32 protein-coding genes, 2 tRNA genes and 1 pseudogene are annotated in these 44,565 nt (G+C 67.0%); 21 read left to right on the top strand and 14 right to left on the bottom strand.

Features of this window, described 5'->3' with window-relative positions; all coding sequences use genetic code 11:
• Positions 1-399 precede the first annotated feature (399 nt).
• Positions 400-633, top strand: a pseudogene (locus tag DIE06_RS33110) (type II toxin-antitoxin system Phd/YefM family antitoxin).
• A gap of 225 nt (positions 634-858) precedes the next feature.
• Here DIE06_RS33110 and DIE06_RS33105 read toward each other — a convergent pair.
• The 4 genes from DIE06_RS33105 to DIE06_RS33090 form a co-directional block, all read right to left on the bottom strand.
• Entirely contained in the window at positions 859-1,101 is a 243-nt protein-coding gene (locus DIE06_RS33105; protein ID WP_124665043.1) for a hypothetical protein, read from the bottom strand.
• A 37-nt stretch (positions 1,102-1,138) separates the two neighbouring features.
• Positions 1,139-1,372, bottom strand: coding sequence for a hypothetical protein (locus DIE06_RS33100; protein ID WP_124665042.1), 234 nt, complete (start codon positions 1,370-1,372; stop codon positions 1,139-1,141).
• Between the two features lie 161 nt (positions 1,373-1,533).
• Positions 1,534-1,608 (bottom strand) — tRNA-Val (locus DIE06_RS33095).
• Positions 1,609-1,691: 83 nt separating this feature from the next.
• Complete coding sequence (locus DIE06_RS33090; RefSeq protein WP_124665041.1) at positions 1,692-2,174, bottom strand: Lrp/AsnC family transcriptional regulator; 483 nt, start codon at positions 2,172-2,174, stop codon at positions 1,692-1,694.
• A gap of 191 nt (positions 2,175-2,365) precedes the next feature.
• On the opposite strand from DIE06_RS33090, the gene DIE06_RS33085 reads away from it, so the two are divergent.
• The 4 genes from DIE06_RS33085 (at position 2,366) to DIE06_RS33070 (ending at position 6,679) form a co-directional block, all read left to right on the top strand.
• Positions 2,366-3,580, top strand: a complete 1,215-nt coding sequence (locus DIE06_RS33085) for an amino acid aminotransferase (protein WP_124665040.1) — start codon at positions 2,366-2,368, stop codon at positions 3,578-3,580.
• 30 nt (positions 3,581-3,610) lie between these two features.
• Entirely contained in the window at positions 3,611-3,997 is a 387-nt protein-coding gene (locus tag DIE06_RS33080; protein WP_124665039.1) for a RidA family protein, read from the top strand.
• Between the two features lie 100 nt (positions 3,998-4,097).
• On the top strand, positions 4,098-5,168 hold the full coding sequence (locus DIE06_RS33075) for a porin (protein ID WP_124665038.1): 1,071 nt from the start codon (positions 4,098-4,100) through the stop codon (positions 5,166-5,168).
• A 92-nt stretch (positions 5,169-5,260) separates the two neighbouring features.
• Positions 5,261-6,679: an amino acid permease gene (locus DIE06_RS33070; protein WP_124665037.1), complete on the top strand. Its 1,419-nt coding sequence runs from the start codon at positions 5,261-5,263 to the stop codon at positions 6,677-6,679.
• 36 nt (positions 6,680-6,715) lie between these two features.
• On the opposite strand, the gene DIE06_RS33065 is transcribed toward DIE06_RS33070, so the two are convergent.
• Positions 6,716-7,618 (bottom strand): LysR family transcriptional regulator, encoded by a 903-nt coding sequence (locus tag DIE06_RS33065; protein ID WP_124665036.1) that lies wholly within the window; start codon positions 7,616-7,618, stop codon positions 6,716-6,718.
• Between the two features lie 176 nt (positions 7,619-7,794).
• On the opposite strand from DIE06_RS33065, the gene DIE06_RS33060 reads away from it, so the two are divergent.
• From DIE06_RS33060 to DIE06_RS33050, 3 genes are all read left to right on the top strand, one after another.
• Positions 7,795-9,549 carry an acyl-CoA dehydrogenase family protein gene (locus DIE06_RS33060; protein WP_124665035.1) on the top strand — a complete coding sequence of 585 codons (1,755 nt, stop codon included), beginning with the start codon at positions 7,795-7,797 and terminating at the stop codon, positions 9,547-9,549.
• Positions 9,546-10,775: a CaiB/BaiF CoA-transferase family protein gene (locus tag DIE06_RS33055; protein ID WP_124665034.1), complete on the top strand. Its 1,230-nt coding sequence runs from the start codon at positions 9,546-9,548 to the stop codon at positions 10,773-10,775. Before DIE06_RS33060 ends, DIE06_RS33055 begins: the two co-directional genes overlap by 4 nt.
• 131 nt (positions 10,776-10,906) lie before the next feature.
• On the top strand, positions 10,907-12,319 hold the full coding sequence (locus tag DIE06_RS33050; protein ID WP_124665033.1) for an MFS transporter: 1,413 nt from the start codon (positions 10,907-10,909) through the stop codon (positions 12,317-12,319).
• Positions 12,320-12,502: 183 nt separating this feature from the next.
• On the opposite strand, the gene DIE06_RS33045 is transcribed toward DIE06_RS33050, so the two are convergent.
• On the bottom strand, positions 12,503-12,778 hold the full coding sequence (locus tag DIE06_RS33045) for an oxidative damage protection protein (RefSeq protein WP_006478357.1): 276 nt from the start codon (positions 12,776-12,778) through the stop codon (positions 12,503-12,505).
• A 49-nt stretch (positions 12,779-12,827) separates the two neighbouring features.
• Positions 12,828-14,207 (bottom strand): amino-acid N-acetyltransferase, encoded by a 1,380-nt coding sequence (argA, locus tag DIE06_RS33040; RefSeq protein WP_014896599.1) that lies wholly within the window; start codon positions 14,205-14,207, stop codon positions 12,828-12,830.
• A 23-nt stretch (positions 14,208-14,230) separates the two neighbouring features.
• On the opposite strand from argA, the gene hrpA reads away from it, so the two are divergent.
• The 5 genes from hrpA to DIE06_RS33015 all read left to right on the top strand — a co-directional run bounded on the left by hrpA (position 14,231) and on the right by DIE06_RS33015 (position 22,329).
• A complete protein-coding gene (gene hrpA / locus DIE06_RS33035) occupies positions 14,231-18,418 on the top strand; it encodes an ATP-dependent RNA helicase HrpA (protein WP_124665032.1) in 4,188 nt (1,395 codons plus the stop codon).
• 179 nt (positions 18,419-18,597) lie between these two features.
• A complete protein-coding gene (locus DIE06_RS33030) occupies positions 18,598-19,587 on the top strand; it encodes a beta-propeller fold lactonase family protein (protein WP_124665031.1) in 990 nt (329 codons plus the stop codon).
• A 16-nt stretch (positions 19,588-19,603) separates the two neighbouring features.
• The gene (locus DIE06_RS33025) at positions 19,604-20,578 is read left to right on the top strand and encodes a sterol desaturase family protein (protein ID WP_124665030.1); all 975 of its coding nucleotides are present in this window, start codon (positions 19,604-19,606) and stop codon (positions 20,576-20,578) included.
• 111 nt (positions 20,579-20,689) lie between these two features.
• Positions 20,690-21,517 carry an EI24 domain-containing protein gene (locus DIE06_RS33020; protein WP_124665029.1) on the top strand — a complete coding sequence of 276 codons (828 nt, stop codon included), beginning with the start codon at positions 20,690-20,692 and terminating at the stop codon, positions 21,515-21,517.
• A complete protein-coding gene (locus DIE06_RS33015; RefSeq protein ID WP_124665028.1) occupies positions 21,514-22,329 on the top strand; it encodes a molybdopterin-binding protein in 816 nt (271 codons plus the stop codon). The genes DIE06_RS33020 and DIE06_RS33015 overlap by 4 nt, the downstream gene beginning before the upstream one ends.
• Before the next feature lie 140 nt (positions 22,330-22,469).
• On the opposite strand, the gene DIE06_RS33010 is transcribed toward DIE06_RS33015, so the two are convergent.
• The gene (locus tag DIE06_RS33010; protein WP_124665027.1) at positions 22,470-22,934 is read right to left on the bottom strand and encodes a rhodanese-like domain-containing protein; all 465 of its coding nucleotides are present in this window, start codon (positions 22,932-22,934) and stop codon (positions 22,470-22,472) included.
• Positions 22,935-23,340: 406 nt separating this feature from the next.
• Here DIE06_RS33010 and glnA point away from each other — a divergent pair, with 406 nt between their 5' ends.
• The 4 genes from glnA to DIE06_RS32990 all read left to right on the top strand — a co-directional run bounded on the left by glnA (position 23,341) and on the right by DIE06_RS32990 (position 29,833).
• The gene (glnA, locus tag DIE06_RS33005; RefSeq protein ID WP_124665026.1) at positions 23,341-24,756 is read left to right on the top strand and encodes a type I glutamate--ammonia ligase; all 1,416 of its coding nucleotides are present in this window, start codon (positions 23,341-23,343) and stop codon (positions 24,754-24,756) included.
• 161 nt (positions 24,757-24,917) lie between these two features.
• On the top strand, positions 24,918-26,060 hold the full coding sequence (glnL, locus tag DIE06_RS33000) for a nitrogen regulation protein NR(II) (protein WP_185733535.1): 1,143 nt from the start codon (positions 24,918-24,920) through the stop codon (positions 26,058-26,060).
• A 46-nt stretch (positions 26,061-26,106) separates the two neighbouring features.
• Positions 26,107-27,633 (top strand): nitrogen regulation protein NR(I), encoded by a 1,527-nt coding sequence (ntrC, locus tag DIE06_RS32995; RefSeq protein ID WP_124665025.1) that lies wholly within the window; start codon positions 26,107-26,109, stop codon positions 27,631-27,633.
• Between the two features lie 82 nt (positions 27,634-27,715).
• The gene (locus DIE06_RS32990) at positions 27,716-29,833 is read left to right on the top strand and encodes a prolyl oligopeptidase family protein (RefSeq protein ID WP_124665024.1); all 2,118 of its coding nucleotides are present in this window, start codon (positions 27,716-27,718) and stop codon (positions 29,831-29,833) included.
• Between the two features lie 27 nt (positions 29,834-29,860).
• Here the strand turns inward: DIE06_RS32990 and xth are convergent, their stop codons facing one another.
• Positions 29,861-30,637 carry an exodeoxyribonuclease III gene (gene xth / locus DIE06_RS32985; protein ID WP_221624080.1) on the bottom strand — a complete coding sequence of 259 codons (777 nt, stop codon included), beginning with the start codon at positions 30,635-30,637 and terminating at the stop codon, positions 29,861-29,863.
• A 181-nt stretch (positions 30,638-30,818) separates the two neighbouring features.
• Between xth and DIE06_RS32980 the strand changes: the two genes are divergently transcribed.
• A tRNA-Met gene (locus DIE06_RS32980) sits at positions 30,819-30,895 on the top strand.
• Positions 30,896-30,977: 82 nt separating this feature from the next.
• Here DIE06_RS32980 and DIE06_RS32975 read toward each other — a convergent pair.
• Positions 30,978-31,670 carry an aspartate/glutamate racemase family protein gene (locus DIE06_RS32975; protein ID WP_124665022.1) on the bottom strand — a complete coding sequence of 231 codons (693 nt, stop codon included), beginning with the start codon at positions 31,668-31,670 and terminating at the stop codon, positions 30,978-30,980.
• A gap of 198 nt (positions 31,671-31,868) precedes the next feature.
• On the opposite strand from DIE06_RS32975, the gene dinB reads away from it, so the two are divergent.
• Complete coding sequence (gene dinB / locus DIE06_RS32970) at positions 31,869-33,053, top strand: DNA polymerase IV (RefSeq protein WP_124665021.1); 1,185 nt, start codon at positions 31,869-31,871, stop codon at positions 33,051-33,053.
• A gap of 59 nt (positions 33,054-33,112) precedes the next feature.
• Here dinB and DIE06_RS32965 read toward each other — a convergent pair whose 3' ends face one another.
• The 4 genes from DIE06_RS32965 to fixL form a co-directional block, all read right to left on the bottom strand.
• The gene (locus tag DIE06_RS32965; RefSeq protein ID WP_124665020.1) at positions 33,113-35,200 is read right to left on the bottom strand and encodes a M3 family metallopeptidase; all 2,088 of its coding nucleotides are present in this window, start codon (positions 35,198-35,200) and stop codon (positions 33,113-33,115) included.
• 274 nt (positions 35,201-35,474) lie between these two features.
• Positions 35,475-36,332, bottom strand: a complete 858-nt coding sequence (gene folD, locus DIE06_RS32960) for a bifunctional methylenetetrahydrofolate dehydrogenase/methenyltetrahydrofolate cyclohydrolase FolD (RefSeq protein WP_124665019.1) — start codon at positions 36,330-36,332, stop codon at positions 35,475-35,477.
• Positions 36,333-36,567: 235 nt separating this feature from the next.
• On the bottom strand, positions 36,568-37,206 hold the full coding sequence (gene fixJ, locus DIE06_RS32955; protein WP_006493245.1) for an oxygen response regulator transcription factor FixJ: 639 nt from the start codon (positions 37,204-37,206) through the stop codon (positions 36,568-36,570).
• Positions 37,203-39,719 (bottom strand): oxygen sensor histidine kinase FixL, encoded by a 2,517-nt coding sequence (gene fixL, locus DIE06_RS32950; protein WP_124614557.1) that lies wholly within the window; start codon positions 39,717-39,719, stop codon positions 37,203-37,205. The genes fixJ and fixL overlap by 4 nt, the downstream gene beginning before the upstream one ends.
• A gap of 273 nt (positions 39,720-39,992) precedes the next feature.
• Between fixL and aceE the strand changes: the two genes are divergently transcribed.
• On the top strand, positions 39,993-42,689 hold the full coding sequence (gene aceE, locus DIE06_RS32945; protein WP_124665018.1) for a pyruvate dehydrogenase (acetyl-transferring), homodimeric type: 2,697 nt from the start codon (positions 39,993-39,995) through the stop codon (positions 42,687-42,689).
• Between the two features lie 70 nt (positions 42,690-42,759).
• Complete coding sequence (aceF, locus tag DIE06_RS32940; protein ID WP_124665017.1) at positions 42,760-44,406, top strand: dihydrolipoyllysine-residue acetyltransferase; 1,647 nt, start codon at positions 42,760-42,762, stop codon at positions 44,404-44,406.
• Positions 44,407-44,565: the final 159 nt, after the last annotated feature.

The following is a 44,565-nucleotide window of genomic DNA, read 5'->3' as shown; positions in this document are numbered from 1 at the left end:
ACCCCTGAAGAGGCTATGGCGATGGAATTGGCTGCCGCCGGATTGGCTAAACGTTGCACTTGATTCTTGAGACCACCCAGTGCCTCGAATTGGATGGATTTTTATTATTCCGGAAAATGTGCCGTTCGGGGGCTGTCGGTATTGGGGGGGGCTTGATAGGCAGCGCAGGTTGCTAATGAGGTGAAAACTCTACAGTCTATTCTTTCGTGCGGGTTTCGCCGATTTGTGAATGTACTTGGAGATGGTGTTGTAACTTGTGCTTACATGCTCGAAATGTACGCGCCACGCTGGCTACGGTCACCGGCCGGGCTGGCGCTTTGGTGTTCCTGAACACCGATCACGGCACTCGCGATGCCAAACTGACTGATCGCGTTCGCCGAAATGCGCAAGGAGCAGGCAATGAAAGGCACTGTAGTATCGAAGTCAGAGTTCAAGGGAAAGGCTCTGGAATACTTCCGACAGGTTCAAGCGTCGGGAGAGAGCGTGGTCGTGACCGATCACGGCAAGCCGGTGCTGGAAGTCTGATCGCACTACAGCATTGACCGCAATCCGCTGGACGTGCTGTGCGACTCGGTCATCTGCTATGACGGTCTTACAGCCCCAGTGGACGTAGAGTGGGAGGCAGCGCAGTGATTGTCCTCGACGCGCATGCGCTGTTCCGTTGGGCGAGCGGGAGCGAGGTGCTGAGCCTGAAAGCCCGGAAGTCAATCGACGCGATATGGACGGCGGGCTGATCACATGATCGTGGCGACCGCGCGCAAGCTCGCGGTTCCGCTCGCAATGCCGGGGCCGAATGCCCTAGAAAAACTTCCCGCAGAAAAGATTTTTTTACGAAACAGCAGTTCGCCGCATTTTTCTTTACGGCCAGTCAGACGCGGATCTCGGAAACGTACCGAGCGTCCAGTCTCGCCAATCCCAAGCAAACGCGCACATCGGCTCGCCGGGAATGACGGGGCACGCCGAGCCGCGCAGCGCCGCCCGGAATTGGTCCTGCCATGGCTGAGGAATGTCCTTCAATCGAACGGCATACGGGCGACCATTGTGCTCGATCATAGGCACAGTCTCGAACAGTGCCCGCCTGGCGGCGTTGTTGGTGTCCATCACATCCCTGTTTTCTGTTTGATGGGGAGTCACGGAGTCAAAACTCGCAATAGCGATTCCCCAACGCATTAGCCCATTGTTGCAAACAGACAAGGGTGTTGCGCTCGGCTTCAGTGCGATCGACATAGGCGCCACGCTCCATCTCCGACTCGAGCTTGCGTGCCCAAGCCTCGGCTTCGGCCTTGGTATTGAAGGTGGCTTGCGCACGCGGAAAACCTTTGCGCTTGATGAATGCGCGCCAGGAATCGCCGCGCTTGTGGATGAATGCCAATTTGAGCTCCAGACAAGATTAGGAAATGTCTGGGCTCGATTCTCGGAGTACACCACCCGGGCACCAAAAGCGGATAAGCCGAGGTTTGGTGAAAAGAAAAAGGCCCTATGGCTTTCGCCGTAGGGCCTTGATTCTTTGGGGCTTTTACACACCATGAATTCTGGTGGGCGGTACTGGGATCGAACCAGTGACCCCTGCCGTGTGAAGGCAGTGCTCTACCGCTGAGCTAACCGCCCAAAGAAGCTGAAATTATGTCAGAGCTCTTTGGGTTCGTAAAGCACTTTCTTCAAATATTTTTCAGATCCGTGCAACATGCCCGTCAGCCGGCCGTCGACGGCTCGACGAGATCGAGAATCGAGCCATCGCGCTTGAGCGTCGCGAGCACGATGCTCGAATTGATCGACATCACGCCCGTCGCGCGGTGCAGCCGGTTGATCACGAAGTCCGAGTAGTGGTCGAGGTCGCGCGCGCGCACCGTCAGCACGTAGTTCGAGCCGCCCGTCACGATTTGCGCGGCGATGACTTCCGGCCACTGCTGGATCGCTTCCACGAACCGTTCGTGCCACTCGGGCTCGTCCGGCCGCATCGATACGTGCACGAGCGCCTCGAACGCGACGCCGACCTTTTTCGGTTCGATCGTGCAGCGGTAGCCTGAAATAACGCCGCGTTCCTCGAGCAGCTTCACGCGCCGCAGGCACGCCGACGGCGACAGCGCGACCGCGTTCGCGAGGTCCTGATTGCTGATGCGCCCGTCCCGCTCGAGGTGCCGGAGGATCCGCATGTCGGTTCGATCCAGGGTCATTTCGCAGAATCCCGTAATTTTTGAGATAGCAAGCGCAGACTCTACTGCAATCGGGTCGATTCGTCATCGAAAAGTGAAGCTCATTCTATTTCGTCCTCGATAACATGCACCCCATGCCTCGCCCACACGGCCTGACGCGCTGTCACGCCGCCGGCCGCCTCGCAGCCTTCAACTCCTATCGTCATTCCGTCATGTACGAACACATTCCCGCCTATCCGGGCGACCCGATCCTGTCGCTGTTCCAGGCGTTCCAGCAGGATGCCCATCCGCGCAAGGTCAATCTCAGCATCGGCCTCTACTACGACGACGCGGGCCGCATCCCGGTGCTGGAGAGCACGCGTCTCGCCGCCGAGCGCTTGCGCGAAGCCGGCGCGCCGCATACGTATCTGCCGATGGAAGGGCTCGCCGCGTATCGGCAGGGCGTGCAGCGTCTCGTGTTCGGCGCCGATTGCGCGGTGCTCGCGCAAGGGCGCATCGCGACGCTGCAGACGCTCGGCGGCTCGGGTGCGCTGCGGCTCGGCGCGGAGTTCGTGAAGCGCTATTTCCCCGACAGCGCGATCTGGATCAGCGATCCGACGTGGGACAACCATCGCGTGATCTTCTCGTCGGCCGGCGTCGACGTGCACACGTACCCGTACTACGACGAAGCGCGCAACGATCTTCGCGTCGACGCGATGCTCACGGCGCTCGACGCGCTGCCCACGCGCAGCATCGTGCTGCTGCAGCCGTGCTGCCACAACCCGACGGGCCTCGACCTCGGCCGCGACGCGTGGCGCGCGGTGATCGACGTGCTCGTGCGCCGCGGGCTGATTCCGTTCCTCGACATGGCGTATCAGGGCTTCGGCGACGGTCTCGACGACGACGCATGGGCCGTGCGCGCGATCGTCGACGCGGGGCTGCCGGCGATCGTCAGCAACTCGTTCTCGAAGAACTTCTCGCTGTACGGCGAGCGCGTCGGCGGGCTGTCGATCGTCTGCGCGAGCGCGGGCGAAGCGGCGACGGTGCTGAGCCAGTTGCAGGCCAGTGTGCGCCGTACTTACTCGAGCCCGCCGCTGTTCGGCGCGCAGCTCGTGTCGGCCGTGCTGAACGACGACGTCCTGCGTGCGTGCTGGGAAGACGAGGTGGCCCAGGTGCGCACCCGCATCAAGCGCATGCGCGGCGCGCTGAAGGCGCGGCTCGACGCCCGCCTGCCTGCGCCCGCGTTCGAGGCGCTCGTCACGCAGCGCGGCATGTTTGGCTACACGGGCATCGCCGCGCTCGACGTGGACCGGCTGCGCGCGTCGCACGGCGTCTACCTGCTGCGCTCGGGCCGCATGTGCATCGCGGGCCTGAACGATGCGAACGTCGATCACGTCGCGAACGCGATCGCCGACGTGCTCGGCGGCACGGCGCGCCAGGCCGCCTGAGCGGCCGATCCCGAACCGAAGGAGGACACGATGGCAGACACGATCCCGGTCGACTTGCCGCAACTCGCGCAGCCGTTCTCGTGGGCGACCCGCGCGGGCGGGCTGATGTTTACCGGCCACGGCCCGGTCGATGCGTCCGGCGCGATCGTCGGCGGCACGATGACCGAGCAGGCGCGCATCACGCTCGGCAATCTCGCGAAGGCCGTCGCGGCGGCCGGCGCGACGATGGACGACGTCGCGCAGGTGCTCGTCTACCTGTCTGACGTGAAGGCGATGCCGGAATTCGACGCCGAATATCGGCGCCATTTCCGCGAACCGTACCCGAACCGCACGTGCGTGGGCGTGCAGGGCTTCGCGCACCCCGCGATGCGGGTCGAACTCGTCGCGTACGTCGCGCTGCCGGTGGTACGCGGCTAGCCGGCACGCAACTTCGCGCGGATTGCAGCACCCACGATTACCGACATACCCCAACCAGCACCAACACACATCGAGAAATCAGACAAGGACGGAGACGAAGATGAGGAACATCAGTCGATTCGCACTACCGACGATGGCGGGACTGCTCGCCGCGAGCGGCGCGATGGCGCAGAGCAGCGTGACGCTGTACGGCATCGTCGACCAGAGCATTCGCTACACGACGCATGCGAACGCGTCGAATGACGCGAGCGTGCAGATGACCAACGGCGCGATCACCAACAGCCGCTGGGGCCTGAAGGGCAGTGAAGCGCTCGGCGGCGGGTTGAAGGCGATCTTCCAGCTCGAGAGCGGCTTCGAGCCGCAGAACGGTCAGCTCGACGGCGCGCTGTTCGGCCGCTACGCGTATGTCGGCCTCGCGAGCGACTGGGGCACCGTGAAGCTCGGCCGGCAGGCGACCGAGGCGTTCAACCTGTTCGGCGATCTCGATCCGCTGACGGTCGGCAACTACACGGCCAACATGTGGCCGTACTTTCTTACGCAAGGCCGCGCGAGCAACGTCGTCAGCTACGACGGCACGTTCGGCGGGCTGAACGTCGGCGCCAGCTACGGTTTCGGCGGGGTCGCGGGCAGTCTCGGCGCGAATGCGTACTGGGGCACGCGCGTGTCGTACACGCTCGGCGGGCTGATGGTCGGCGCGACCTACCAGCAGGTGCGCGACCTGAACAGCCGCGCGCAGCAGGCATGGGGCGCGGGCGCACGCTACGCGTTCGGCGCGGCGACGCTGTATGCGGGCTATCTCGGCGGCATCGACCGCACGGGCATGCTCGACCGGCAACTGCTGAACGCGCCGGGCCGCGACGTGGCCTACGGTTCGTTCGCCGACAACCCGCGCCGCGACGCGATCTTCTATACCGGCGCGAGCGTGAAGGTCACGCCGGCGGTATCGGTGACGGGCGTCGCGTATTACGACGACATCCGCAACGCCAACGGCATGGCGGGTAACGGCGGGAAGCGCTATACGGGCGTGCTCGAGGCCGAGTACGCGCTGTCGAAGGCGACGCAGGTCTACGCGACGGTCGACTACAACCGGGTGACCGGCGGCGCGTTCACCGAAATGCCCGGACGCGGCAACCAGACGGGTGTCGCGGCCGGCCTGCGTCACATGTTCTGAGCACGCGGCGCGCGGTGGCCGGTGCGGTCCGGCACCGGCCCGTGCGCCGTCGACGTTTCGACCGGACACACGCTTTCGAACGAGGTGATTCGATGCAACCAGAAGGGCAATTCCAGCACATCGCGGCGCGCGAGCAGGGTCTGCGCCGCACGCTATCCGCACGGCAGATGGCGATGATCGCGATCGGCGGTGCGATCGGCACCGGTCTGTTTCTCGGCAGCGGGTTCGCGATCGGCTTCGCGGGCCCGAGCGTGCTCGTCAGCTACGCGATCGGCGCGTTCATCTCGCTGCTGCTGATGGGCTGTCTCGCGGAGATGACGGTCGCGCATCCGACCTCCGGATCGTTCGGCGCGTACGCAGAACATTACGTGAGCCCGTGGGCCGGGTTCCTCGTGCGCTATGCGTACTGGGCATGCATCGTGCTCGCGGTCGGCACCGAAGTCACCGCGATCGCGCTGTACATGAAGTACTGGTTCCCGGGCGTGCCGGGCTGGCTGTGGATCGTCGGTTTCTCGGCGCTGCTCGTGTTCGTCAACGCACGCAGCGTCGATGTGTTCGGCGCGGTCGAATACGGCTTCTCGGTCGTGAAGATCGCGGCGATCGTCGGCTTCATCGTGCTCGGCGCGTATGTCGTGTTCGGCAATCCTGCACTGGTCGGCGACGGCGCGGCCCGCGCGGGCTTTCACCACTACACCGGTCACGGCGGCTTCTTTCCGAAGGGCATGTGGGGGATGTGGGTCGCGGTGATCGTGTCGATCTTCAGCTACCTGAGCATCGAGATGATCGCGGTCGCGGCGGGCGAGGCGGAAGATCCCGAGCGTGCGGTGACGCGCGCGTTCCGCTCGACGATCGTGCGGCTCGTGCTGTTCTACCTCGTCACGCTCGCGCTGATGCTCGCGATCGTGCCGTGGACGGCGGCGGGGCGCGACGAGAGCCCGTTCGTGAAGGTGATGGAGGCGATCCACCTGCCGGGCGCGGCCGGACTGATCAATTTCGTCGTGCTGATCGCCGCGCTGTCTGCGATGAACAGCCAGCTCTACATCACGACGCGGATGATGTTCAGCCTGTCGCGCGCGGGTTATGCGCCGAAGGCGCTCGGCGAAGTGAACGCGCGCGGCGTGCCGTTCGGCGCGCTGCTGCTGTCGACGCTCGGCATCGCGCTCGCGACGGTCCTGAGCGTGCTGTATCCGGACGCGTCGTTCACGATCATGATGTCGGTGTCGATGTTCGGCGCGCTCTTCACGTGGATGATGATCTTCGTCACGCATTACTGCTTCCGGCGGCGTCGCGCGGCGCTCGGCCTGCCGGCGCCCGCGTTCCGGATGCGCGGCTTTCCGCTGCTGACGCTGCTCGGCGCTGCACTGATGCTCGCGGTGATGGTGACGACCTACTTCACGGCCGAATTCCACATGACGCTGATCTTCGGCATTCCTTTCCTGATCGCGCTGTCCGTCGTGTACGCGGTGTGGTACCGGCGCGCGCAGCCGGCGCTGCAGCCGGAAGCGAAGTAACGGAGACGTGCCGGCGCGAAGTACCCGCGCGCCGGCTCAGCCCGCGAGCGCGGGCAGTGCGTCGATCGACGCACGCACGTAGTCGGCGAAGCGCAGCGCGACCGGTTCGGCGGTGCCGCTGCGCTTCAGCTCGAGCGTGCGCGATTCGAGCGACGCATCCCTCAGCGGCCGGAACGCGAGCCGGTCGCTCTTCACCTGCTGCAGCACGCGCGGCACGAGCGCGATGCCCATCCCGAATTCGATCATCGACAGGATCGTCTGCCACAGCCGCGCCTCGTGACGGATCAGCGGGCTGAATCCCGCGTTCACGCATTGCGCGATGATCAGGTCGTGATAGTGCGGCGCCGCGTCGCGCGGAAACAGGATGAACGGTTCCGCGGCCAGCTGGGCGAGCGCGACCTGCCGGCGCCGCGCGAGCGGATGCGCGGCCGGCAGGCAGCACACGAAGGGTTCCGCGTAGACGGGCGCCGATTCGACCTCGGGCGGGCAGTGGCCCCAGTGCGCGTAGCCGAGATCGATCTGGCCGCGCTGGATCGCCTGCACCTGCGCCTGCGTGTTCATCTCGCTCAGCACGATCTCGACGCCCGGGTAGTCGGCCTCGAAGCGCCGCACCGCGTCGGGCAGCCCGCGATACAGCATCGAGTGAACGAAGCCGATCCGCAGCCGGCCCGCGAGACCGGACGCCGAGCGCACCGTGAGACGCTCGGCCTCGGCCGCCTGCAGCAGCAGACGGCGCGCTTCGCCGAGCAGCACCGCGCCCGCGTTGGTTAGCGCGACCGTCTTGTTGGTGCGCGAGAAAAGCTGCACGCCAAGCGTCTCCTCGAACTTGCGGATATCGAAGCTCAGCGCCGGCTGCGAGATGAACAGGCGCTTCGCCGCGCGCCCGAAATGCAGTTCCTCCGCGACCGCCACGAAGTAGCGCAACTGCCTCAGTTCCATGCTGTCTCCTCGCCGCATCGGCATCGATAAGCGTGGTCTATCGTACCGGACAAATCCTGTATTGGACGCTTATCGATCGCGCGCCTACGCTCTGCTGAACGCCTGGCATCAGCCGGCCATGCCGCCGCCGCCGCGCGGGCGCCGGCCGGCAACCGGGCCACCATGGAGACGCATGCATGAACGACACCGCCCGCACGCCGGACACCGGCGCAGCCAACAACATCCCCGATAGCCGGGGCATCAATTTCTTCACGGCCGATCCCGATCTCGGCGCGTTGCTGAAGCTGCATCTCGGCGCGACCCAATACGCACGGCTCGAACCGCAGCTGCATGCGCTGGGCGCGCGCGTATCGGGCGAACTCGACGCATGGGCGTCGCGCGCGGACAAGCATCCGCCCGTGCTCGAGCACCGCAACCGGCGCGGCGAGGCCGTGCAGCGGATCGACAAGGATCCCGCGTATGTCGCGCTCGAACGCGTCGCCTATTCGGAACTCGGGCTCGCGTCGCTGAGCCACCAGCCCGACGCGGTGGCGCCGCTCGTCAAGTACGCGCTGACGTTCCTGTTCGTGCAGGCTGAATTCGGGCTGTGCTGCCCGGTCAGCATGACCGATTCGCTGACGCGCACGCTGCGCCGGTTCGGCGAGCCGGCGCTCGTCGAGCGCTACCTGCCGATGCTTGCGTCGCGCGATTTCGACACGCTGTTCCAGGGCGCGATGTTCATGACCGAGCAGGCGGCCGGCTCCGACGTCGGCCGCATCGCGACGCGCGCGGTGCGCGAAGCGGACGCGCAAGGCGGGACGGTGTGGCGCCTGTACGGCGACAAGTGGTTCTGCTCGAACGCGGACGCCGATCTGGCGATGGTGCTCGCCCGGCCGGACGGCGCGCCGGACGGGATCAAGGGGCTCGCGCTGTTCCTGCTGCCGAAGACGCTGCCGGACGGCACGCGCAACCGCTACCGGATCGTGCGGCTGAAGGACAAGCTCGGCAGTCGTTCAATGGCGAGCGGCGAGATCGCGCTCGAAGGCGCGCAGGCCTGGCTGATCGGCGAGATCGGCCGCGGCTTTCACCAGATGGCCGACATGATCAACATGTCGCGGCTGTCGAACGGCGTGCGCGCGGCGGGGTTGATGCGGCGCGCGCTGAACGAGTCGCTGCACGTGGCCGCGCACCGTGCCGCGTTCGGCCGCAAGCTGATCGAGATGCCGTTGATGCAGCGCCAGCTGATGAAGATGCTGCTGCCCGCCGAGGCCGCGCGCGCGATGTTCATGCAGATCGCGCTGCTGCTGCCGCGTGCGGATGCGGGTGACGAGCAGGCCGTGCGCTGCGTGCGCATCCTGACGCCGCTGATCAAGTTCCGCGCGTGCCGCGACGCGCGCCGCGTGACGGGCGACGCGATGGAGGTGCGCGGCGGCACCGGCTACATCGAGGAATGGAGCGATGCGCGCCTCGTGCGCGACGCGCATCTCGGCTCGATCTGGGAAGGCACCAGCAACATCGTCGCGCTCGACGTCGCGCGCGCCGCGCAGCGCGAGCAGGCGCTCGACGCGCTGCGTACTTTCCTTGGCGACCGCCTTGGCGCGACGCCACTGCCCGACGCGAGCCGCGCGGCGCTGCGGCGCATTTTCGCGCGCGCATGCGATGCGCTCGCGCGGGTCGCAGCGGAAGGCGACGACGCACGCGTGCGGCAGGCCGCGTCGGCGCTGTACTACGCGAGCGCGGCCGTGCTGATGGCGTGCGAGGGCGCGCAACTCGCGCCCGATTACCGGCGCCTCGCGCTCGCACACCTGATCGTGCGCCACAAGCTGCTGCCGGTCGACCCGCTCGCGCCGGCGTCGCGCGACGACGAAGCGCCGGCGTTCGACGCGCTGCTGCGCGGAACGCCGGTGCCGCTCGACATGGCGCTCGACCTGCTGCCGGAGGTCGAACGATGAACGCGACGAAAGCGACGAAAGCGACGAAAGCGCCCCGTGGCGCACTGGACGGCCTGAAGGTCGTCGACCTGAGCCGCGTGCTCGGCGGCCCGTACTGCACGCAGGCGCTCGCCGACCACGGCGCGACGGTGATCAAGATCGAGCCGCCGGACGGCGACGAGACGCGCGGCTGGGGGCCGCCGTTCCTCGGCGACACCGCGTGGTACTTCATGGGCGTGAATCGCAACAAGGAAGGGCTCGCGCTCGACCTGTCCCGCGACGAAGGGCGCGCGATCCTGTGGCGCCTGCTCGAAGACGCCGACGTGCTCGTCGAGAACTTCAAGCCCGGCACGCTCGCGCGCTGGGGGATGGACTACGCGCGCGACCTGCAGCCACGTTTCCCGCGCCTGATTCACTGCGCGGTGACGGGCTTCGGCGAGGACGGTCCGCTCGGCGGCCTGCCCGGCTACGACGCGGTGATCCAGGCGATGGCCGGGCTGATGAGCGTCAACGGCGAACGCGACGGCGACGCGATGCGTATCGGGTTGCCGATCGTCGACATGGTCACCGGGCTCAACGCGCTTGCCGGCATCCTGCTCGCGCTGGCGGAGCGCGAGAAGAGCGGGCAGGGCCAGTCGATCGACATCGCGCTGTACGACTGCGGCGTGTCGTTGTTGCATCCGCACCTGCCGAACTTCTTCGGCTCCGGGCGCGTGCCCGAGCGCAGCGGCAACGCACATCCGAACATCGCGCCGTACGACAGCTATCGCACTGCAACCGTACCGATCTTCCTCGCGGTCGGCAACGACCGGCAGTTCGCACGCCTCGTCGCGCATCTCGGTGCGCCGGCGCTCGCCGGCGATCCGCGCTTCGTCGACAACCGCAGCCGCTGCGCGCACCGGCCCGAACTGAAGGCCGAACTCGAGGCGCGGCTCGCCGCACATCCGTGCGAGCCGCTGGCGCGCGACCTGATGGCGGCGGGCGTGCCGTGCGGGCCGGTGCGCACGGTCGCCGACGTCGCGCGCGACCCGCATGCGCTGCACCGCGCGTTGTTCGTCGAGATCGGCGCCTATCGCGGCACCGCATCGCCGGTGAAGCTGTCGCGCACGCCGGCGACCTATCGTTCGCTGCCGCCCGCACTCGGCCGCGACACGCGCGCGGTGCTTGACCGCCTCGGCGTCGATGCCGCGCTCCAGCAGCAATTGTTCGATGCCGGCGTGCTGAAGGTCGCGCCGGATCAGACGTGAGCCTTCTCGGCCGACGGATCGCGAGGAGACGCAGCGCAACGTAAGGCGACACCGCCAGCCGGCGGCGCAAGGCCGGCCATCCGGCAAGGCGCGCGACAGTCGCGCCGCCGATCACGAACATGGAGACATCGATGAGCCGTCCGCAATCCCCGTCCGCCGCCCAGCCGCGGCCCGGCCGTGCCGCCCTCGCGGCATTCGTCGGCACCACCATCGAGTGGTACGACTTCTACATCTACGGCACCGCCGCCGCGCTCGTGTTCGGCAAGGTGTTCTTTTCGAGCACGATGGATCCCGGCGTCGCGACGCTGCTCGCGTTCGTCACGTTCTGGGCCGGCTTCGCCGCGCGGCCGCTCGGCGGAATCGTGTTCGGGCATCTTGGCGATCGCGTCGGCCGCAAGACCGCGCTCGTGATCACGCTGGTGATGATGGGGCTTGCCACGACCGGCATCGGCCTGCTGCCCGGCTATGCGTCGATCGGCGTGTGGGCGCCCGCGGGCCTCGTCGTGCTGCGCGTGCTGCAGGGCATCGCGGTCGGCGGCGAGTGGGGCGGCGCGGTGCTGATCGCGAGCGAGAACGCGCCGAAGCATCGCAGCATCCTGTATGCGGCGTTCGCGCAGCAGGGTTCGCCCACCGGCAACCTGCTCGCAACCGCCGCCTTCTTCGCGCTGAGCACGCTGCCGACGCCGTCGTTCCTGATGTGGGGCTGGCGCATACCGTTCCTGCTGTCGGCGGTGCTCGTGATCATCGGGATGGTGATCCGGCTGCGGCTCGAGGAATCGGTCGACATGCAGCGCGTGCTCGCGCGCAAGCGCACCGTGAAGCTGCCGCTGCGCGACGTCGTGCGCGACCACTGGCCCGTCGTGCTGCTCGCGGCCGGCACGCTGCCGGTGATCAACGTCACGTACTTCCGCAGCACGTTCGCGCTGTCGTGGGCGACCAAGGCGCTCGGCTATGCGCAGGGCACGTTCCTCGGCATCCTGTCGATCTCGCTCGTCGTGCAGTTCCTGATGCAGCCGGTCGGCGCGTGGTTCGTGTCGAAGGTCGACATGCGCCGCGCGATGTGCTGGATCCTGATTCCGGAGATCGTGCTGATGCCGGTGATGTTCCATGCGCTCGCGACGCGTTCGTACTGGGTCGCCGTCGCGGGGATGTGCATCTCGACGATCCCGTCGGCGATGTTCTACGGTGCGGTCGGCGGCGTGCTCGCGCGCGTGTTTCCGGCCAACATCCGCTATACGGGCCTGTCGCTCGCGTACCAGCTGAGTGCGCTCGTTGTCGGCGGCGGCACGCCGGTGCTCGCGCAGGCGATCCTGAACACGACCGGCAGCATCGTCGGCGTCGCGATCGCGTCGGGGCTGTACGCGCTCGTGTCGCTCGCGTGCATGCTCGCGCTGCTGAATCGCACCGGCTACCGCGCGGACGAGCTGTCGACGGCCGAGCGCAGCGACGCGGCCGAGTGGGGCACCGAAAGCGCGAGCGATGAAGGTCCGGCTGGCGCGACGGCGCAGCCGGACGATCGTGGCACGTTGAAACCGGCGGGTTGACCCGGGCAGGCCGGCGCGGACTACCGACTTGCCGACTCGGCGGCAGCGAACGCGCCTGCCGGATCGCATCGGCTCGATTCCGTCACCCCAAAAACAAACGGCACCGTGCGATACACGGTGCCGTTTGCCTTGCATTGCTTCGCGACGAGGCCTGCGCGGCCGGCCTGTGCGATGCGCGGCGCGTCAGCCTTCCGTCGGCGGCACGTAGCCGGACGCCTGGTCCGCGCCATCGCCGAAGAAATACTTCTCGGTCTGCTTCATCAGGTATTGGCGTGCGCGCGGATCGGCCATGTTCAGGCGGTTCTCGTTGATCAGCATCGTCTGCTGCTTGAGCCAGCCTTGCCATGCTTCCTTCGACACGCTTTCGTAAATGCGCTTGCCGAGTTCGCCCGGCAGCGGCGGGAAATCGAGACCTTCGGCTTCCTTGCCGAGCTTCGCGCATTGGATCATTCGAGCCATCGTGTACTTCTCCTGTAATCGGTCTGGGGGAGGGCAGTCGTGCCTGCGCTCAGAGCTGCTTCATCAGCACGAGCGACTTGCGCTGCCAGTTATAGAGTTTGCGGCGGTCTTCCGGCAGGTCGTCGACGCTGACCTTGACGAAGCCGCGCTTGAGGAACCAGTGCTCGGTGCGCGTCGTGAGCACGAAGATGTGCGTGAGGCCGCGCGCGCGGGCGCGCTGCTCGATGCGCTTGAGCAGGCGTTCGCCGTCGCCCGAGCCCTGCGCTTCCGGCGCGACCGTCAGGCACGCCATCTCGCCGATCTTTTCCTGCTGGTACGGATACAGCGCCGCGCAGCCGAACAGCACGCCATCGTGCTCGATCACCGAGAAGTGGTCGATGTCGCGTTCGATCTGGTGGCGGCCGCGCCGCACCAGCGTGCCGTCCGACTCGAGCGGTTCGATCAGCGACAGGATGCCGCCGACGTCGTCCGGCGTCGCTTCGCGCAGGCTCTCGAGGTTCTCGTACGAGATCATCGTGCCGACGCCGTCGTGCAGGAACAGTTCGAGCAGCATGCTGCCGTCGAGCGACTGCGGAATCAGGTGGGCCCGGGTCACGCCGCCGCGGCAGGCGCGGATCGAGTGCTTCAGGAAGAACGCGTCGTCACCCTGGACGTTGCCGGAATCGAGCAACTCGGCGGCCGCGTCGAGCGACATTTCGCGGACCAGCTCGCCTTCGTCGTCGACGATGCCGGGCGCTTCGGTCAGGAAGATGATCTTGTCGGCGCGCAGCGCGATCGCGGCGGCCGATGCGACGTCTTCCATCGACAGGTTGAACGCCTCACCGGTCGGCGAGAAGCCGAGCGGCGACAGCAGCACGAGCTTGCGGCTCGCGAGCGAATGACGGATCGATTCGGCGTCGATCTTGCGCACGATGCCGGTGTGTGCGAAATCGACCCCGTCGAGAATCCCCACCGGCCGTGCGGTCACGAAGTTGCCGGACACGACGCTGATGTGCGCGTGCGCCATCGGCGAGTTCGGCAGCCCCTGGCTGATCGCGGCCTCGATGTCGAGACGCACTTCGCCGGCCGCTTCCTTCGCGGATTCGAGCGCGCGCGCATCGGTGATGCGCAGCCCGTGCGAAAACTCGGATTCGACACCATGCAGGCTCAGCTGCTCCTCGACCTGCGGCCGCGAGCCGTGCACCAGCACGATCTGGATGCCCATCGCCTGCAGCAGCGCGATGTCGGACACGAGCGCGTTCAGGAGCCCCTGCTGCACCACTTCACCGCCGAACCCCACGACGAACGTGCTGTTGCGGAACTTGTGGATATAGGGCGCGACGGAGCGCATCCAGTCGACGAACTGCGCGTGGCTGGCGGCCGAATCGTCGGCGGCCGGCGGCGTCGCGGCGCCGGTCTGGGCGGGAGGGAGGTCGGTTTGGGAATTCATGGGCGGGATTATAATGCGCCCCCATGTCGAATGTACCTAAAAGTCCCGCGCCGACGCGGGCCAAAGCGCCGTCGGCGAAGCACCCGGATGGTGCGGCCGATGCGCGTCATCAGCAGGGCCAGCCGCCGCGCCAGCCGCAGCAACAGCAGGCAGGCAAGCCGCCGCGCGGGCCGCGCGGCGATGAGCGGCGCGGCGAGGCGGGCCAGCCGGCCGCGAAGGGCGCGCCCCAGGCCGCCGGCGAGCGCGCGCCGCGCCGCGAACGTCCGTCGCGCGCGACCGTCGCGCCGAATCCCGTTCCGCCGATCACCTATCCAGAAAGCCTGCCCGTGTCGGGCAAGCGCGACGAAATCGCGCGCGCGATCGCCGGTCACCAGGTTGTCATCGTCTGCGGCGAAACGGGTTCGGGCAAGACCACCCAGCTGCCGAAGATATGTCTCGATCTCGGCCGCGGCCTCGGTGCCGGCGGCACGGGCCTGATCGGCCATACGCAACCGCGGCGCCTGGCCGCGTCGTCGACCGGCCGGCGCATTGCCGAGGAGCTCGGCACACCGTTCGGCGAGGTGGTCGGCTACAAGGTGCGCTTCACCGACAATCTCGCGCCGGGCGCGTCCGTCAAGCTGATGACCGACGGCATCCTGCTCGCGGAGACGCAGACCGATCCGCTGCTGAAGGCGTACGACACGCTGATCATCGACGAGGCGCACGAGCGCAGCCTGAACATCGACTTCCTGCTCGGCTACCTGAAGGAGATCCTGCCGCGGCGGCCCGACCTGAAGCTGATCGTCACGTCCGCGACGATCGATGCCGACCGCTTCGCGCGCCATTTCGGCACCGACGCGCGCCCGGCGCCCGTGATCGAGGTGAGCGGGCGGCTGTATCCGGTCGAGATGCGCTACCGCCCGGTGGCCGAGGATCGCCCGGCCGTGAAGCACGCCGAGGGCACGGGCGGCCGCGACCGCGTGAAGACCGCGCGCGAGGCCGAACGCGACCTGATGGACGCGATCGTCGACGCGGTCGACGAACTGTGCCGCGAAGGCCCCGGCGACGTGCTGGTGTTCCTGCCCGGCGAGCGCGAGATCCGCGAGGCGGCCGAGGCGCTGCGCAAGCACCATCCGCCGCATACCGAGATCCTGCCGCTGTTCGCGCGGCTGTCGGCGGCCGACCAGGACAAGGTGTTCAAGGCGTCGAACGCGCGCCGCATCGTGCTCGCGACCAACGTGGCCGAAACGTCGCTGACGGTGCCGGGCATCCGCTATGTCGTCGACACCGGTCTCGCGCGCGTGAAGCGCTATTCGTACCGGAACAAGGTCGAGCAGCTGCAGGTCGAGTCGATCTCGCAGGCGGCCGCGAACCAGCGCGCGGGCCGCTGCGGCCGGGTGGCCGATGGCGTCTGCATCCGCTTGTACGAGGAAAGCGACTACCAGGCGCGCGCGCGTTTCACCGATCCGGAAATCCTGCGTTCGTCGCTCGCGTCGGTGATCCTGCGGATGAAATCGCTGCACCTGACGGCGATCGAATCGTTCCCGTTCCTCGAGCCGCCGCCCGGCCGCGCGATCGCGGACGGCTACCAGCTGCTCAACGAACTCGGCGCGGTCGACGACGACAACGCGCTGACGCCGCTCGGCTGCGAACTCGCGCGGCTGCCGCTCGATCCGCGCGTCGGCCGGATGATTCTCGCCGCGCGCGACCAGCAGTCGTTACGCGAGGTGCTGATCATCGCAAGCGCGCTGTCCGTGCAGGACCCGCGCGACCGTCCGATCGAAGCGCAGGAGCAGGCTGACCAGGCGCACCGCCGGTTCGCCGACGAGCGCTCCGAATTCCTGCAGTGGCTGAAGATCTGGGCATGGTTCGAAGAGGCCGTCGCGCACAAGAAGTCGAACCGCCAGCTGATCGACGCGTGCCGGCAGAACTTCCTGTCGCACCTGCGGCTGCGCGAATGGCGCGACGTCCATTCGCAGCTGCTGACGGTCGTGCGCGAGCACGGCTGGCGGCTCAACGAGGTCGAGGCGACCTACGAGCAGGTCCATCTGGCCCTGTTGACGGGCCTGCTCGGCAACCTCGGCATGAAGGCCGACGACGATCCGCACTATCTCGGCGCGCGCGGGATCAAGTTCTACCTGTGGCCGGGCTCCGCGCTCGCGAAGAAGGCCGGCCGCTGGGTGATGGCGGCCGAGCTCGTCGAGACGAGCCGGCTGTATGCGCGCTGCCTCGCGAAGATCGAGCCCGAGTGGGTCGAGAAGATCGGCGCGCACCTGCTGAAGAAATCGCTGTCGGAGCCGCACTGGGAGAAGCGTCCCGCGCAGGTCAGCGCGTTCGAGCGCGCGACGCTGTACGGGCTGCCGATCTACCACCGCCGGCGCGTCGCGTTCGGCAAGCAGGATCCGGCCCGTGCGCGCGAGCTGTTCATCCGCGGCGCGCTGGTCGAAGGCGAATTCGACACGAAGCTGCCGTTCTTCGCGCACAACCGCAAGCTGCTCACCGACATCGAGCAGCTCGAGCACAAGTCGCGCCGGCAGGACGTGCTGGTCGACGACGAGCTGATCTACGCGTACTACGACCAGGCGATTCCGGAGGGCGTCCACACGGGCGCCGCGTTCGAGCGCTGGTATCGGGACGAGGTGAAGAAGGGCGGCCAGGCGGAGGACAAGCAGCGCCTGTTGTACCTGTCGCGTGACGACCTGATGCGGCACGAGGCGGCCGGCGTGACGACCGAGCTGTTCCCGAAGCGCGCGACGATGGCCGGTGTCGAGATGGCGCTCACCTACCATTTCGAGCCCGGCACGCCGCGGGACGGCGTGACGCTCGCGGTCCCGCTGTACGCGCTGAACCAGGTCGACGCACGCCGCTGCGAATGGCTCGTGCCGGGGATGCTGAAGGAAAAGGTGCAGTTGCTGCTGAAGTCGCTGCCGCAGAAGCTGCGCCGGCACTGCGTGCCGCTGCCCGAGTACGCGGCCGGCTTCGTCGAGCGGATGGGCCGCGAGCGCTTCGGCGCGGGCGGGCTCGTCGAGGCGCTGATCGCCGACGTGCGCGGCGAGACGCAGGTCACGATGAAGACGGCCGACTTCAAGCTCGAGACGCTGCCCGCGCACCTGTTCATGAACTTCAAGGTGATCGACGAGCACGGCCGCCAGCTCGCGATGGGGCGCAATCTCGCGCAACTGCGCCAGGAGCTCGGCGCGCAGGCGCAGCAGCAATTCCAGAAGATCGCGGCGGCATCGACGATCGCGCCCGGTGGCGACGCGGGCGGGGGCGACGCGGGTGACGCGCCGGCGCCCGCTGCCGCGCCGGGGGCGACCGCGAAGGCCGGCAAGGGTGCGGCGCCGCACACGGCCGCCCCGGCGGAAGCCGGCGCGACCGCGCTGTACGAGAACCTGACGACGTGGAACTTCGGCAAGCTCCCCGAGCTGCTGGAGATCCGCCGCCGCGGCCAGACGCTGTACGGGTATCCGGCGCTCGTCGATCGCGGCACGCATTGCGATGTCGAGGTGTTCGACTCGCCGGAGGAGGCCGCGCGGATTCACCGGGCCGGCTTGCGGCGGCTGTTCGCGCTGCAGCTGAAGGAGCCGATCAAGTTCCTCGAGAAGAACCTGCCGGGGTTGCGCGAGATGGCGATGCAGTACATGTCGCTCGGCACGCAGGACGAGTTGCGCGACCAGTTGATCGACACGGCGCTCGATCGCGCGTGCCTGCAGGACCCGCTGCCCGACGACGACGCGAGCTTCCACGCGCGCCGCGACGAGGGCCGGAGCCGCCTGAACCTGCTCGCGCAGGAAATCGCGCGGCTCGTCGGGCAGATCGTTGCCGAGTACGCGGGCCTGGCGAAGAAGCTCGCGCAGGCAAAGCCGTTCGCGCAGGCTCATGCGGATCTGCAGCAGCAACTCGCCGCGCTGGTCGGCAAGCGCTTCGTGATCGACACCCCTTATGTGCAGCTGGCGCACTTCCCGCGCTACCTGAAGGGCATCGCGTTGCGGATCGACAAGCTGAAGGCCGACCCGGCGCGCGACGCGAAGCAGTCCGGCGAACTGCTCCCGCTCGTTCAGCAGTACCAGCGCGCGGTGTCGCAGCGCGGCGGCGTCGCCGACCCGCGGCTCGCGGAATTCCGCTGGCTGCTGGAGGAACTGCGCATTTCGCTGTTCGCGCAGGAACTGCGCACGCCGATGCCTGTCTCTGTCAAGCGTCTGCACAAGGTCTGGGAGTCGATGCAGCGCTAGCGCAACGGCGGTCGTCCGGGCCCGCACCGGCGGCCGGCCCGGTCGTCCGCGCGGCGCCTGCCGCGGCGGGCCGCATGGCGGCCGCGGCGTGCGTCGAAATGGCGCAACGTCGATTCTCGTCAACCGGCGGGGCTGGTTGAACGTTTTACAATGACTGCTGTTCCACGACGTGAGTCTTCATGCGCACCTTCCTTTCCTTCGGCCGCACGCTTGCGCTGGCCGCCGCCGTGCTGGCGCCCGCCGCACACGCGAATAACGTGATCATCCTCAACTCGGCCGAAGCGACGCTTTCCCTGATCGATCAGCAGACCCGGCAGGTCGTCGGCACGATGCCGACCGGCAAGGAGCCGCACCACCTGATGGCGACGCCGGACAATTCGTCGCTGATCGTCGCGAATTCGGTCTCGAACAGCCTGATGTTCGTCGATCCGAAGACGGGCAAGCTGCAGCGCACGGTCGAAGGCATCGAGGATCCGTACCAGCTCGGCTTCTCGCCCGATCACAAGTGGTTCGTTTCGACCGGGCTGCGCCTCGACCGGCTCGACATCTACAGCTACGACGGCCGCGACCTGCATCTCGCGAAGCGCTTGCCGCTCGCGGTGATGCCGAGCCACATCGCGTTCACGAAGGACAGCAAGACCGTGCTCGTGTCGCTGCAGGTGTCCGGCGAGATCGCGGCGGTCGACCTCGCGACGCAGGCGGTCAAGTGGAAGATGCCGGTCGGCAAGGTGCCGGCGGGCCTGTGGCTCACGCCGGACGACAAGTTCCTGCTGGTCGGGATGACCGGCGCGGATTACGTCGCGGTGGTCGACTGGCGCAACCAGAAGATCGTCAAGCAGATCTATACGGGCAAGGGCGCGCACAACTTCCGCTCGCTCGCCGACGGCACGCACGTCGCGATCACGAACCGGGTCGCGAACACGATCAGCATCATCGACGAGAACACGCTCACCAACGTCGGCGACATCACCGGCCTGCTGCCGGGCCCCGACGACATGGAGCTGTCCGCCGACAAGAAGACGCTGTGGGTGACGTTCCGCTTCGCGAAGAAGGTCGGGATTATCGATCTGGCATCGCGCAAGCTGGTGCAAACGATCTCCGTCGGCCGTTCGCCGCACGGGATCTACTTCTACGACCGCGCGCCGTGGAAGGCTGCGAACGGCGCGTGACGGGCGGAGGCGGACGATGCTGCACCTGATCGATGCGTTCGTGTCGGACATCCAGACCTGGCTGTACGTCGACGTCGTGCAGCCGCTCCTCTTCAAGTTCAACCTGATGGACTATGACGAGGACACCTACGACGCGCTGTACTGGGTGATCATCGGCGCGCTCCAGATGGTGCTGATGTTCGCGCTGCTGCGCCCGCTCGAGGCGCTCGCGCCCGTCGAGCGCTGGAAGAACCGCCGCGCGGTGCGGGTCGACGTGATCTATACCGCGATCTCGAAGCTCGGCATCTACACGCTATTCTTCTTCTTCGCGCTGCAGCCGGTGTTCGACAACTTCCAGGCGTGGCTGCGCCTGCACGGCGTCGCGAACGTCAACCTCGACTATCTGTGGCCGGGTGTGACCTCGAAGCCGATCGTCGCGTTCGCGATCTACCTCGTCGTGCTCGACTTCGCCGGCTACTGGTATCACCGCTGGCAGCACAAGTTCGGCATCTGGTGGGAGCTGCACGCGGTGCATCACAGCCAGCGGCAGATGTCTCTCTGGTGCGACGACCGCAACCACCTGCTCGACAACGTGATCCAGTCGTGCTTCTTCGCGGCGATCGCGCTCGTGATCGGCGTGACGCCGTCGCAGTTCGTCGTGCTGACCGCCGTCACGAACTTCGTGCAGAGCATCCAGCATACGAATGCGCGGCTGTCGTTCGGCTGGCTCGGCGAGCGCCTGCTCGTGAGCCCGACCTTCCACCGTCGCCACCACGCGGTCGGCTACGGCCACGAAGGCACCAAGTACGGCTGCAATTTCGGCGTGCTGTTCCCATGGTGGGACATGATGTTCGGCACCGCGTCGTGGAACCGCACGGTCGAGCCGACCGGCATCCGCGAGCAGATCGAAGGCGTGTCCTACGGCGATGGCTTCTGGGCGCAGCACGGCCTTGCGTTCGTGCGGATCTTCCGGCGCCTCGTTCCCGCGAAGCGCGATGCGGCGTCGGCCTGACCCCGCCACTTTCCCGTTGAACGGCTTTCCGACACGGCCCGCATGTGCTTTGGCGCATGCGGGCCGTGTGGTTTATCCTTTCCCCGTTTTTCTTCGTCGATACAGGTTCGCATGAACGATTTGCTGCGCTCCTTCGTCCGGGCTTTCGCCAGCGCGCTGCATCCGCGCATGCTGTGGCTCACCCTGATGCCGTTCGTCGTTTCCGCGCTGCTGTGGGGCGTGGTGCTGTGGTTCTCGTGGCAGGCGCTGATCGATGCCGCGCGCGGCGCGCTCGACGGTTTCGTGCTGACGGCCGCGCTGTACCGCGCGTTCGACGCGATCGGGATGTCGCAGCTGCATGCGGTCGTCGCGCCGTTCGTCGTCGTGTCGCTCGCGATTCCGCTGATCGTGCTGACCGTGCTGCTGCTGATCGCGACGATCTCGATGCCGGTCGTGATCAAGCACCTGTCGAACCGGCAGTTCGCCGCGCTGGAGGCGAAGCGGGGCGGCACGTTCTTCGGCAGCGTGTTCAATTCGCTCGGCGCGGCGATCGTGGGCGTCGTGCTGCTCGTCGTCACGATCCCGCTGTGGCTGATTCCGCCGTTCTTCGCGCTGCTGCCGCCCGTGATCTGGGGCTGGCTCACGTACCGCGTGATGACCTACGACGCGCTCGCGCAGCATGCGAGCCGCGACGAGCGCCGCGCGCTGGTGCGGCAGCATCGCTGGCCGCTGATCGGCATCGGCGTCGCGACCGGGCTGCTCGGCACCGTGCCGACCTTCGTGTGGGTGTCGTCGGTCTGGATGATGGTGCTGTTTCCGTTCGTGGCGGCGGCCATGATCTGGGTTTACGCTTTCATCCTCGTCTTCTCGGCACTGTGGTTCGGGCACTATTGCCTGCGCGCGCTGGACGACCTGCGCGCGAGTACGCGCGCCACCGCAATCGACATGGGGCAGGCATGAGCATCGGCATCATCATCATCGGCGACGAAATCCTTTCGGGCCGCCGGCAGGACAAGCATCTGGCGAAGGTCATCGAACTGCTCGGCGCGCGCGGCCTCGCGCTCGACTGGGCTGAATACGTCGGCGACGATCCGGCGCGGATCACCGCGACGCTCGCGCGCGCGATCGCATCGAGCGACATCGTGTTCTCCACGGGCGGGATCGGCGCGACGCCGGACGACCACACGCGCCAGTGCGCGGCCGCCGCGCTCGGCGTGCCGCTCGAACTGCATCCGGAAGCGAAGGCGCTGATCTCGGAGCGCATCCGCGAGACGCACACCGATGCGGCCACGCCGGTCGACTTCGAATCGCCGGAAAACCAGCATCGCTTCAACATGGGCGTGTTCCCGGCAGGCGCGACGATCATCCCGAACGGCTATAACCGGATTCCCGGCTTCTCGGTCGGCGATCTCCATTTCGTGCCGGGCTTCCCGGTGATGGCGTGGCCGATGATCGAATGGGTGCTCGACACGAAGTACCAGCATCTCCATCACGCGACGCCGCATGCGGAGCGCTCGCTGTACGTGTTCGAACTGCCGGAGTCGACGCTCACGCCGCTGATGGAGAAGATCGAGCGCGATTTCCCGGGCGTGCGCGTGTTCAGTCTGCCGAGCGTCGGCGATGCCGAGCGCGGCGGGATCTATGCGCGCCGGCATATCGACCTCGGCGTGAAGGGCGAGCCGGAGGCGGTCGCGGCCGCATTCGTGAAGCTGCGCGAAGGCGTGCACCTGCTCGGTGGCGACGTCGTTGAACCGGATACGCCGCGCGCCTGAGCCACGCCGCGCATCGATGGCCCATACGGACCGCGGAGCGGCCGTACATAAACCACGGGCCGCGCAACGCGGCCCGTCATCGGGATGTCATCGCCCGGCTCGACGATGTCGCAGTCAGGCGTGCCTGGGCGGATGCGCCGTCAGGCGCCGATCCACGGCAGTTTCCGGAAGCACCAGCCGTCGACTGTCTTGCGGTGGCCTTCGGCATCCTTGCCGCCCTCGAAGCCTTCGAGCAGGTCGAAGGCCTTCGTGAAGCCGGCCTGCGTCGACGCGATCGCGGCGAGCTTCGAGCGCGCGGCGCTGCGGCACAGGAACAGGATGGGTGTATCGACCGGGAGGGCCGCTTTCAGTTCATCGACGAATTCGGCGTTCGGCACGCCGCCCGGATAGCGCGTCCATTCGAGGTGCAGGTACTGGCCGTCGCCGACGAGCGGGCGGCCGATCCAGTCGAGTTCGGCGCGGGTGCGCACGTCGACGAGGCGCGCCGACGGGTCGAGCTGCAGCAGTTCGAATGCCTCGACCGGCAGCAGTGCGCCGGCATAGTTGAGCGCGCCTTGGGCGCGGCGTTCGTCGGCCTTCGCGTAAAGCTGATCGAGCGTACTCATGGCAGGAGGTCTCCGTTTAGGTCAAACGATCATTCTAGCGCGGCAGCGCCGCGCGAATGTCCGGGGCCCCTGCGGCGCATGCATCGCCCACGCACTCACCAAAAGAGTGCAGAATGGCCTGCCTGCACCAGAATGATTCGGTCCCCACGGCGAGTCCTGTCGATTGCACCATTTAGGTGCGGTCGGACGACCGCCGGTGCGGCGCCCGGCCCCGGAATCGCGCAGCCGGGCCCTGCCGTGGCGCGGGCTGGCGCGATTCATGTCGTATCTGCGTATAGCTGGCACGGTTGCTGCTATATACAATTCGGTCGACCCGGGGCGCGCTGCGCCAAAGCCAGACTCCGGGCAGCTCGATAAACGAGGCGGTTCCCAGTCCGCCGGAATTGTTCAATCAGGAGAAGAGGTTATGAGTAAAACCGTCGCCGACGTCATGCAGCTCGTGAAGGACGAGGACGTCAAGTTTGTCGATTTCCGCTTCACGGATACGCGCGGCAAGGAACAGCACGTGTCGGTGCCGGTCTCGGCGTTTGACGAAGACAAGTTCGAAAGCGGCCATGCATTCGACGGTTCGTCGATCGCGGGCTGGAAGGGCATCGAGGCGTCGGACATGCTGCTCATGCCGGACCCGAGCGCCGCGTTCATCGACCCGTTCTATGAAGAGTCGACCCTCGTGCTGACCTGCGACGTGGTCGAGCCGGCCGACGGCAAGGGCTACGAGCGCGATCCGCGTTCGCTCGCGAAGCGCGGCGAAGCGTACCTGAAGAGCACGGGCATCGGCGACACGGCCTTCTTCGGTCCGGAGCCGGAATTCTTCATTTTCGACTCGGTCCAGTGGAACACGGACATGTCGGGCTGCTTCGTGAAGATCAACTCGGAAGAAGCACCGTGGTCTTCGGCCAAGGAGTTCGAAGGCGGCAACACGGGCCACCGTCCGGGCACGAAGGGCGGCTACTTCCCGGTCGCGCCGGTCGACACGTTCCAGGACATGCGCTCGGAAATGTGCCTGCTGCTCGAACAGCTCGGCATCCCGGTCGAAGTGCACCACCACGAAGTGGCGGGCCAGGGCCAGAACGAAATCGGCACGAAGTTCTCGACGCTGGTGCAGCGTGCGGACTGGACGCAATGGTCGAAGTACATCATCCATAACGTCGCGCACTCGTACGGCAAGACGGCGACGTTCATGCCGAAGCCGGTCGTCGGCGACAACGGTTCGGGCATGCACGTTCACCAGTCGATCTGGAAGGACGGCCAGAACCTGTTCGCGGGCAACGGCTACGCCGGCCTGTCGGAACTGGCGCTGTTCTACATCGGCGGCATCATCAAGCACGCCCGTGCGCTGAACGCGATCACGAACCCGACGACGAACTCGTACAAGCGTCTGGTCCCGCACTTCGAAGCACCGGTCAAACTCGCTTACTCGGCGCGCAACCGTTCGGCATCGATCCGCATTCCGCACGTGTCGAACCCGAAGGGCCGTCGCATCGAAACGCGCTTCCCGGACCCGATGGCGAACCCGTACCTGTGCTTCACGGCGCTGATGATGGCCGGTCTCGACGGGATCCAGAACAAGATCCATCCGGGCGAAGCCGCCGACAAGAACCTGTACGACCTGCCGCCGGAAGAGGATGCAAAGATCCCGACCGTCTGCGCAGGCCTCGACCAGGCACTGGAAGCGCTCGACAAGGATCGCGAGTTCCTGACGCGCGGTGGCGTGTTCACCGACGGCATGATCGATGCGTACCTCGCGCTGAAGGAGCAGGAGCTGGCGAAGTTCCGCATGACGACGCATCCGATCGAGTTCGAGATGTACTACTCGCTGTAATCGGCGATGGCGCTTCGATTCAGCGCCGTCCTGCCGGTTCGTTCCCGTCGCGCGGCCTGCGGCGGGAACCGCGGAGTCTGAAAGGGGACGGCGTCCAGCCGTCCCTTTTTTGTTCCGAAAATTTCAATTTTCCGACCCGGTAACGCGCGACGACACGCACGATGGCTCTGAAGAATCTCATCAAGGCGAAGACGGGGCAGCCCGAGCGACTGACGGAAGACGAGCGGCTCGCTCGCTCGGGCCTGCTTGCCGGGCTGGAAGCGCTGCCGACGGTCGTGATCGTGCTCGACCGCAAGACGCTGCGGGTCGCGTTCGCGAACCCGTCCGCGGAGGCGATGCTCGACATCTCGCGCCGGCAGCTCGCGCAGCGGCCGTGGGGCGAGATCTTCCCGAACGCGAACGCGCTCGCGTCGACGATCACCGCGATCGGCGAGGAGCGCTTTCACGCGACGCATCTCGATACCGTGCTCGACCGGCCCGGCCGCGAACCGCTGCACGTGCATGCGATCGTCGGCTTCCTCGAGACCGCGCCCGATTTCGTGCTCGTCGAGCTGTTCGAGAACGAACGGCAGTCGCGCACCGATCGCGAGGAGCGCATCCACGACCTGACCGCGGTCAACAAGCAACTGATCCGCAACCTCGCGCACGAGATCAAGAACCCGCTCGGCGGCATTCGCGGCGCAGCCCAGCTGCTCGAATTCGAATTGAGCGAGCGCGAGCGCGGCGAGTTGCGCGAATACACGCAGGTGATCATCAAGGAGTCCGACCGCCTGCAGACGCTCGTCGACCGGTTGCTGGAGCCGCACCGGCATCCGCACATCGTCGGCGACGTGAACATTCATGAAGTGTGCGAACGCGTGCGCGCGGTGATGCTGGCGGAATTTCCGCGCGGGCTCACCATCGAGCGCGACTACGACGTGAGCGTGCCGGACCTGCGCGGCGACAAGGAGCAGTTGATCCAGGCGCTGCTGAACATCGTGCGCAACGCGGCGCAGGCGCTGCGCGAACGGATCGCGCAGGGCGACGCGAAGATCGAGCTGCGCACGCGCGTCGCGCGCAAGGTAACGATCGCGAAGCGCCTGTACAAGCTGGCACTGGACTTGCACGTGGTCGACAACGGGCCCGGCATTCCGGAGGAGATCCGCGACCGGATCTTCTACCCGCTCGTGTCCGGGCGCGACGACGGCAGCGGCCTCGGCCTCACGCTCGCGCAAACCTTCGTGCAGCAGCACGACGGGATGATCGAGGTCGAGAGCCGGCCCGGCCGTACCGAATTTCAGATCCTGCTGCCGCTCGACCATTGAGCGGCAGCATGGCGATTCACCGGATTCACCAATACCTGACCGACCTATGAAGCCGATCTGGATAGTAGACGACGATCAATCGATCCGCTGGGTGCTCGAAAAGGCGCTCGCCCGGGACAGCTTCGCGACGAAGAGCTTCGCGAACGTGCGCGACGCGCTGGCCGCGCTCGACCACGAGACGCCGCAGGTGCTCGTGTCCGACATCCGGATGCCGGGCGGCTCCGGCCTCGAGCTGCTGCAGGCGATGCACGAGCGCCTGCCGGGCCTGCCCGTCATCATCATGACGGCGTTCTCCGATCTCGACAGTGCCGTCGCGGCGTTCCAGGGCGGCGCGTTCGAATATCTTGCGAAGCCGTTCGACGTCGACAAGGCGGTCGAGCTGATTCGCCGCGCGGTCGAGGAAAGCCTGCGCGGCGGCGCGCCGCAGGACGAGCGCGTCGCCGAGGCGCCCGAGATGCTCGGCCAGGCACCCGCGATGCAGGACATGTTCCGCGCGATCGGTCGCCTGTCGCATTCGGCCGCGACCGTGCTGATCACCGGCGAGTCGGGCACCGGCAAGGAGCTCGTCGCGCGTGCGCTGCACCGTCACAGCCCGCGGGCGAACGGGCCGTTCATCGCGCTGAACACCGCGGCGATTCCGAAGGACCTGCTCGAATCCGAACTGTTCGGTCACGAGCGCGGCGCGTTCACCGGCGCGCAGACGACGCGCCAGGGCCGCTTCGAGCAGGCCGAGAACGGTACGCTGTTCCTCGACGAAATCGGCGACATGCCGTTCGACCTGCAGACACGCCTGTTGCGCGTGCTGTCGGACGGGCAGTTCTATCGGGTCGGCGGCCACAACCCGTTGCGTGCGAACGTGCGCGTGATCGCCGCGACGCACCAGAATCTCGAGTCGCGTGTGCGGCAGGGGCTGTTCCGCGAGGACCTTTACCACCGGCTCAACGTGATCCGGCTGCGGCTGCCGCCGCTGCGCGAACGCAGCGAGGACATCGCGCTGCTCACGCGCCACTTCCTGCAGAAGAGCGCGCGGGATCTCGGCGTCGAGCCGAAGCGTGTGTCCGACGAAGCGCTCGCGTATCTGACGTCGCTCACGTTTCCCGGCAACGTGCGGCAGCTCGAGAACCTCGCGAACTGGCTGACCGTGATGGCGCCCGCGCAGACGGTCGAGATCAAGGATCTGCCGCCCGATCTCGTGCCGGCAGGCACACCGGTGGCTGCGACGGCCGATGGTACGGATGCGCACGCCGGCACCGGCGTGAGCGCTGGCGACATCGCGCGCGTGCAGCCGGCGGCCGGTGCGATGCCGTTGGCGGCCGTGCCCGTCGCGGCCGCGCCGAACGGCGCGCCGGCCGGCTATCCGATGTGGGAAAGCGGGCTGCGCACGGAGGTCGCGCGGCTGTTGCGCGAGAACTCGGCCGACGTGATGGACGAGCTCGCGCGCCGCTTCGAGGCGGCCGTGATCCGCGAGGCGCTCGACTTCACGCGCGGCCGCAAGGTCGAGGCGGCGGAGCGGCTCGGCATCGGCCGCAACACGATCACGCGCAAGATCCAGGAACTGCATCTGGAGCCGTAAGTACTCGTCGCGGCATGCGCGTGCATCGCGCGCATGCCGCGATCGGACATAATCGCGGTTTGCCGTCACGTGCGCACCCGTCATGTCCGATTCCTTCCGCTGGCCCGCCGGGGCCGATCCCTTCCGTTTTCTCGAAGCGCTCGACAGCAAGCGCGCCCGCGCGTGGGTCGATGAGCAGAACGCGCGAACGCGTGTTGCGCTGCGCGACGACGAGGCGTATCGCGCGCTCACCGCGCGGCTCGCGCAGGCGTATCTGCCGCGCGAACGCCCGGTGATTCCGACCCGCTGGCGCGACTGGGCGTACGACCTGTGGCAGGACGATCTCCACCCGAAGGGACTGTGGCGCCGCGCACGCTGGGACGACTGGCGCGCGGGCCGGCCCGAGTGGGAAACGCTGCTCGACGTCGACGCGCTCGGCGCGCAAGAGGGCGAGTCGTGGGTGTTCGAGCAGGACGCGATCCTGTATCCGGACGGCGACCGTGCGTTGCTGTCGCTGTCGCCGGGCGGCGCCGACGCGGTCGTCGTGCGCGAATTCGACCTGGTGCAGCGCCGTTTCGTCGACGGCGGTTTCACGATCGACGAGCCCGGGAACCACACGGTCGGCTGGATCGATCGCGATACCGTCTACGTGAGCTGGGATCGCGGCGACGCGCATACGACCGCCGCCGGCTATCCATACGAAGCGCGCCGCTGGGTACGCGGCACGCCGCTCGCCGATGCGCCGGTCGTGTTCCGCGGCGAACCCGCCGACATCAGCGCGGGCGCGGGGTTCGATCCGATCGACGGCCGCCACGTCGCATGGCGCAGCGTGGACTTCTTCGACGCGCATGCCTACCGTCTGACCGACGCGGGCGAGTGGGCGCGCTACGACGTGCCGACGCACGTCGAGGTCGGTTTCTGGGAAGGCTGGCTGATGCTGGAGCCGCGACTCGACTGGGACTGCGGCGGTGTGCGTCACGCGGGCGGCTCGCTGCTCGCGATCCGCGAGCAGGCGTTCCTCGCCGGGTCGCGCGAATTCATGACGCTGTTCGAGCCGCGAGCGTCGACGTCCGCATGCACGTGGACGCACACGCGCACGCTGCTGATCGCGAGCTGGCTCGACGACGTGCACAACCGCACGATGCTGTGGCAGCCGTGCCAGGGCGATGATGGCGCATGGACGTGGGACGCGCGGCCGTTCGAGTGGCCGGGCGATGCGCAGATCGACGTCGAGCCGGTCGAGTCGACGCTGAACGACGATGTGTATGTGGACGTCGATACCTATCTCGATCCGCCCGAATGCTGGCTCGCCGATCTGGCCGATCGCGCGGCCGATGCGCCGTCGCGCCACGTGCTGCTCGACCGTCCGCCGGTGCGGTTCGATGCGGCCGGGCTCGTCGTGCGTCGCGCGAATGCCCGCTCGCGCGACGGCACGGTCGTACCGTACACGCTGATCGGGCCGCGTGACGCACTCGATGGACCGGATCACGTCGACGTCGGCGCCCGCGTCGCGCGGCCGTGCCTGCTGTCAGGCTATGGCGGCTTCGCGATTCCGAACCTGCCGGGCTACAGCGATGCACTCGGCATCGCATGGCTCGAACGCGGCGGCGTTGCGGCGTTCGCGCACATCCGCGGCGGCGGCGAATTCGGGCCGGGCTGGCACGTCGACGCGCAGCGCGAACATCGGCAGCGCTCGTTCGACGACTTCATCGCGGTGGCCGAGGACCTGATCCGCACCGGCGTGACGACGGCCGCGCAGCTCGGTATCGAGGGCGGCAGCAATGGCGGGCTGCTGGTCGGGGCCTGCATGGTGCAGCGTCCGGAACTGTTCGGCGCGGTGCTGTGCCGCGTGCCGCTGCTCGACATGCGGCGCTATCCGAAGCTGCATGCGGGGGCCGCGTGGCTCGACGAGTACGGCGATCCGGACGATTCGCGCGAGGGCGCGGCACTGGCCGCCTACTCGCCGTACCACCGCGTGCGCGAAGGTGTCGTGTATCCGCCGCTGCTGCTGACGACGTCGACGCGCGACGACCGCGTGCATCCCGCGCATGCACGCAAGATGGCCGCGCGCATGCATGCGCTCGGACACGAACGGGTGTGGTACTGGGAGAACACCGACGGCGGCCACGGCAGTGCCGACGACCTGGAGCGCGCCGAATCGGATGCGGCGGAGTTCGGCTTCCTGTGGGCCCATCTCGGGCCCGCGCCCGCGCGCGGTTGAGCGCGGGCGCGAGCGGGCAGGGGGCGCTCAGCCGACGATCGCGACGACCGGTGTATGGTCGGACGGCTGTTCCCACGTGCGCGGTGTGCGGTCGACTTCGCACGACGTGCAGGTGGCGGCGAGCGCCGGCGACAGCAGGATGTGGTCGATGCGCAGCCCCGCGTTGCGGCGGAACGCGAACATCCGGTAGTCCCACCACGTGAAGGTCTTCTCGGGCTGCTCGAAGCGGCGGAACGCATCGACGAAACCGAGCTCGATCAGCTTCGCGAAGTGCGCGCGCTCCTGCGGCGACACGAGGTTCTGGCCTTCCCATTTCGCCGGGTCGTGCACGTCGCGGTCTTCCGGCGCGATGTTGTAGTCGCCGAGCAGCGCGAGCTTCGGGTGGCGCTGCATTTCGGTGCTCAGCCATGCATGCAGCGCGTCGAGCCACTGCATCTTGTAGACGAACTTGTCGGAGTCGGGTGCCTGGCCGTTCGGGAAATACGCGGATACGATGCGCACGCCGTCGACCGTCACGGCCACGACGCGCTGCTGCGGATCGTCGAAGCCGGGGATGTTGCGCACGACGTCCGATTCGTCGACGGCGAGCGTGTCGCGCGCGAGGATCGCGACGCCGTTGTAGGTCTTCTGACCCGCGAACCAGCTGCGGTAGCCGATCGCCTCGAGATCGGCGCGCGGATACTTCTCGTCCGGCAGCTTCAGTTCCTGCAGGCACAGCACGTCGGTTCCGCTTTGCACGAGCCAGTCGAGCACGTGCTGCTTGCGGACGTTGAGCGAGTTGACGTTCCAGGTGGCGATTTTCATGAACGGGAATGCGTGCGGGGTGAATGCGAAGGCCGCCATCTTACCGCGAGCACGGGGCGCGAACGTGCGCGACACGCGATGCGAAGCACGCGCCGTGCATGGAGATATCGATGACCTGCGAAGAAATTGTGACAAAGGTATTGACGTGAGTGCTTCATCACCCTATAATTTATTTCTCTGACGCGGGGTGGAGCAGTCTGGCAGCTCGTCGGGCTCATAACCCGAAGGTCGTAGGTTCAAATCCTACCCCCGCAACCAAGCACACCAGACGATGTGCAGCGCAAGTGACCGATGCGCGCTTCGTCGACAGGAACCCGGCCCCGTGCCGGGTTTTTTGTTTTCAGCCCGCCGCCCACTCGACCGCCGCCTTCGCATGCAGCGCGGTCGTATCGAACACCGGCAGCGGCGAATCGTCCGCGCCGATCAGCAGCGTGATTTCCGTGCAGCCGAGAATCACGGCCTGCGCGCCGCGTTTCGCCAGTTCGTCGATGATCGCCACGTAGGTCGCGCGCGATCCGGCATCGATCACGCCGTGACACAGCTCGTCGTAGATGATCCGGTGCACGTCACCGCGCGCGGCTTCGTCCGGCACCCGCACGTCGAGGCCGAACTTGTCGCGCAGGCGCGCCGCATAGAACGGCAGTTCCATCGTGTAGCGCGTGCCGAGCAGCGCGACGCGCTCGACGCCCGCGGCGCGCAGCGCGGCGCCGGTCGGATCGGCGATGTGCAGGAACGGCAGCGCCACCGCGGCCTCGATCGCGCCGTGCACGCGGTGCATCGTATTGGTCGTCAGCACGACGAGATCGGCGCCGGCGGCTTCGAGCTGACGCGCGGCATCGGCCATCCGTTCGCCGAGCGCGACCCAGTCCTGCGCGCGCTGCAATGCTTCGATCTCCGCGAAATCCACCGTGACCAGCACGCTCTTCGCGTTGTGATGCCCGCCGTGCAGCGCCTTCGAATGGCGATTGATCATCCGGTAGTACTCGGCCGACGATTCCCAGCTCATCCCGCCGATCAGTCCGATCGTCTTCATCCGTCACCTGTGCGTTTCATATCTCGTGGCAGACGAGTATAGGGGCCGGCCCGCGCGTACGGCGGTACGATCGCGCGAAGCGGACCGGTAAGGCACTGATGGCCGGAGGTTGCCGGGGAGGGCGGGAGGGGCCTCGGGTGGCCGGCCGCGCCCGGCAGCGGCCGAACGCGGCAGCACGCGACAGTTGAAACGGGCACTGTGTTTTTGTACAGTATCGACACCGTGAACCTGACCATCATCCCGCCTGCCGATCCGCGCGTGCCGCCGCCCGGCGACGCGCCGCCGCGCGTGCGCAAGATCATCCACTGCGACTGCGATTGCTTTTACGCATCGGTGGAGATGCGCGACGACCCGTCGCTGCGCAACCGGCCGCTCGCGGTCGGGGGCCGGCCCGACCAGCGCGGCGTGATCGCGACCTGCAACTACGAGGCGCGGCGCTATGGCGTGCATTCGGCGATGTCGTCGGCGCTCGCGATGCGCAAGTGTCCGGACCTGCTGATCCTGCCGTCCGCGATGGACAAGTACCGCGCGGCATCACGGCAGATCATGGCGATCTATCGCGACTATACGCACGACGTCGAACCGCTGTCGCTCGACGAGGCGTATCTCGACGTCAGCGGTTCCGAACTGTGCCAGGGCAGTGCGACGCTGATTGCGCGGGAGATTCGCCAGCGCGTGTACGACACGGTCGGCGTGACGGTGTCGGCGGGCGTCGCGCCGAACAAGTTCATCGCGAAGATCGCGTCCGACTGGAACAAGCCCGACGGCCTGTTCGTCGTGCGCCCGCATGAAGTCGATGCGTTCGTCGCGGCGCTGCCGGTGCGCAAGCTGCACGGCGTCGGCCAGGTGACGGCCACGCGTCTCGACCGGCTCGGCATCCAGACCTGCGCGCAGTTGCGCGACTGGTCGCTGATCGACCTGCATCGCGAGTTCGGTGCGTTCGGCCGGCGGCTGTACCAGCTCGCACGCGGGATTGACGAGCGGCCGGTGCGGGCGGACCAGGAGCGCAAGTCGGTCAGCGTCGAGACCACTTACGTCACTGACCTGACGACGCTCGAGCAATGCGCGGACGAGATCCGTCGCCTCGTCGTGCAGCTCGACGCGCGGATCGCGCGCGCGGGCGCGGCCCGCTCGATCCGCAAGCTGTACGTGAAGATCCGCTTCGCCGATTTCCAGCGCACGACGGTCGAATGCGTGGCCGACGCGACGAATGCGCAGACGGCCGTCACGCTGCTCGCGAAGGGGCTGCAGCGGCGCGCGCAAGCCGTGCGGCTGCTCGGCGTCGGCGTGCGCATCGACGAGGACACGGCCGAGCGTCACGGGCAGTTTTCGCTGTTCGACGACGCAGCCGACCACGCCGGCAACGAAACACCGGCGCCATGAAAAAAGCACCGCCGAAGCGGTGCCTTTCGATGCAGCCGGACGAGCCGGGCAGCGCGCGCTCAGTGCGCGGGGGCGGCCATCCCGTTGTGACGCAGCAGCGCGTCGATTTCCGGCTCGCGGCCGCGGAATGCCTTGAACGAATCCATCGCCGGCCGGCTGCCGCCGACTTCGAGGATCTCGCGGCGATAACGCGTGCCGGTCGCCGCGTCGAGCACGCTGCCGCTTGCGGCGGCCGCTTCCTCGAACGCGGCGTATGCGTCGGCCGACAGCACCTCGGCCCACTTGTAGCTGTAGTAGCCGGCCGCATAGCCGCCCGCGAAGATGTGGCTGAACGTGTTCGGCCAGCGCGAGAACGCGGCCTGCGGGATCACGTGGTAGCGCTCGTTGATCTCGCGCGCGAACGCGTTCACGCCGGTTGCGCCGGCCGGGTCGAAGTCGACGTGCAGCAGCATGTCGAACATCGAGAACACGATCTGGCGCAGCGTGCCGAGGCCGCTCTGGAAGTTCTTCGCGGCGATCATCTTGTCGAACAGCTCGCGCGGCAGCGCGGCGCCCGTATCGACGTGCGACGACATCGACGACAGCACATCCCATTCCCAGCAGAAGTTTTCCATGAACTGCGACGGCAGCTCGACCGCATCCCATTCGACGCCGTTGATGCCCGACACGCCGAGCTCGTCGACGCGCGTGAGCATGTGATGCAACCCGTGGCCAAATTCATGGAACAGCGTGATGACCTCGTCGTGGGTGAAGCACGCGGGCTTGCCGCCGACTGGTGCCGAGAAGTTGCAGGTCAGGTACGCGACCGGCGTCTGCACGGTGTCGCCGCGCTTGGCGCGCGCACGCGCATCGTCCATCCACGCGCCGCCGCGCTTGCCTTCGCGTGCATACAGGTCGAGATAGAACTGCGCGACGAGCGAGCCGTCGCGGTTCTCCACGCGGAAGAAGCGCACGTCCTTGTGCCACACCGGTGCGTCGTCCGGCTTGATCCGCACGCCGAACAGCGTTTCGGTGACGGTGAACAGGCCCTTCAGCACGGCCGGCTCCGGGAAGTACTGCTTGACCTCGTTTTCCGAGAACGCGTAGCGCTGCTGGCGCAGCCGCTCGGCCGCGAACGCGACGTCCCACGGCGCGAGCTCGGTCAGGCCGAGTTCCTTCGCGGCGAACGCGCGCAGTTCGTCCCAGTCCTTGTCCGCGTGCGGACGCGCGCGTGTCGCGAGATCCTCGAGGAATGCGATGACCTGTTGCGGCGATTCGGCCATCTTCGGCGCGAGCGACACTTCGGCGAAGTTGCGGTAGCCGAGCATCTGCGCTTCTTCGCGCCGTAGCTTCAGCTCGTCCGCGACGATCGCCGTGTTGTCCCACTCGGCCTTGCCGCCGCCGTACTGCGGCCCGAGTTCGGATGCGCGCGTCGCATACGCGCGGTACAGCGTCTCGCGCATCGCGCGATTCTCGGCGTACTGCAGCACCGGGAAGTAGGACGGGAAATGCAGCGTGAACTTCCAGCCTTCCTTGCCTTCCTTCTGCGCGGCTTCGCGGGCCGCTTCGATCGCGTCGCCCGGCAGGCCGGCCAGCTCGGCCTCGTCCAGCGAGAAATACGCATATGCGTTGGTCGCGTCGAGCACGTGATCGGAGAATGCCTTCGACAGCGCGGCCTGCTGCTCCTGCAGTTCCGCGAAGCGCGGCTTCCGGTCTTCCGGCAGCTCGGCGCCCGACAGGCGGAAATCGCGCAGTGCGTTGTCGAGGATCTTCTTGCGCTCGGCGGACAGCGTCGGGTATTCGGCGCTCGCGGCGATCGCCTTGTACTTCTCGTACAGCGCGAGGTTCTGGCCGACGCTCGACCAGAATTCGGTCACGCGCGGCAGGTTTTCGCCGTACGCGGCGCGCAGTTCCGGCGTATCGGCAACCGCGTTCAGGTGGCCGACGACGCCCCATGCGCGCCCGAGCGGCTCCGTCGCCTGCTCGACCGTTTCGACGATCGCGGCCCAGGTCGCCGGCGTCGCGGGCGCGCTCGCGGTGTCGACCGCGCGGTTGGCGGCATCGAGCAGCGTATCGAGCGCGGGCGTCACGTGTTCCGGACGAATCTCGCCGAAGCGGGGCAGGCCGGAGAAATCGAGGAGCGGATTGGGATTGGCGCTGGCGGACATTAAGACTCCCTGTCTGTTGCCGGATGAACCGGGGTGAAAAGGGTGAGGCGCGATGCGGCGGCGCCCGATATCGACATTATTGGGGCGCATCGCGCGCTTTCCAATCGTTAGTTTCTAACGACGCGATTGGATGCGGTCGACGCGGGGTCGGACAGGGGTGAAACGCAGCGAGTTCAGCCGTGCGGCAGTGTGACGGCGCGGCCGCGACGGCGGCCGGCGAGATGCCGGCGCACGAATGCGCGCCGGCTGGGCAGGCGGGGCGATCGGGTGGCGATCAGGCGGCCGCGGCGGCGCGTTCGGCGGCTTCGATCGTGTTGATCAGCAGCATCGTGATGGTCATCGGGCCGACGCCGCCCGGCACCGGCGTGATGTGGCCGGCGACTTCCTTCACGCCGGCGAAGTCGACGTCGCCGCACAGCTTGCCCGCGTCGTCGCGGTTCATGCCGACGTCGATCACCGTCGCGCCGGGCTTGACCATGTCGGCCGTCAGGATGTTGCGCTTGCCGACCGCGGCGACCACGACGTCGGCCTGACGCGTGTGCGCGGCGAGGTCGCGCGTCTTGCTGTGGCAGATCGTCACGGTCGCGCCGGCTTCGAGCAGCAGCATCGCCATCGGCTTGCCGACGATGTTCGAGCGGCCGATCACGACGGCGTTCGCGCCCTGTAGCGGGATGTCATGCGCTTCGAACATCTTCATCACGCCGTACGGCGTGCACGGGCGGAACAGCGGCTTGCCCGTCATCAGCGCGCCGGCGTTCGCGACGTGGAAACCGTCGACGTCCTTCTCCGGCGCGATCGCCTCGATTACCTTGTGGCTGTCGATGTGCGCGGGCAGCGGCAGCTGGACCAGGATGCCGTGGATCTTCGGGGCGCGGTTCAGTTCGTCGATGCGCGCGAGCAGGTCGGCCTCCGACAGCGTGTCCGGATACGCATCCTTCTGCGAGAAGAAACCGTTGTCCTCGCACGCCTTGATCTTGTTGCGCACGTAGACTTCGCTCGCCGGGTTCGCGCCGACGAGGATCACCGCGAGGCCGGGCTGGTGGCCGCGCGCGGTCAGCGTGGCGGCGCGTTCGGCGGCCTGCGCGCGCAAGGTCTTCGAGAGGGCGTTGCCGTCGATGAGGAGGGCTGTCATGGTGGTGGGTCCTGCCGGGAAGTTGGAATGCGGGCGTACGACACCTGAAGCGCCGCAGCAAAGCACGCAATTATACCGTTCGCTTGCTGTCGTCCGACAGCAAATACACGGGAAGCGTCATGGCGGCGGTGCCGGCGCGCCGGGAGGAAGCGCCGGGCCATGCCGCGCGAGTGGGCCGCATTGCGCGGCGCGGTGGCGCGGCCGGCCGGGCAGGTGCCCCGCGGCCGCGCAACGTTCAGGCCTGCTTCTTCGACAGCGCGAGGCGCAGCAGATCGGCGACCGTGTTGACGTTGAGCTTTTCCATGATGTTCGCGCGGTGCGCTTCCACCGTCTTGATGCTGATCCCGAGATCGTCGGCGATCTGCTTGTTCAGGCGGCCGGCGATGATCCGCTCGAGCACCTGCTGCTCCCGCGCGGTCAGCTTCGACAGGCGCTCGCTCGCGGCGCGCTGTTCCTGGACGCTCTTGCTTTCGCTTCGGGCCTTGTCGAGCATCCGCTCGACGAGCTTGCGCAGCTCGGCCTCGTCGAACGGTTTCTCGATAAAGTCCATCGCACCCTTTTTCATCGTCGACACCGCCATCGGCACGTCGCCGTGGCCCGTGACGAAGATGATCGGCAGCGCGGCGTTGTCGGCGATCAGGCGCTCCTGCAGTTCGAGGCCGCTCATGCCCGACATCCGCACGTCGAGTATCAGGCAGGCGATCTGGCCGGCCTGCTGCGCCGGCTGGTAGGCATCGAGGAACTGCTCGGCGCTCGAGAAGCATTGCACGCGATAGCCGTTCGCCTCCAGCAGCCAGCGCAGCGAGTCCCGTACGGCTTCGTCGTCGTCGACGACGAAGACAGTTTCCTGAGTGGTGGTGACAGGGCTATTCATAGTTCTCCCGTAACGGTATGTGATGCCGATGCCTCGCGCCCCCCTTGGCCGAGATCAGCGGGTTCCCCAATGGGCAGGCTGCAGTGGAATGTCGCGCCGGAAATGCGGCCGTCCGGTTCGACATTGTTGACCACCCACAGACGCCCCCGATGCGATTCGATGATCGAACGGCAGATGTTCAGCCCCATGCCCATGCCGTCGGACTTGGTGCTGTAAAACGGTTCGAACAGGCGTTCGGCGGTCGCTTCGTCGACGCCCGGACCCTGGTCGATCACGCGGATGTCGACGAAACCCGCCTCGATGTCGGCGACGACGCGGATCATGCCGTCCGCCGACGCCGGCTTCACGTCGGCCATCGCCTCGGCCGCGTTCTTCATCAGGTTCACGAGCACCTGCTCGATCAGCACGGGGTCGACATAAATAATAGGCATTCTTGCGAGGATTTCCGTGACGATCCGGATCCTGCGCTTCCTGGCCTCGATTTCGGCGAGCCCGACCGCGTCGGCGACGATGTCCGCGACCCGCGCCGGCTGGCGCTTCGGCTCGCTGCGCTTCACGAATTCGCGGATCCGCTTGACGATCATCCCCGCGCGCAGCGCCTGCTGCGCGGTCTTTTCCAGCGCGGGCTGCAGCGTCTCGGGCGTGCCGCGGCCGCTCTTCACGAGCGCGAGCGTGCCCGAGCAGTAGTTGTTGATCGCGGCGAGCGGCTGGTTCAATTCGTGAGCAATCGACGACGCCATTTCACCCATCGTCATCAATCGGCTCGTGAACTGCAGCTTCTCTTCCTGCTGGTGCGCGAGTTCCTGCGCCTTCTTGCGGGTCGTGATGTCGGTCGCGATCTGCATCTGCGCGAGGTGGCCGTCCACCCACTGGATGTACTGGCGGCGCACCTCGAACCACTTCTGGATGCTCTCGACGTACACCTCCTGCGCGTCGGCCGTGCTGCTCGTCAGCGCAGCCGCCGGCAGGCCCGCGAACGCGTCGACCATGTCGATCGAGTCGGACGACGCCTGCGCGCGGTCGAAGCCGCCGCCCGACAGCTCGAGGTGGCCGTCCGGGCGAATTCCGAACAGGTGGCGGTAGTAGCGGTTCGCGAACAGCAGTTCGGCTTCGTCGGCGGCCAGCACCGACACCGCGGCGTCGAGGCTTTCGAGCACCGTCGTGAAGCGCTCGTGCGCGGCCGCGAGTTCCTCGCGCGCGCGCTTCGGTTCGGTGATGTCGGTCATCGACGACATCCAGCCGGTCTGTCGGCCGGAGCTGTCGATCAGCGGCGACACGTAGAGGCGCGCATGGAACAGCGTGCCGTTCTTGCGCCGCACGCGCAGCTCGAAGCCCGAACTCGGCGCCTTGCCGCGCAGCGTCATGTCGAGCTGGCGCTGCATTTCAGGATACGAGTCGCGCGGCCAGTACGGAAACGGTGCGACCTTGCCGACGAGGTCGGTCTCGTCCCAGCCCGTCATCCGGCAGAACGCGGGATTCACGTGCGTGATGCGGCCGTGCATGTCGAGCACGCGCATGCCGATCAGCACCGAGTTCTCCATCGCGCGGCGGAAAAACGCCTCCGCATACAGCGCCTGCTGCGCCTCGAAGCGCTGGCGCGTGTGCTTCCACAGGCTCCAGAGGCTCCACAGCACGAAGCACGACAGCCCGGCGACGAGCCACACGAGCGTGTTGTTGGTCAGGTTCGTGAGCTGCGGGAACGCGTACACGCGCACGGTCAGCCCCTGGCCGGGCGGATCGAGCGGCAGGTCGTAGTGGGAGTCGCGCGGCAGGCGCGGGCGCGTCGATGTCGACGACAGCTCGCGGTTGTTCGAGTCGGTGATCGAGATCTTGTACTTCGACGACAGCTCCTGCGGGATGTCGTGCTTCAGGATCCCTTCGACCGAGAACACCGCGGCGATCGAGCCGAGATACTCGCGGTCGCCGCGCATCACGGGCGTCTGCAGCGTGATGAAGCCGTTGCCGAAGTCGTCGTAGATCAGCGGAGAATAGGCCTGGCGGCGCGTGCTGTGCGCCTCGTCGTACGCGCCGCGCACGGCGTCCTGCATCTGCGCGTCGCCGGGCTTCGCGAGCCGCTGGCCGAGCAGCGGCGGGTGCACGGTCGGCCAGCGCTGCACGCCGGGCGCGGTGTACCAGTTCAGATAGAGGATTTCCGGATGCGTCTGCATCACGTCCGCGACGGCCATCTGGAACGCATTCTGGTCGAGGCGGCCGGACGCGAGATCGCGCGACAGCGCCTGCAGCTGCTCCTGCGCGCCGGTCATCGACAGGCGGATCTGCTGCTGCGCCCACGCGACGTTACGGAACAGGGTGTCTTCCTGCTGCTGCTGTTCGCGGCGATTGAGGCTCCATAGAATCAGGCTCATCACCACGAGGAACACGAGGATCGACAGCAGCGGCGTCAGCAAATAGGAGTTGGACCACCACGGTCCGTGGTGCCAGCGGGACGGCTGCGACTCCGCCGGCGGGCCCGACGGTCGCGCCGAGCGTGCGAAAAGCCGATCGGTCAACATGGCAGGATTGTAGCGCAGCGCAATACATGGAAAACCCATACCGGATATGTTGAACGGAAACGAATTTGTGCGCGCGGCGCGCGCCGCAGAGGCCCGAAGCATGGGTGCGGCGCAGCAATATTCCACATTACGAGAAAAGATCTCATAATTCGAAAATTCTGTTGCGCGTGGCCGTACACGCTCATTACAATCCGTCGGAGCTTGCCCGCAGCCGGTCGCGTCGCGTCGTCTGCACGAGAGCGATCTTCACATTCCAGGACCCAGGAGACGAGAATGTCCGCTGTACCGAACGAAGTGATGAAATATGTCGCCGCCGAACGTGACGACGACCCGCAAGAAACCGTTGAATGGCTCGAGTCGCTCGACGGCGTGATCTCCTCCGTGGGCACCGGCCGCGCGCATTACCTGATCGAAAAGCAGATCGAATTCGCCCGCATGCACGGCGAACACCTGCCGTTCTCCGCCAATACCCCGTACATCAACACGATTCCGGTCGAAGCCCAGGCGAAGATCCCGGGCGACCAGGACGTCGAGCACCGCATCCGTTCGTACACGCGCTGGAACGCGCTGGCGATGGTGCTGCGCGCAGGCAAGGACACGAACGTCGGCGGCCACATCGCGTCGTTCGCATCGGCCGCGACGCTCTATGACGTCGGCTACAACCACTTCTGGCACGCGGCGTCCGACCAGCACGGCGGCGATCTCGTGTTCGTGCAGGGCCACTCGTCGCCGGGCGTGTACTCGCGCGCGTTCCTGCTCGGTCGCCTGTCGGAAGAGCAGCTCGACAGCTTCCGCCAGGAAGTCGACGGCAAGGGCATCTCGTCGTACCCGCACCCGTGGCTGATGCCGGATTTCTGGCAGTTCCCGACCGTGTCGATGGGTCTCGGCCCGATCATGGCGATCTACCAGGCGCGCTTCATGAAGTACCTGGAATCGCGCGGCATCGCGAAGACGGAAGGCCGCAAGGTGTGGGCGTTCCTCGGCGACGGCGAGACGGACGAGCCGGAATCGCTCGGCGCGATCGGCATGGCGAGCCGCGAGAAGCTCGACAACCTCGTGTTCGTGATCAACTGCAACCTGCAGCGTCTCGACGGCCCGGTGCGCGGCAACGGCAAGATCATCCAGGAACTCGAATCGGAATTCCGCGGCGCCGGCTGGAACGTGATCAAGGTCATCTGGGGCAGCCGCTGGGATGCGCTGTTCGCGCGCGACAAGTCGGGCGCGCTGATGCGCCGCATGATGGAATGCGTCGACGGCGAATACCAGACGTACAAGTCGGAGTCGGGCGCGTACGTGCGCGAGCATTTCTTCAACTCGCCTGAACTGAAGGCGCTCGTCGCCGACTGGTCGGACGACGACATCTGGGCGCTGAACCGCGGCGGCCACGATCCGCACAAGATCTACGCGGCATTCCACGAAGCCACGAACACGAAGGGCGCGCCGACCGTCATCCTCGCGAAGACCATCAAGGGCTACGGGATGGGCGAGTCGGGCCAGGCGATGAACATCACGCACCAGCAGAAAAAGCTGCCGGTCGAGCAACTGAAGAAGTTCCGTGACCAGTTCCGCCTGCCGATCACCGACGAGCAGATCGCCGACGTGCCGTACCTGAAGTTCGAGGAAGGTTCGAAGGAACTCGAATACATGCGCCAGAAGCGCATGGACCTCGGCGGCTACCTGCCGCACCGCCGCGAGAAGGCGACGTCGCTGCCGGTGCCGGCGCTCGACGCGTTCGAGCCGCTCCTGAAGGGCACGGGCGAAGGCCGCGAGATCTCGACGACGATGGCGTTCGTGCGGATCCTGAACATCCTGCTGAAGGACAAGGCGCTCGGCAAGCGCGTCGTGCCGATCGTGCCGGACGAATCGCGTACGTTCGGCATGGAAGGCCTGTTCCGCCAGATCGGTATCTGGAACCAGGAAGGCCAGAAGTACGTGCCGGAAGATTCCGACCAGCTGATGTTCTACAAGGAATCGCAGACCGGCCAGATCCTGCAGGAAGGCATCAACGAAGCGGGCGGCATGTGCGACTGGATCGCGGCGGCGACGTCGTATTCGACGCACGGCGAGATCATGGTGCCGTTCTACATCTTCTATTCGATGTTCGGCTTCCAGCGGATCGGCGACCTGGCATGGGCGGCGGGCGACATGCGCTCGCGCGGCTTCCTGCTCGGCGGCACGGCGGGCCGCACGACGCTGAACGGCGAAGGCCTGCAGCACGAGGACGGTCACTCGCTCCTGTGGGCGGCATCGGTGCCGAACTGCGTGAGCTACGACCCGACGTTCGGTTACGAACTCGCGGTGATCGTCCAGGACGGTCTGCGCCGCATGGTGCAGGACCAGGAAGACGTGTACTACTACATCACGGTGATGAACGAGAACTACGAGCACCCGGCGATTCCGCAGGGCGAGCACGTGGCGGCCGACATCATCAAGGGCATGTACGCGTTCAAGAAGGCCGATGCCGACACGAAGGCACCGCGCGTGCAACTGCTCGGCGCGGGCACGATCTTCAACGAAGTGATCGCCGCCGCCGAGCTGCTGAAGAACGACTGGGGCGTCGCCGCCGACCTGTGGAGCGTGCCGAGCTTCACCGAACTCGCGCGCGAAGGTCACGAAATCGAGCGCTGGAACCTGCTCCATCCGACCGAAGAGCGTCGCCTGTCGCACGTGCAGAAGTGCCTGAAGGACACGCAGGGCCCGGTCATCGCGTCGACCGACTACGTCCGTGCGCTGGTCGACCAGATCCGCGGCCAGATCGATCGCCGCTTCGTCGTGCTGGGCACCGACGGCTTCGGTCGTTCGGACACCCGCGAGAAGCTGCGTCACTTCTTCGAAGTCGACCGTCACTGGGTCACCGTCGCCGCGCTCAACGCGCTGGCCGACGAAGGCACGATCGAGCGCAAGGTGGTCGCTGACGCGATCGCCAAGTACAACCTCGATCCGTCGAAGCCCAACCCGATGACCGTTTAACGCACACGCGCCGTGTGATGCCGCGCGCCGCTTCCGGGAGGGGCGCGCGCGGCCATGGAGACACAAAAAGATGAGTCAAGCGATCGAAGTGAAGGTGCCGGATATCGGCGATTACAAGGACGTGCCCGTCATCGAGGTGCTCGTGAAGGTGGGTGACACGGTCGAGCCCGAGCAGTCGCTCGTCACGCTCGAGTCGGACAAGGCGACGATGGATGTCCCGAGCCCGGCAGCCGGCACGGTCAAGGAAGTGAAGATCAAGGTGGGCGATTCCGTGTCGGAAGGCTCGCTGATCATCCTGCTCGACGGCGCCGCCGCGGCGCAGGTGAACGGCGCGGCGGCGCCGGCAGCAGCCCCCGTCCCGGCGGCAGCGCCGGCACCGGCTGCAGCGGCACCGGCTGCCGCACCGGCAGCATCGGGCGGCACGCTCGAGGTGAAGGTGCCCGACATCGGCGACTACAAGGACGTCCCGGTGATCGAGATCGGCGTGAAGGTCGGCGACACGGTCGAGAAGGAGCAATCGCTCGTCACGCTCGAGTCGGACAAGGCGACGATGGACGTGCCGAGCCCGGCCGCCGGCGTCGTGAAGGAAATCAAGGTCAAGGTGGGCGACTCGGTGTCGGAAGGCACGCTGATCGTGCTGCTCGACGCTGCCGGCGCACCGGCTGCTGCAGCACCGCAGGCAAGCGCACCGGCGCCGGCCGCTGCCGCGCCGGCACCCGCCGCCGTACCGGCACCCGCGCAGGCTGCGCCGGCTCCGGCTGCTGCCGCGCCGGCCGCCGCACCGTCGGGCGAGTACCGCGCGAGCCACGCATCGCCGTCCGTGCGCAAGTTCGCACGCGAACTCGGCGTCGAAGTCACGCGGGTGCAGGGTACCGGTCCGAAGGGCCGCATCACGAAGGAAGACATCACCGGCTTCGTGAAGGGCGTGATGACGGGCCAGCGTGGAGCACCGGCCGCGGCAGCCGCGCCGGCAGGCGGCGGCGAGCTGAACCTGCTGCCGTGGCCGAAGGTCGACTTCTCGAAGTTCGGCCCGTTCGAGGCGAAGCCGCTGTCGCGCATCAAGAAGATCTCGGGCGCGAACCTGCATCGCAACTGGGTGATGATCCCGCACGTCACGAACAACGACGAAGCGGACATCACCGAGCTCGAAGCGCTGCGCGTGCAGCTGAACAAGGAGCACGAGAAGGCGGGCGTGAAGTTTACGATGCTCGCGTTCGTGATCAAGGCGGTCGTCGCCGCGCTGAAGAAGTTCCCGACCTTCAACGCGAGCCTCGACGGCGACAACCTGGTGTTCAAGCAGTACTACCACGTCGGTTTCGCCGCGGATACGCCGAACGGCCTCGTCGTGCCGGTGATCCGCGACGCGGACAAGAAGGGCCTCGTCGATATCGCGAAGGAAATGGCCGAGCTGTCGAAGGCCGCGCGCGACGGCAAGCTGAAGCCGGACCAGATGCAGGGCGGCTGCTTCTCGATCTCGTCGCTCGGCGGGATCGGCGGGACGAACTTCACGCCGATCATCAACGCGCCGGAAGTCGCCATCCTCGGGTTGTCGCGCGGCCAGATGAAGCCGGTGTGGGACGGCAAGCAGTTCGTGCCGCGGCTCACGCTGCCGCTGTCGCTGTCGTATGACCATCGCGTCATCGATGGCGCGGAAGCCGCGCGGTTCAATGCGTATCTCGGCGCGTTGCTTGCCGATTTCCGTCGCATCATTCTTTGATGAGCTGAGGGCTCTCGCGGGGGCGTGGTTTTTTGTCGGTTCGCCATGCCCCGTCGTTGAACCTGTTTTGCTAACGGTCTGCTAGCGTCGCCCCTGCGCGGGGCGGCGGTCACTTTTCTTTGTCTTCCAAAGAAAAGTAACCAAAAGAAAGGCGCGTCC

It is taken from the genome of Burkholderia sp. Bp8998, assembly GCF_003854235.1.
Classification (GTDB): domain Bacteria; phylum Pseudomonadota; class Gammaproteobacteria; order Burkholderiales; family Burkholderiaceae; genus Burkholderia.
Note: the sequence above shows the minus strand (reverse complement) of the source record. Positions and strands in the feature narration are given on the sequence as shown.

What these genes read in the sequence shown, in the direction of transcription:
- DIE06_RS33105 (WP_124665043.1), bottom strand. Translation starts at nt 1,101, where the DNA reads ATGGACACCAACAACGCCGCCAGGCGGGCACTGTTCGAGACTGTGCCT.
- DIE06_RS33090 (WP_124665041.1), bottom strand. Translation starts at nt 2,174, where the DNA reads ATGACCCTGGATCGAACCGACATGCGGATCCTCCGGCACCTCGAGCGG.
- DIE06_RS33085 (WP_124665040.1), top strand. Translation starts at nt 2,366, where the DNA reads ATGTACGAACACATTCCCGCCTATCCGGGCGACCCGATCCTGTCGCTG.
- DIE06_RS33080 (WP_124665039.1), top strand. Translation starts at nt 3,611, where the DNA reads ATGGCAGACACGATCCCGGTCGACTTGCCGCAACTCGCGCAGCCGTTC.
- DIE06_RS33075 (WP_124665038.1), top strand. Translation starts at nt 4,098, where the DNA reads ATGAGGAACATCAGTCGATTCGCACTACCGACGATGGCGGGACTGCTC.
- DIE06_RS33070 (WP_124665037.1), top strand. Translation starts at nt 5,261, where the DNA reads ATGCAACCAGAAGGGCAATTCCAGCACATCGCGGCGCGCGAGCAGGGT.
- DIE06_RS33065 (WP_124665036.1), bottom strand. Translation starts at nt 7,618, where the DNA reads ATGGAACTGAGGCAGTTGCGCTACTTCGTGGCGGTCGCGGAGGAACTG.
- DIE06_RS33060 (WP_124665035.1), top strand. Translation starts at nt 7,795, where the DNA reads ATGAACGACACCGCCCGCACGCCGGACACCGGCGCAGCCAACAACATC.
- DIE06_RS33055 (WP_124665034.1), top strand. Translation starts at nt 9,546, where the DNA reads ATGAACGCGACGAAAGCGACGAAAGCGACGAAAGCGCCCCGTGGCGCA.
- DIE06_RS33050 (WP_124665033.1), top strand. Translation starts at nt 10,907, where the DNA reads ATGAGCCGTCCGCAATCCCCGTCCGCCGCCCAGCCGCGGCCCGGCCGT.
- DIE06_RS33045 (WP_006478357.1), bottom strand. Translation starts at nt 12,778, where the DNA reads ATGGCTCGAATGATCCAATGCGCGAAGCTCGGCAAGGAAGCCGAAGGT.
- argA (WP_014896599.1), bottom strand. Translation starts at nt 14,207, where the DNA reads ATGAATTCCCAAACCGACCTCCCTCCCGCCCAGACCGGCGCCGCGACG.
- hrpA (WP_124665032.1), top strand. Translation starts at nt 14,231, where the DNA reads ATGTCGAATGTACCTAAAAGTCCCGCGCCGACGCGGGCCAAAGCGCCG.
- DIE06_RS33030 (WP_124665031.1), top strand. Translation starts at nt 18,598, where the DNA reads ATGCGCACCTTCCTTTCCTTCGGCCGCACGCTTGCGCTGGCCGCCGCC.
- DIE06_RS33025 (WP_124665030.1), top strand. Translation starts at nt 19,604, where the DNA reads ATGCTGCACCTGATCGATGCGTTCGTGTCGGACATCCAGACCTGGCTG.
- DIE06_RS33020 (WP_124665029.1), top strand. Translation starts at nt 20,690, where the DNA reads ATGAACGATTTGCTGCGCTCCTTCGTCCGGGCTTTCGCCAGCGCGCTG.
- DIE06_RS33015 (WP_124665028.1), top strand. Translation starts at nt 21,514, where the DNA reads ATGAGCATCGGCATCATCATCATCGGCGACGAAATCCTTTCGGGCCGC.
- DIE06_RS33010 (WP_124665027.1), bottom strand. Translation starts at nt 22,934, where the DNA reads ATGAGTACGCTCGATCAGCTTTACGCGAAGGCCGACGAACGCCGCGCC.
- glnA (WP_124665026.1), top strand. Translation starts at nt 23,341, where the DNA reads ATGAGTAAAACCGTCGCCGACGTCATGCAGCTCGTGAAGGACGAGGAC.
- glnL (WP_185733535.1), top strand. Translation starts at nt 24,918, where the DNA reads ATGGCTCTGAAGAATCTCATCAAGGCGAAGACGGGGCAGCCCGAGCGA.
- ntrC (WP_124665025.1), top strand. Translation starts at nt 26,107, where the DNA reads ATGAAGCCGATCTGGATAGTAGACGACGATCAATCGATCCGCTGGGTG.
- DIE06_RS32990 (WP_124665024.1), top strand. Translation starts at nt 27,716, where the DNA reads ATGTCCGATTCCTTCCGCTGGCCCGCCGGGGCCGATCCCTTCCGTTTT.
- xth (WP_221624080.1), bottom strand. Translation starts at nt 30,637, where the DNA reads ATGAAAATCGCCACCTGGAACGTCAACTCGCTCAACGTCCGCAAGCAG.
- DIE06_RS32975 (WP_124665022.1), bottom strand. Translation starts at nt 31,670, where the DNA reads ATGAAGACGATCGGACTGATCGGCGGGATGAGCTGGGAATCGTCGGCC.
- DIE06_RS32965 (WP_124665020.1), bottom strand. Translation starts at nt 35,200, where the DNA reads ATGTCCGCCAGCGCCAATCCCAATCCGCTCCTCGATTTCTCCGGCCTG.
- folD (WP_124665019.1), bottom strand. Translation starts at nt 36,332, where the DNA reads ATGACAGCCCTCCTCATCGACGGCAACGCCCTCTCGAAGACCTTGCGC.
- fixJ (WP_006493245.1), bottom strand. Translation starts at nt 37,206, where the DNA reads ATGAATAGCCCTGTCACCACCACTCAGGAAACTGTCTTCGTCGTCGAC.
- fixL (WP_124614557.1), bottom strand. Translation starts at nt 39,719, where the DNA reads ATGTTGACCGATCGGCTTTTCGCACGCTCGGCGCGACCGTCGGGCCCG.
- aceE (WP_124665018.1), top strand. Translation starts at nt 39,993, where the DNA reads ATGTCCGCTGTACCGAACGAAGTGATGAAATATGTCGCCGCCGAACGT.
- aceF (WP_124665017.1), top strand. Translation starts at nt 42,760, where the DNA reads ATGAGTCAAGCGATCGAAGTGAAGGTGCCGGATATCGGCGATTACAAG.